Below are 57671 nucleotides of genomic sequence, written 5' to 3' on the forward strand. Positions count from 1 at the left end.
TCAATTGAAGAGCTAGAGTATGTATTACATAAGCTTTTAAATGAAGGAGAGTTGATTATCAAATGGGAACGAAAGCTCAAAAACAAGGGCAATGCTCTTATCACAGTTTAAATGCATAACAGCTTAACACTTCTATTACTACTTCCCGCAGCGATAGTTTTCCCATCCGGACTGAAAGTAACTGCCTGAATCCATCTGTATAGTTCCTTTGTTTGAGGCTGATAAAGAGTTTTGATTTCTTGACCATCTTTCGTATTCCATAGTTTAATAGTCGAGTCATCACTGCCGCTGGCAATAGTCTTGCTATCGGGGCTAATAGCTACTGAATGAACTGCACCCTCATACCATGAAGATGCACTAATGTTGTAAATTAGTAATGCCTGACTGTAATCCTTAATTGCTTCGTTATACTTTCCCTGTTTGTCGTAAGCAATTCCTCGGCTGTAGTAGGCTTCGCGGTATTTAGAATCCAGCTTAATCGCTTCATTGAAATTTTCAACCGCCTTCTGATTCTCTGCCAACTTTAAGTAAGCAAGACCCCGTTTGTAGTAAGAATCAGCGTAATAGGTGCTGGCATCTTCCGCCTTGCTTTCAATCGCCTCATTAAAATCTTCAATCGCTTTTTCATATTCTCCCAATTCACCCCAGATAGAACCACGCCTTAAAAAGGCAGCAGGATAGTCAAGATTGAGATCCAATGCCACGTTCAAATCTTCAATCGCTTTCTGATAATCTTCTATTCCAAGATAGATAGTAGAACGACCTAAATAAGCATCGTAAAAGTCAGGATTGCGCTTAATAGCTTCGTTGAAGTCATCAAGAGCTGCCTGATAGTTACCAAGTTTAATGTAGACAGCGGCTCGTCCAAGTAGTGGTTCAACATAGCGATCTGGATCGGGTTGCCACTTGCCGTCCTCTGGCTCAAAAGGAAACTTGGGATTTACAGCCAATGCTTTAGTATAATCTGCTATCGCTTTTTGTTGATATTCATTCGATTTTTCCTGATACTTAATAACTTGTTGCCGATATTCACGTTTTTTTTGCTTGTTGCCTAACTCTAATTCCTGCTCTTCAATATCTTTCTGCTGATATTCAAGGGCTTTTTGCTCATCCCCTAATCTTGAATAGGCGCGTCCTCGGCTAACATAACCTTCCGCAAAGTTGCCTTTACTTAAAGCATTGCTGTAATCCTTAATAGCATTCTTAAAATCCCCTTTCTCTTTAACCTTATTTAATCCGTCTTTATATAATTTTAAAATAGAAGAAGTGGTATTTTCCTTGTCACCAATATTAATGTTAATCAAGTTTAACTCTTGAACTGTAAAAAAGGAATCAATCCTCATTAAAGAAAGACTAGGCGCAAACGTAGGTGCAAGGGTAGGTGTAAATGTAGGTGCAAGAGTAGGTGAAAAAGCGAGGTTAGCTGCAAAAGAAGCCCTAAAAACAGAATTATCAGACAAAAAACCAGTGCCAGAGGTAATAAAACTTCCTACTTTTTCCAAAAAACTGAGCGGATTTTTTTTCAAGGATACTGGCTCAAGTTTATTGATTGGGTGAGCCTCAGCAGCTAAAGCTTTGTTTATACTGACACCAGGGATGACAACCCATATCAGACTGATAATTAATGCAAGGAAAACCGAAAGTGCAAGTTTAGGGAGTGGCTGTAGTTTAGCCATAGAGAAAGTTTTTAGCTTTTCGAGGAAGTCGGCTTGTTGCGCTCGCAGCAGGGTAGTCCAGTCTATGCTCATACTAATTTGATTAACCTTACAACGAATCTAAACTTAGTATTCCCAGTGAAGCGACAAAAATCTCAAATTAGCGAATCAACTACCGTAATCCTTGCGATCGCAACAAAGCATCAGTCCAAGTTGCGTCCGATTCTGATAGCGATCGCACTGGTTCGCGGGTGTAATCTATCCGCATATCGTAACCCGCTACGTCATACACGCTATTCAATAACATCTGCAAATCGACCACTGGCTCAGTATCTCCTGACTTCAAAGGTAAGGGAAACTTAGGAATTGTATGTTGTAAATTAAAAGCATATAAATCAGCTAAAGGACGGCGATCGCCCCGACAAACCAAAATTCGATAGTCACTTTGAATACCATTACTAAAAAATGGTATGGGTTTCCAACTTCGCAATAAATCAATCTCAACTAAATGCGTCAAACTCCCTAATATTTTTTGACGTTTTGCCTCGTATGTTTTGCGACCTTCACCAGAGCGTTTGTTGACAGGGGAGAGAATTTCTATTGCCGTTACTACTTCTTTTGTCTCCACCTCTATGATTTCTAAATACCCCTGCTTGAGAGTTTCAGGCATAGGAATTGTTACTGTTACAGGTTGTGTTGGAGGCGCAGCGACAGTGAGATTAGTTGTCGTGGGGTTTGTTGCAGTTAGCGGACGTTGTACTGTGACATCAGGAATACCTACAAGCAGTGAATTTTCTCCACTGGTTTCATAAATTCGCACCTCAACTGCAACTATATATTTAGGACGCAGTTGAGGAGCCAAAAACTCTAGAATCTTACTAATTAGCAAGTGATGTATCCCAGACCAAAAATCAGGATGTTCTAAATAAGGGTTCATCCCCGGAAATGGAGAAGGCATACAATTACCTCACAAATTTTCCCATTCATTTAGTGAAATTCCTGCCTGGTTCACTACTTATCAGGCGACAGACTCAACTTTTAAAATAATGCCATTAAATTGTCGCAAGTTGTGACCCCTAGCAATACCGATAATTATCCATTCCTCCAGCACTTCTAAAAGTTCTGTACGACAAGCTTCCAGGGTTTTACCTGTTGCCCATACTCCAGTCGCACCTGAGATTTCTCCATAAAAGCCTTCATCATCCTCAAGCAGTTCATAGTGTGCCGATTCCATCGCCTTCTGGAGATATTGCTGAATCATTTTATACTTCTAGATATATCAACATGAGTGCATCGAAATTGTTACCCTAATCCTTGCGATCGCAACAAAGCATCAGCACAAGTTGCGTCCGATTCTGATAGCGACGGTACTGGTTCCTGGCTGTAATCTAGCACCATATCGTAACCTGATGTGTCATATATCCCATTTAATAATGCCTGCAAATCTATTACTGGTTCAGTATCTTCAGAACGCAAAGGTAGGGGAAATGAAGGGATCGCATCTGGCAAATTAAAAGCATATAAATCGGCATAAGGACGGTTGTTGCCCCGACAAACTAAAATCCGATATTGGCTTTCAATATTATTTCCCTGAAATTTCATAGGATTGCCCTGCCGCAGTAAATCAATTTCAACCAAATTGGTACGACTTAAAAGCACTTTTTCGCGTTTTTCCTCATACATCTCCCGCCCTTTTCCGGAACGCTTATTCGTAGGAGAAAGAATTTCAATAGTAGTAACCAATGCCTCTGTCCCTACTTCTCGTACCTCTAAATAGCCTTCCTTGATAGTCATTGGCATAGGAATTGTCACCCTCACAGGTTGTGCTGTTGTTGCAGCGACTGCCACATTCGTCATTGTCGAATCTGTTACAGTCTGCCGACTTATTACTGTCACATCAGGAATACCGACAAACAGCGAATTTTCCTCAATGGTTTCATACATTCGCACTTGTACAGCGACTCGATATTTAGGACGTAGTTGGGGAGACAAATATCTGGCAATTTCAATAATTAACCAGTGATGTAATCCAGACCATAGATTAGGATGTTCTAAATAGGGGTTCATACCAGGAAATGGAGAAGGCATTGATGTAACTCCTAAAATATTTTTTACTTTTATTTTAAGCGGTCATCTAGTTATCGTAGCCCTCTCCGTGTTATTTCTTAGCCCCCTCCCTGAAAAGTGGAGGAGGGGGTTGGGGGGGTGTTACCTCATATCGTAGCCAAACAATTTCGGGTCAACTTCTCCTAATTGCAAGTCGGCTAAGCCATACTCAGCCCAACGTCGTTCCACCATCGCCGCCACATCTGGATCGGATTCCAAAGGTTCGCCCCATTCATGCTCAGTTTCTGGAGGAATCTTCGTAGTCGCATCAATCCCCATTCTTCCCCCTAAACCAATCTTTTCGCTAGCAAAATCTAAGGTATCAAAAGGCGTATTTGGCAAAATGAAAACATCGCGCACCGGGTCAACTTTAGAACTAATTGCCCACACCACTTGACGCGGATCTCGGATGTTAATGTCTTTATCTACCACAATCACAAACTTGGTATAGGTGAATTGAGGTAAAGCACTCCAAAAAGCCAAAGCAGCCCGTCGCGCTTGACCGGGATATGCTTTATCAATGGAGATAATTGCCGCCTTATAACTCAGCGCTTCCATTGGTAGGAAGAAATCGACAATTTCTGAGACTTGTTGCCGCAGAATTGGGGTATAAATGCGGTTAAGCGCGATCGCCATCATCGCTTCTTCTTTCGGCGGACGACCGCTAAAAGTTGTCATATACATGGGATCTTTGCGGTGCGTCATGCACTGAAAGCGCACCAGCGGCGAATCCTCCACACCGCCGTAATAACCCATGTGATCGCCAAAAGGACCATCTGACAGGACTTCCCCAGGTGTAATCGTGCCTTCTAGGACAAATTCCGAGTCGGCTGGCACTTCTAAATCCACCGTCTTACACTTCGCCAACTGCACCCCAGAACCGCCGTAGAGTCCCGCAAACAGCCATTCTGATAAATCTACTGGAATCGGTGTTGCCGCAGCCATGATGATCAGAGGGTCAACACCGAGTGCGATCGCCACCTCCAACTTTTTCCCCCGTTCCGCCGCCTTGCGTAGATGTCTCGCACCGCCCCGCACCGACAGCCAGTGAACCGTCATCGTATTGTGCGATTGCAGTTGCAGCCGGTACACCCCCACATTCGGCGTACCCGTCTCGCAATCCTTGGTAATTACCAGCCCCAACGTGATTATCTTGCCAGCATCCCCAGAATAAGGGCGAATTAGCGGCAATCTATTCAAATCCAGGTCATCGCCTTGGATAACTACTTGCTGACACGCTGGGAAAAAATCACGCCCTGGTTTCGCCTTCAGCACGTCAAACAACAGCTTACCAAACTCCACCGCTTGCCCAATCTTCTTCGGTGGCTTCGGCTGTTGCAACATACTCAGCTTTTTACCCAGTTCCTCCAACTCCAACGGATGCTGCATATTCATCGCCCAGCAAATCCGCTCAACTGTACCCATCAGGTTCACCGCCACCGGATAAGCTGACCCTTTTACATTTTCAAATAGCAGCCCAGGGCCACCGCGTTGTAACATCCGGTTAGAAATCTCAGCAATTTCCAAATCTGGGTCAACCAGGGCGTCGATTCTCCGTAACTGCCCTCGTTCCTCCAGTAGCTTGATGAATCCCCGCAAGTCTCTTGCCATAGTAAAGATTAAGAAGTATGAAGCACTTTCTTTTATTATGAGGGGAATCCTAACACTAGGAGCGCCCCCTAGAGACTTCAGGGGTAAGCCGCCTGAATATAACCCAAAAAAAACTATGCCAGATAACGTTCGCGTGACCTCGGTAAATGATTCTGTTGTTATTAATGAAATTAGCTTCTGTCTCTATCAAGCCATTATTTTCATTCAGCAACAGCAGCCAAAATTATTAACTGAAAAGTACCGGAATGTTCCCTGGAGTGATGCTCCTTATCAATCATCTTTCCTGCTGAAATTGCAAGTCGAACTCAACAAAGCACCCGATAGAGATGCACTCATTAAAACCGTACAAAAATTACTGCAATTGATCTTAACTCCTCAATGTTTGGAATTGCCGATATCTAGTAAGTTAATAGAAAAACTTCGTATTTTAATCGATTCAGCCTCTGAAATAGATCCCAGAAATGGCTCAGGCTTTTCACATCCACCGGAAGTGCCACGAGTGCTGATTCCGGAGCAACATATCACGATTTTGCTTTTGGACGCCGAAAACTTACAACTCGATTCCGCAACAGAAAAGTTTTTAACAACAGTCTGCACCTACCCTATCCAGGTGAAAATTGCCTTTGCAAATTGGCGGCGCATGGGTAAGTTAGATGCGGAATTGCATGAACGCGGCTATGATTTAATTCACGTTCCCGCAGGTAGGGATAACGCTGATGGAAAAATGATAGCAGTTGGCTTGTCAATCCGCGAACATTACCCAAAAGTTAAGGAAGTTTTAGTTTGCTCATCAGATACAGTGATGACTAATCTTTGTAACCATCTTCAGAAATATGGTTTAACAGTATATCGGGTTTTTCGGCAGGGTTGCAATATAACGGTATCTAACTATCAAACTGGTGAAATTGAAACTTATACGTCTAAATATTTACCCGTAATTCCACCGTTAGTGGAATGTATTAGTTATTTAAAAATGCTGATTTTAGAAGAACAAGAGCGGGCTAAAATTCAGTGGATAAAGTTATCTGCATTATCTCAGCTATTTTACGAAAAGTACGAAATTAATATCAATCAAGTTGTTGATAGTTATAGTCCTGAAAAGAATGATAAAGACATTTTTATAGATAGACCCTCAGATTTTGTAGTGCATCAACTACCGGAAACATCTGAGGTATATATTACGCTGTTTAAAATCGGTCAACTGACTAAAACAACCAAACAAGATTCTGACTTACAAACTGATAATAGTCAACTCGGACAACCGACTTTTGTGCAACTCCAAAAAGTACCAGAAAACCCTAAATACGCTCGACAATCAGAGGAGAAACCTCAGTCTTTATCTAGTATCAATTCTCTAGCAGAACTAGAAAATGCAGTTTTAAATATTATTAAGGCAATGCAAGTCCAGTCTCTAGATGCTCAAATATTAATAGGGGCGTTGGGTGGAGAATTCAGTAAAGTATATGGTCAATCCCCGACTGCACTGGTGAAAAAATTAAAAGCGGGTACTAATTTTACCCAATTTTTACAGTCATGCTCTACATTGAAAGTGGAGAAAAATGGGCAGGGTTATCAGGTAGCGATCGCTTCCGCTTCTTTATCTAAAATTAACTCCCGCTTTGAGCTGGAACAAGTGTTATTAAAGATTTTGACTATTTTAACTGCCGAATCCTCCAAAAGTTATATCCCCCTAGAAACTTTAGGAGTAGAATTTCATAAGCAATACAATCAACCAATCACTGAAATTCTCAAACACTTAAAATTGGAAGGTAGCTTTACTCAATTTTTAAATTCTTGTAGTTTCTTCAAGGTAGAAAAAATAAATAAAGGGTATCAAGTAGCGATCGCGCAGAACTCCTAAATCAAAGCGCGATCGCTAATCTTACCCTTTAACCTATCCAAAACGTCCTTTCACATAGTCTTCTGTCTTCTTTTGAGAAGGTTGAGAAAAGATTTTCTGAGTTTCGTCAAACTCCACAATCTCACCCAAGTACATAAAAGCTGTATAGTTAGAAACACGAGCTGCCTGCTGCATATTATGAGTCACAATCAGAATCGTCACCTGCTTCTTGAGCTGACTAATCAATTCTTCTATACTGCCGGTAGCGATGGGGTCTAAAGCAGAAGTCGGCTCATCGAAGAGAATAATCTCAGGTTCAGTCGCCAAGGCACGAGCAATACACAAGCGCTGCTGTTGACCCCCAGAAAGATTGAAAGCCAAGTCATTCAACCGATCCTTCACTTCCTCCCACAGCGCAGCACTTCTTAAAGCTTGCTCCACCTTGTGATCAATCGCGCTACGCTTTGATTGACCGCGCACTCGCAGACCATACGCCACATTTTCATAAATCGATTTCGGAAAAGGATTGGGTCGCTGAAACACCATCGTAATCCGCATCCGGACTTCTATCGGGTCAACTTTACGACTGAGAATATTGATGCCATCGGTATCTAGCAGAATCTCCCCTTCGTAGCGATTGCCAGGGTAGAGGTCGTGCATCCGATTAAAACATCGCAACAACGTGGTTTTGCCACACCCCGAAGGTCCAATCAGCGCTGTCACCTGTTTTTCACCCACTTTCAAGTTAATATCCTTGAGTGCTTGGAGCGAACCGTAGTAGAAATTTAAGTGATTGACCTTAGCTTTGATGGCTCTGGCTGGGGTGGAGTGAGATGAATTGGACTGTGTTTTTTTTACCATTTGATATGTTTGCGTAAACGATAACGCAGATAAATTGCGATCGCATTCATCGTTAGCGTCATGGCGATTAGTACGATACCTGCCGCCGCCGCATTCACCTGAAATTCTTCCTGCGGACGAGACACCCAATCAAACATTTGGATCGGCATGACCGTAAAGGGAGCCTGCAACCATTTAAAAGAGATGAAGGGAAATTCTCCCTGAATCGGGGAATCTGGTAAGAAGGCAATGAAAGTAAGCGCGCCAATCGTAATTAAAGGCGCAGTTTCGCCAATGGCGCGTGCTAAACCAACAATAATGCCAGTCAAAATTGTGCCAGTTGAGTAAGGCAAAACATGATCCCAGATGGTTTGCCACTTACTTGCCCCAACTGCATAGGCGGCTTCGCGGATATTATTGGGAATGGCGCGGAGAGCCTCTCTCGTGGTGACAATCACGATGGGCAAAACCAACAGTGCCAGCGTTAACCCGGCGGTGAGAACGCTCTCGCCCAGTTTCAATGCGTACACGAAGAAGCCCAAGGCTAAAAGCCCGTAGATGATTGAGGGAATACCTGCCAAGTTGGTGACATTGATCTCGATTAAATCGGCAAGCCAGTTTTTCCGAGAATACTCTTCCAGGTAAATGCCAGCTGCCACGCCCACTGGAATCGCTGCTACGGCAGTTACTAACATTACCAAGCTGGTTCCTACCCAAGCTGATAGGATGCCTGCTTCTTCAGCCTTGCGACCAGGAAAGGAAGTCAAAAATTGCCAATCCAGGCGCGGTAAACCGTCAATCATCAGGTCAATTACCAACGCCAGCAAGGTGACAATTCCAACTAGCATTGACAACACGCCGATGATTGTAAAAATAACGTCCCAGCGCTTGTTGCGGGCGATAATACTGCGGATTTGTTGTAAATTAGTCATTAGTCATTGGTCATTCGTTATTAGTCATTAGTCAGAGGTTTTTGTCTTTTGCTAGGGTTAATAAGAAGATAGGCGATTGACAATTAGTAATTAGGTATTAACTAATGCCGAATAACTCAAAACATTTCAGTAAAATTCTCGATAGTGCTTCCTCAAGAAATGTCCGGCAATGTTGAGAACTAAGGTAATCAGCACTAAGGTAAGTCCAGCTGCAAAGATGGTTTGGTACTCTAAGCTACCGTGAGGCAAATCGCCGAGACTCACCGATACGATGTAGGCGGTGATCGTGGCGGCGGGTTCCATTGGGTTCCAGGTAAGATTCGGTTGTCCGCCAGCAGCGATCGCTACCACCATCGTTTCTCCCACTGCACGAGAAATTCCCAGAATGTAAGCTGCCGAAATTCCGGAAATAGCAGCCGGTAATACCACTCGCAAAGCTGTCTGCAAGCGAGTCGCCCCCATTGCATAAGAACCCTCGCGCAGATGCACGGGCACCGAACGCATGGCATCCTCGCTCAGAGAGCTAACGTAGGGGATAATCATAATGCCGATGACTAGCCCAGCGCTCAACATATTAAAACCGGGCAGTTCCGGGAAAAGCTTCTGCAACAACGGAGTGACGAACAAGAGTGCAAAATAGCCGTAAACGACTGTAGGAACGCCTGCCAGCAATTCTAAGGCTGGCTTAACGACCTCACGCACTAGGGGACGCGCAAATTCGCTCAGATAAATCGCAGCGATAGTCCCCAGAGGTATCGCTACCAGCAAGGCAACTGCTGTGGTAACTAAGGTTCCTGAAACCAGCGGCAAGATCCCGAAGTGCTTGTCATCAAACAAGGGTGTCCACTGAGTGTCTGTGAGAAATTCCACCAGGGAAACTTCCTTGAAGAAAGCCAAGGACTCTGTTACCAAGACGGCAAGAATCGCAATTGTTATCGCTACTGAGGAAAGCGCCGCCAGAAATAATCCAAACTCAATTGCCCGTTCGCGCAAATCGCGTACTAGCTTTGGGGATAGTTGAGCTTGTTTGGATTGCAGTGATTTTTCAGTCATTCTCATCCGTGCCCAACACAAGCAGTAAATATTTTATAAATGTCAATAAACTGACATCTTGCACCATTCAAGGGTCAGCCTCAAAACCCGCCAATAAATTTATTTCTTGGCTAATAGCGCTCCTCCATTAAAATGGACTTAAATTTTTATCTAGTCGGCATATGAGTCCTATGCAAGAGGACTTTTGCTATTAGCCATAGATTAAAATCTCTGGCAGGTTATTGCAAGTGGAAGATGTCAATAAACAAAGAGAGGTACAACACCTCCCTTTGTATAATTTTGAATTTTGAATTTCATTAAAACTGATGATTCATCACTCAAAACTCAAAACTCTTTTCACTGTCTGGCTTCGCGTCGCAGCAATTCTTCAATTCGCAGCCCGACAGGTGCATCACCGGCAAACACGGTGCCTATCTTTTTATTCTTGAAGTGATTCATGCCGATCGTATATGCCTGATTTGGTAAGGCGACGTACTTTACTTCCCTAGCAAACCGACCCGCATTGCTCATGTAAAATTCTACAAACTGCTTCACCTCTGGCTTATTTGCAGATTTAGCGCTGACATAGATAAATAGAGGGCGAGACAGACGACTATAAGTGCCATTCTGAACCGTTTGAGCAGAGGGCAATACAGGACCTCTGCCGCTATCAATCGGTACTGCTTTCAATTTGCCTTTGTTTTCTGCGTAATAGGCATAGCCGAAGTAGCCTAGAGCATTTTTATCCCGGCTAACGCCCTGCACCAGTACGTTGTCATCCTCACTAGCAGTGAAATCACCCCGGCTGGACTTGGCTTTGCCGACAACAGCTTCGGTAAAGTAGTCGAAGGTTCCGGAATTGGCACCAGGCCCAAACAGCTTCAGAGGTGCATTCGGAAATCCCTGACGCACTTGACTCCAATTTTTGATTTTTCCCTGTGCGGCAGGCTCCCACATTTTTTTCAGTTCCGCAACTTTTAGGCTTTTCACCCAGGTGTTTTGGGGATTGACCACGACGGTTAAGGCATCATAAGCCACTGGCAGTTCTATGTACTGAATACCAGCCGCTTTGCAAGCCTGCATTTCTTTGACGACGATCGGTCGTGAGGCATCAGCAACGTCTATTTCACCCCGGCAGAACTTTTGGAAACCGCCCCCAGTGCCAGAAACTCCCACCGTAACTCTGACCGCCCCTCTTTTGGTCTTTTGGAACTCTTCCGCTACTGCCTCAGTAATCGGGAAGACGGTGCTGGAACCATCAATCTTAATTGTGCTAGGACTTTGCGACTGAACTGTAGCCACTGATAAACCGACTGTAGCGGTTGCCAGTGCGCTTGCTCCCAACAATGCCCAAGGGTTCAGCTTTAACTTCATTCCCTTCACCACCATCTTATTTGCTCCATGATGCTCAATTGCATCAGAATCTAACCAAAGACAGAATACCTGATCAGGGTTAAGGTTTTATAGTCAAAGATTATTTTTAGTTTAAAAAACAATGAAAAAAAAGTTATTAATGGATTAAGGTTTGTTAATTCAGCCGTTATAGCTACCTGAAAATTGCTGTAGGCAAAGCAAAATACAAGTTTTACTTTCTCTACAGAGCTTACAAAACAGGAGAGAAAATTTGCCCGCATCAAGCGAATTGAGCTTATACCAATTCGTTTTTTTGATGCCACATTTACGATCCCCCCAACCCACTTTAACAAGGGGACAACAGGCGTATCGGTTGCAAGCATAAAGTGAAATGGTATTAGATGCCAAAAAGGCTTTGAATCCGTTGGCGGATTCGGATTAAAGGAGTCTGTTCGGAGACTTCTTCTGTCAGTACCCCCAAATCTCGTAACGCCTGTTGTCGTTCTGATAATTTTTGGGCAATCTGATCCGCTAACTCCTGATGCGTGACTAAAAGCTTCTGTAAATCGTTGCGGTCTACTACAAACAAAATCGAATCTTCCAAAGTGCGAACTGTTGCCGAACGAGGAGTTCCCAGTAACAAAGAAATTTCTCCGAAAAACTCGCCTTTGTGAAGCGTGGCAATATATTTCTCTGCTTTTTGAGAAAAGACTTCTACTGAGCCAGTCAGAATAATATAAAATGAATCGCCAGGGTCATTTTCTTGACAGACAATCTGTCCGTTCGGAAAAAGTTGTCGATATCCGTACTCAATCAATTGCCGCAGTTCTAAATCCGTACACGCCTCAAAGAAAGTGACTCTCCGCAACAAATCGCGCAGCGTCCAGTTATCGGGGGATTTGGCAAGAACTTTGGTGTTGGGTGTGATGGTGCTATTGTGCGAACTGACTTTGCCATTAGGAACATCTGTGGCACTGGTTTTATGAAACCGATGCGTTATTTCTTCTAAGTTGCGAATGTGTATATCTTGCTGGGGAAAAGGAATTTCGATTCCTCGGTCGCGGAATTCATGCTCAATCGAAAAGTTTAAAGAACTTTTAATGGGATCGCTACCCTGCGGTCGATCGATCCAAACTAATAGTTCAAAATCTAAAGAACTTTCCCCAAAACCTTTAAACCAAACTTTAGGAGCAGGAGAAGATAAAACGCCTGGTTCCATTCGAGCAGCAGCTAAGAGTGCCTCTGTGACTAAAATAGGCTCGCTCCCATAAGAAACTCCAATCGGGATATGGATGCGACACTTCGGGTCTTTATAAGTCCAGTTAATAATATGATTTTCAACAAATCGAACATTGGGAACGATGACAAAAACGCCATCCAGTGTACGAACAATCGTAGAACGAATAGAAATATTTTCTACGGTTCCTAAAAGACCATCAACTTCAATAAAGTCTCCGGCTCTAATTGGTTGTTCAAAAAGTAGCGTCAATCCACTGATAAAGTTGCTGGATAAATTCTGTAACCCGAATCCCAACCCAATCCCAATCACTCCAGCGAATACCGTTAGAGAACTCAGGTTGATGCCTGCCGTTTGCAGGACAATCATAAATCCGAAACCTGCTAAAAGGTAGCCGATGACCGCTGCGATCGCTTCTTGCGTTCCTCGATCCAATTTCACTCGCACTAGAATTTTTCGCTTAATCCACTCGCTGATAGCGCGAGAAGCGATAAAGACAGCGATCGCTAACATGATCAGTTGGACAATCGAACCGAGGGAAAGACGGGTGTTGCCGATTTCAAAAAGCGGAGTTGTAAATAGCTGGGATAAGCCAGCAAATATTTCCTGTGCCGCTTTGACTATCCAATCCATGATTTACTCAACCTGAAGCAGGAACTATCACGCACTTTGTCCATCACAGCCTCGATTTTTACGAAATGTCAAGGTTTGAAACTGGGAAATCTGCTCATTGTCTCGGTTTCTGCTTTGAGAGGCTCTACCAGGAAATGCCTACTGTGTGGGCTACTGCCGCGCTTAGGCGCTGCTAGGCTTTCCCCACCCTCTTCCTAGACTTTGGCGGTGATTGCGCGAAGCCAGAGCCTCCTGAGAGCGTTCTTAGGCGAGGTTTCCTCACCCTGGAGACGAGAAATAACTGGTTTGAGCAGAATGAATCGCGGTCAGTATGATGGGAGAAGATGTAAAGAAATATAAAGGAATATGCAAGATAAAGTCGTTGTCGTCGTCGGTGCCACTGGCGGGATTGGTTCCGCCTTAACTCGCAAACTAGCACCGATGGGGGCGCGGTTGGTACTGGCGGCAAGAGATAGCAGCCGGTTGACGAACTTGGCATCTGGACTCCCCCAAGTCTTAACCGTACCTACAGATATTACTAAACCGCAGCAGGTGGAGACGCTAATGGAAAAAGCGATCGCCCACTTTGGTCAAATTGATGTTTTAGTCAATGCGGCGGGCGCTGGCGTCATGAAGCAGTACAACCAGTTAGAACCCGCAGATTTAGACGCCATGCTCGATGTGAACTTAAAAGGCAGCTTCTACACCTGTCAGGCAGCAGCGGAGGCAATGAAGGAGCATAAAAGCGGTCATATCTGCAATGTGGTGGGGATTCTGGGCAAGCACTCAATGGCGATGGCAGCGGCTTACTGTGCCTCGAAGTTTGGCGTTGTGGGTTTCAGCAAATGTATGGCAGATGAGCTGAAGCGCTTCGGCATCAAGTTCACCCTGTTCTACTTTGGCGGCGTTGATTCTCCTTTTTGGGATAATGTCAGCCTAAAAGTCGATCGAAAAAAGATGCTCAGCCCTGAAACTGCTGCTGATGCGATTCTGTTCGCGCTCAGCGCCGATCCGCAAGCGGTGCCGATGGAAATTAATATTCAACCAGAAAGCCACCTGTTTTTCTAAATAGTCATCGTCAACTGAGTACACCACGTATAAAATCTGCTGTCTTTTACTGACTCTCTCGCCACTCTCCCCATCTCCCACTCAGTCCTCAACAGGGGCTGGGTTTCCCAACGCCTACAGCACTCAGCACTTTATCAAAGGAGGGATTCTTTCTCAAGAATGACCTGCAAATGCCAGGAAGAGGGCAAAATTTACACTCAGGTAGAGCTGCTCAGACTGGAATAAACCATGAAAATTGACCACGTTCACTTCTATGTTGAAGATGCCAAAGCGTCGCGCGACTGGTTTGTGCTACTGCTGGGGTTTCAAGCAGTAGCCGCTGGGGTAAGCAACCACACTCGCACGGAAGTGGTCAAAAGCGGCTCAGTCTATTTTTTCCTGTCTTCACCCCTGACATCCGCTAGTTCCGTTGCCCAGTTTCTACACCAACATCCTCCCGGCGTTGCTGACATCGCTTTTAGCGTTCCAGACGTGGAAGGGGTGATGACGAAGGCTGTCAATGGGGGCGCTAAGGTGTTGCAACCCATCCAGGAACAACAGGGTAAGGTGTTGCTGAAGTGGGGCAAGATTGCCGCCTGGGGTTCTTTGAGTCATACCTTGATAGAAAGGCAGCCTAGGCTTGTTGAGCGGCAAAATAGAGACTTTATTTCCAATTTTCCTCAGCTTGACTGGGATGGCGGGAAAGTCTTATTGGACGATGATTCCGAGCGGTTAGATGGCAGTAGCAACAACGGTGTCACGTTTGGCGGTATCGATCATGTAGTGCTGAATGTTGCTGCTGGGGATTTGGATCGGGCAGTTGCCTGGTATGAAAAGACGCTGGCATTTATACCCCAGCAGTCGTTTGCGATTCAAACCGAACGATCGGGGCTGGACAGTAAGGTGATGCTTCATCCGGATGGTTGGGTCAAGTTACCGATTAATCAACCCGCATCGGCTAATTCCCAAATTCAGGAATTTTTGGATGTGAATCGGGGGCCAGGAGTTCAGCATATTGCTTTACAAACGCCCAATATTGTGAGTGCGATCGCACTACTCCGTCAACGCGGTCTACCCTTCTTGCAAGTCCCCCGCACCTACTACACCCAACTGCTTCAGCGGCAAGGACTTCAGCTATCGGAGGCTGAAATTCAGAAAATCGCGGCTCAACAAATTTTGGTGGATTGGGAGGAAAACTCCCCAGAAGCGTTGCTACTACAAATCTTCACTCAACCGATTTTTGAACAACCCACTTTCTTCTTTGAGTTAATTGAGCGCCGCTTACAGGCACGGGGTTTTGGGGAAGGCAACTTTCGCGCTCTTTTTGAAGCGATTGAGCGAGAGCAGATGAAGCGGGGTAGCCTGTATTGAGGAAATTATCGGCAGGCTGGTAAAAATAGGGTAATCTGTGATTAATCTTAATAATACAGACTGCCCTACTTCTAAAAATGTTAAGAATTATTAGTGACTTCGACGGCCCAATTATGGACGTTTCGGAGCGATATTACCAAGTTTACCAGTTTTGTTTGGAACAGACGCGACGGCAAGATCAGTCAGTGCGTCAGATGTCTAAGGATGAGTTTTGGGTTTTGAAGCGATCGCGCGTCCCAGAACGACAAATCGGGATGCTTTCCGGTCTAGATGAAGATCAAGCCCAAGCATTTGCTGCACTGCGGCGTCAAACCGTGCATACGATGCCTTATCTAGTTTATGACGCCCTGGCACCCGGAGCCGTTGACGCCCTGGAAAAAGTACAGCAAGCAGGTGTCGATTTGGTTGTACTGACCATGCGTCGTCAACGGGAGTTAGATTACGCTTTCGGTCGCTACGACTTAGAGCGATTTTTCCCGAAAAATCGCTGCTACCACCTGGCTAACGACTACGTGAAGACTCGTGACATCGACGACAAACCGCTGCTGATGGAACGAGCGATCGCCGAACTGCCTTCCGCCTCTGATGTATGGATGATCGGGGATACCGAGGCTGATATGATGGCAGGAAAAAACCACGGCGTCAAGGTCATCGGGGTTTTGTGCGGGATACGCGATCGCGCTCAACTTGAGCAATACCAGCCAGACTCGATCGTAAACAATCTCGGTGAAGCCGTGGATTTCGTATTGAGTCAGCTGCTGCCTGAAGAATTAAACATAAAAAATGAAAAATTAAAAATTCTCTGATTAACTCTTAATTTTTCATGATTAATTCTTAGCTTTAGCGCAGAAAGCTACTAACCAGCCAGAGGATAATAAACGTCACCAGCGTGACGAATTTATCCGGTGTCAATCCGATATTAGAAATTGGCGTCATCAGCACATTATTGAGCAGCGTTCCCAATCCAATCCCAACGAACAACCCAAACAGCGTCAGCAGCAAAGCGCGACCAAATTTCCGCTCTTTACGATTGACCAAAAATAAAGTTAATCCAGCCCCTAACGCCATATTCAACGGCAGCATAGAATCATTGGTAGCTGGATAGACCGTGATGCCGCTCAATGCCAAGAACAAACCGCTAGGCCACGCCACCTCCTGTAAGCTGGGGGTATCAATCAGATTTTGCAACCAAGCTGGGGAGCGGTTGACCGGCGTCGGCGCAAAAGTGGGAGGAGGCGCGATCGCCCGCTCTGGGAACCGAATCCGTTCCGGAACCTTAATTTTTCCCTCTTGGCGCATCCTCAGACGTTCCATTAAAATCGCATCGTAGGCAGTCTCCATCGCTTCCAGAAGCTCCTTCTCGCCATGATGCTCTTGCACGAGGCGCGATCGCGCCTCCTGAATTTCCTCAAAAGTTGCGTCTTCTGACAGTCCAAGCTTTTCGTAGGGATTTTGCTCGCTCATCCAAAACCTCCCAGATATCTATTATTTTCAGCAGTCTTCATCGACTCAATCGTTTCTGGCAATCTAGCTCCATATCTACACTGCCAGTTCCTCAGGCTAGAAGAAAGTATCGTTAGCCAGCCGTTCTAACCTACGTGACCTAAAACTCCCTAATTTCCGTTGCTAAAAGAGTATCGCCGACCGCATGAGAGCGCGATTGGAATACTTCCATACTGATTGGAGAACGTGCTACGGCTCTTGAAGAATGGAATGGTCATAAATTACTACATTTGACAAAGTATCTATACATTTTCCGTGAAGTTTTGTCATACTGGTTCTTTGTTCTAAGCCGTTCAAGTCCCTGAAATCGCTGCCCAATCGCAGTTAACCCTGAGCCTTGAGTGCCTACATTCATCCTATCCTCCAAGTTAGTTTAGCTTGATCCTTGAACACAAGCGCTTCTCCCGAAAGACACCTTTATTCGTTTACCAGCTAACCGTCAGATGATTTATCCGGATTCGCTCGGCAAATTTAATTTTTTTAGACAAAAAAGACTTAAAACAAACCGCCAGACTGCCGCTCGTGGAAAATTGACGATTACGAGATATTTTCACTAACTGGGGAGAGCGACGATAATTGTCTAAAATGCTCATTACGCCATTAAGCTTGGGAACATTAATAAGGTGAGGAAGCGATTTTTCGCCGAACACAAGCGCTTGTTTCCCCGACTCGACCTGTTTGCTTAAAATATCTCTGTCCGTTAATCATAATCCAGTTCTTAGTGGAAAGTTATGGTCATGGCTTCCGCAACTCACAAGATTCTTGTCGTGGATGACGATCCTGCCATCCGGAATCTCATCTATCGCTTCTTAAGTCAGCAAAACTATCAAATGGAGTCTGCTGAAGACGGCAAGACCGCCCGCGCCGTGTTTGATCAATTCAACCCAAACCTGGTGATTCTGGACGTGAATTTGCCTGACGCGAATGGCTATCAACTCTGCAAAGAATTGCAAAGCCGTACCGACGTATTAGTGCTGCTGCTAACGAGTCGCGCCGACGAAAATGATAAAATCCACGGCTTCTCCCAAGGTGCGGATGACTACATTACCAAGCCTTTTAGCTTAGGGGAGTTGGGCGTCCGCGTGGGGGCACTTTTAAAGCGCCATCGACCCCTCAAAGTCGCCGAACAGCAACGCCTCATCTTTGACAAGCTGGTGATCGATCCAGTGCGTCGAGAGGTAAATCTAGGCGACCAACCAGTACCCCTAACCGCTTTAGAATTTAATTTGTTGCATTTCCTAGCGAGTCATCCCGGTCGCGTTTGGCGTCGAGCCGAGCTAATCAAAGAAGTTTGGGCTTCTGAGTACATAGGAGATCCACGTGTAGTTGACGTTCATATCGGGCAGATTCGCAAGAAGATAGAAATCGACTCTACTCAGCCTGAATTAATTCAAACGGTTCGGGGCGTCGGTTACAAGTTTGAAGTTCCTGGTAAACCCGAACTCAATGGCAAAGCGGAGCGCTGAAGCGATATGCTTCAAGAACATCAAAGCCACAAATCATAGTTTTTGCTAGGGAGAAAACGCTTGAGTTATTCTTTGATGCCACGCAAGTGCCCGGAGAATGCCAATAGGTTCGCTGTGCTACCCTCTCTAATCCTGCTGAGTCTGGTTGTGAGTCTTCTGCTGGGGGCTTGCACTGCCCCAGCTCTCTCCCCAAAGAAGTCTGAATCTACATCTACCAGGCTGACTGTTGCTGCTGCTGCTTCGTTGACCGAAGCTTTTACAGAGATTGCCACAGCCTTTCAAGCTCAGCTTCCTACCTTTACAGTTAACTTCAATTTTGCCGCTTCTGGTTTCTTGCAAAAGCAAATCGAACAGGGTGCCCCAATTGATGTATTTGCGAGTGCAGCAGCTCGACCGATGGATGCTTTAGAAACGCAGAATTTGTTGCTTCCCCAAACTCGCAAAACGTTTGCCCGTAATCAATTAGTCGTGGTGGCAACTACCGCTCAAACCCCTTGGCTGAAGAAACTATCTGACTTAAGGGATGGTCGTCTGAAACGCTTAGCAATTGGTAATCCAGCTACAGTGCCAGCGGGAGAGTACGCAAAAATAGTTCTGGAAAAAGAAAATCTTTATACCAAACTGGAAAAAGAAAAAAAGTTGGTTTTTGGTGACAATGTGCGTCAAGTTTTGACTTATGTGGAGCAGGGGAATGTTGACGCCGCCCTTGTCTACGCGACGGATGCGGCTATATCTAAAAAAGTGAAGGTGATAAGCAGAATTTCCCCTGAATCAACTCAACCTATCCGCTATTGGATAGCGGTTGTCAAGCAAAGTCAAAATTCCCAGCAGGCAAAAGAATTCATCAACTTCGTTACCAGTAACAGAGGGCAGCAGATATTGCAGAAGTATGGCTTTCTACCAGTCGCTGCCAATTAACGTCTACCCCCTTTCCATCCCTATAGCAATTCTCTATTGGATGCAGTAAGGTTTAACCCCACCCCTGCCCCTCCCCGTGAACGGAGAGGGGTTCAATATTCCCCACTCTGGGTGAAAATCGAGGGGTTGGGGGTGAGGTTCCTATATATTGCACTCAAGTGAGAACCGCTATAGTCGGAACGAGAATTGCCAGTTTTAGCTGTGTTGCGATGAGCTAGTTGCGTGATTCTCTGACTTCCCGTTTGCCACTTTCTCTGAGTCAGACTGGGGAAGTGTCTTGACAGCTTGTTCTATCTGCTCTGCTTCATGCTTGAACTCGGTTTCAAATTCTCTAGATGCTTCCTGGAAGCCGCGAATTGCCTTGCCCATACTGCGACCAATTTCTGGCAACTTTTTGGGACCGAAAATCAAAAGAGCCACAACCATAATTAGCGCCATTTCCGGCAGACCGATGCCAAAGATATTCATAGGATTTTTCGTGCAAACGTTAACTTTAGTATAGAACTGACAAAAAAACCCGGTCTAGCCGGGAAAGCATAAGTGTTTTTTAATCGTGGCGTTTTAAGTAAAGCTCAAGGGCTTCGCGCCAGATTGCAGTCGATTAACGGCCTAGGCTTTTCCAATCGACATCAACACCCTCAACGAGGAGTGAGGAGTTGTAAAGTTGCAGAATAATCAGTAAAAAGACCAAAAATAGCACCATAAAGACGCCCATCAATGGCGTAGTGCCCCAACCCGGAGATACTTTCCCATATTCAGAGTTCAGGGGTTTGAGGACATCTCCTAACCAAGTCCGTTGTGCCATAGCTTTCCTAGGATCACTCTCGACAGAAGTTTTTAACGTTTTGTAATATTGTATAGGAACTGCTCTCATAAATTATCTCACCTATGGAACCCGCAACAGTTCTTAGCATTTGTATCGCTGCCTTTCTCGTCGCCATCACTGGCTTCACCATCTACACTGCTTTCGGACCTCCTTCCAAGGAATTGAACGATCCGTTTGAAGATCACGAAGACTAAAGCTTTCCGGGCGAGAGTCGCTCTCGCGGGGTAGGCGCGGCTACGGCTACACAAGACATCTCCGGCTTGGTATCTTCCTATCAATGTGGAGCCTATCTGGGGGAAAGGCTGGAGTCAAATGCAGGGGCAAGTTTGTCCTAAAATCTGGGCGCTGATATGCGCCAAACCTGGAGTAGTTTTCATCCAGGTTTGGCTGTAGCATCCAGTGCGATTTGAGCCTTCTCGGTGGCGAAATCCCGGCTGTAGGATGCGATCGCTATCTAGACTCTGGTTTACCTCTAGGGGAAAATCCGCAAAATTGTAGCTTTGACTACATTCATCCTCAAAATTTATTGATATCTATACATTTAAGCTTTCAAAGTTCATCCCAACAAACTATTGCTAGCTATCGGGTAAAAACAAATTAATAGCTTCTAGGGTTCCGGTTTAAGTCTCAAGATTTAAACGACTGGTCCGAGAGAAGCGAACCAGTCATGGAGTGTTTTTATAAATTGAAACACGGACTGGTTACACGGCGGGAGAAAAGCCCGGGAGGTACATAGCAGAGGCTTATCTGTTATGGCTTACCCGGGCTATAGTTTTTGCAAGTCTTTTTTTGGACTTGGGATAAAAAATAGAGCTTTTAGATTGACGAACATCCCATTTTTTCAAACATGACTGAAATTAATTCTCAAAACTCGAATTCGGATTTGCAACCGCCGTCTACTGAAGCGAGTCGCGCCCTTGAAAAAGAAACCCATCTGCCAATGACAGGCTGGCAACAGGAGGTGGCAAAAGGGTTAGAGTTTGGATTAGAGGCAGCAGAAAGTATACGCGATCGCTCTATTTCCACTTTCTCTCGCGGCGAACTTCCCCACTACGCAGGCATTAACACCTTCCTGAAAGCACCTTATATAGAAGATGTGCGAAAAGTGGGTGAATACGATGTTGCAATTGTAGGCGTACCGCACGATTCTGGCACCACCTACCGACCTGGAACCCGTTTTGGTCCCCAAGGAATTCGGCGGATTTCTGCTTTGTATACCCCCTATAACTTTGAACTAGGCGTTGATTTGCGAGAGCAAATTACCCTGTGTGATGTTGGAGATATTTTCACAATTCCGGGAAATAACGAAAAGTCATTTGACCAAATTTCTAAAGGAATTGCTCACATCTTTAGTTCCGGTGCTTTTCCAATAATTTTGGGAGGCGATCATTCAATTGGTTATCCAACAGTGCGGGGAGTTTGCCGCCATTTAGGCGATAAAAAACTGGGGATTATTCACTTCGATCGCCACGTCGATACCCAGGAAACAGACCTCGATGAGCGCATGCACACCTGCCCTTGGTTCCATGCCACAAACATCAAAAATGCCAATCCAAAAAACCTTGTGCAATTAGGGATAGGTGGCTGGCAAGTGCCGCGTCAGGGTGTAAAAGTCTGTCGAGAACGAGCCACAAATATTCTGACAGTTACAGACATCACAGAAATGGGTTTGGATGCAGCGGTAAACTTCGCTCTAGAAAGGGCTTTAGACGGAACAGACTGCGTTTATATCAGCTTTGATATTGACTGCATTGATGCCGGTTTTGTCCCTGGAACTGGTTGGCCTGAACCGGGCGGATTATTGCCCCGCGAGGCTCTTTATATGCTGGGCAAAATTGTTCAGAAAGCACCCGTTTGCGGACTTGAGGTGGTGGAAGTGTCGCCCCCTTATGACATCAGTGACATGACATCTTTGATGGCGACGCGAGTGATTTGCGACACGATGGCGCATCTGGTGCTGTCAGGACAGTTACCGCGAAAAGAAAAAGCCGCATACATTCACCCCTACGCCCAACCAGAATTAGTTGCAGAGTGGAGTTGAGCCTTGCACGAAACTGACATGACAAAGGCGCTCATTTTAACAGTAAAAGATTGGTGGGAATCTCAGAGCGATCGCCCCCATATTTCCCAGATTCACTTAATTGTTGGTAAGTTCACTTGTGTGGAACCTGTCAGTCTACAATTTGCTTTTGAGGTACAGACTTACAACACCTTTTTGGAAGGGGTAGAACTGGTTATTCAGGAAACACCGCTGATTGCCTTTTGTCATCGCTGCAAACAAGAATATGCACCACAAGTTGGGTTGCAATACGGCTGCCCTGAGTGTCACTCACCGATGGAGGATATTCGCTCAGGTAGAGAACTGAAAATTGACCGGATTGAGTATAGTTTTGACGAGGTAAATAAAAACGCTTATGCATCAAACATTTGACGCTGCATTAGGAATTAACTTGCTCCATGCTAATCAGAAAGGAGCCGATCGTAACCGAGCGCATTTCGATGAGTGGGGGATTACTTGTTTCAATATTATGAGTAGCCCTGGGGCGGGTAAAACGGCACTGTTAGAGCGATCGCTTGCTGTTTTGACAGATGAGTTGAAAATCGCCGTAATTGAGGGGGATATGACGACGGAGTTGGATGCCGACCGTTTGCGTCAATATGGAGTCCCTGTCATTGCAATTAATACGGGGCGTTCCTGCCACTTGGATTCCAAGATGGTAGCTGGAGGAATTCATCAACTAGAACACCAGTATAATCCTTCTGATTTTGATTTAGTGCTGGTTGAAAATGTCGGTAATTTAGTTTGTCCTGCTGAGTTTGAAGTGGGAGAACACGTTAAAGTTGCTTTGTTGAGCGTGACTGAAGGAGAAGATAAGCCGCTCAAGTATCCGGTAATGTTTCAAGAAGCAGATTGTTTGTTAATTACCAAGATTGATTTGGCTCCTTATCTCGATATTGATATTAATCGTATTGCCGCCAACGTTCGTCAGATGAACCCTCATGTCACAATTATTGCGGTTTCTGCCAAGACGGGTGAGGGATTAGAAAACTGGTTTGATTGGGTAAAATCGCAAGTTTTAAATCAACACCCATCTGCTACGGCAACCGAAATGCTACCCGCCTAATGAGCCTGCTAGTAAAAAGTGAGACTCAATGAAGACCCGCCAGTTACTTTCTCTATTCTCGGTCTTTTTGCTCAGCCTCGTCATTACCGTTAGTTGTGCTAACCCTCAGCAAACCACTACATCCTCAAAAACTGAAACAATTCAAATGGGTTTCAGTGTCTGGCCTGGGTGGTTGCCCTGGCAGGTGGCTCAAGAAGAAAAACTGTTTGAGGCGAACAAAGTTAATGTGAATTTGAAGTGGTTCGATGGCTATTTAGATTCCATTAACGCCCTCAATGCTGGTCAGCTAAGTGCTAATACCCAAACCTTGAATGACACGATTAGCTCAGTGGCTGCTGGTTCCGATCAAGTGATTATATTAGTCAATGACAATTCAACCGGGAACGACAAAATTATTGTTCGGGAAGGTATCAATAGTATTGCCGACCTCAAAGGGAAAAAAATTGCTGCTGAAGAAGGAACCGTCGATCATTTCTTGCTACTTTTAGGACTGAAAAAAGCGGGTTTAACCCAAGCTGATATTACTTTTCAACCCTTAGAAACAGGCGCAGCCGCAGCTGCTTTTGTTGCGGGTCAAGTGGATGCAGTTGGAGTTTTTGCACCGTTCACGAGCAAGGCGCTAGAACGGGCTGGAAGTAAAGAATTATTCAGTTCTAAAGACTTTCCAGGAGCAATTCCCGATCATTTAACTGTTAGTCGAAAACTGATTAACGAACGTCCTCAAGACGTGCAAGCTTTGGTCAATACTTGGTTCGACACGTTGGCGTTTATCCGCAGCAATCCTGACAAAGCTTACGCCACGATGGCAAAACGCGCTGGTGTCGCGGTTGACGAATACAAGAAATACGAAGCCGGGACTAAAATCTTTAGCATTGAAAACAACTTGAAAGCATTTAGTCCCGGTAATGACATGGCATCTTTGGGTTACGCCGCTCAAGAAATTAGCAAATTTCTAATCAAGGCTAAGTTAACTAAACAAACTCCGAATCTCAGCCAAATATTTGACGATCAGTTTATCAAAGCCTACGCGGCAAAGCAAAAATCATGAACCGCTACGCTGAAGATTTGCCGGAAACTAATTCCGCTCGTCCTCGCAAAATGTTATCGCCTAGCGTCTTCTGGCGCATTGGTGAGGAGATTCCTAAAAATTTGGCATGGACTTTAATGGTTCTGTCAATTTGCATCCCGGTTGCTCTTTGGTGGATAGTATCCAACTCTGGGATAGTCGCGCCTTTATTTTTGCCGACTCCAGCTCAAGTTTGGGGCGCTTTTCAGAGGCTTTTAGCAACTGGCGATTTGCAAAAAGATATTGCCTATAGCTTGTTTCGCGTTCTGAGTGGCTTTTTTCTGGCGGCGCTGATTTCAATTCCTTTAGGGACATTGATGGGAACTTTTCCCAGCATTCGAGCGTTGATGGAACCGATAATTGGCATTGTGCGTTATATGCCAGCACCGGCTTTTATTCCCTTACTAATTTTGTATTTTGGTCTGGGAGAAGAACCCAAGATTCTGCTAATTTTTATCGGAACGCTATTTTTTAATACGCTCATGGTGATGGATGCGGTGAAGTTTGTACCGAAAGAGTTATTGGAAACTTCCTACACCTTGGGCGGTCAGCGAAAGCAAGTTTTATTGCAAGTAATTTTTCCCTTTATTCTGCCGAGTATCATTGATGCGGGTCGCGTCAATATGGCAGCTTCTTGGAACTTAGTCATCGTTTCCGAGTTAGTGGCAGCGACAGAAGGCTTGGGTCGCCGCATTAGCGTTGCCCAAAGATTTCTCAAAACCGATGAAATTTTTGCGGGGCTGATTGTGATTGGCTTGATTGGTCTGACTATCGATCTTTTGTTTCGATTGTTACTGCGCGTGTCTTGTAAGTGGGCTAATGATTAAGAAAATAGATGGTCAATAGTCATTGGTTTTGAATGATTAGTTCGGTGTTACTGACCAATGACGATTACATCGGGCAATTCAATCTAAAACTTAAAATTGTCACTGATTATGCATTTGCAAGTTTCTCAACTCCATAAACAATTCAAAACCAGACGCGGTTCGCTCGTTGCTCTCAAAGATATCAATTTGCATATTGAAGAGGGAGAATGTATCTGTGCGGTGGGTGCTTCGGGTTCTGGCAAGTCAACGTTGCTGCGCTTGATTGCTGGATTGGATACTCCCACGGCGGGGGAAGTTTTGGTCGATGGGGTGCGGGTGATGGGACCGGGATCTGACCGTGGTATGGTGTTCCAGAGCTATACGCTGTATCCGTGGATGAGTGTTGCAGATAACGTGGGATTTGGCTTAAAGCTGCAAGGTGTCTCCTCGGTAGAACGACGGCGACGGGTGGCTTATTATCTAGATGTGGTGGGATTGTCTGGGTTTGCAAAAGCACTTCCGAAGGAACTCTCAGGTGGGATGAAGCAACGGGTAGCGATCGCCCGCGCTTTAGCCTCGCAACCTAAAATTTTACTGATGGATGAACCGTTTGGGGCGTTGGATGTCCAGACGAAAGAAGCGATGCAGCAATTTTTACTGCAAGTCTGGCAACGCACGCGGACAACAATATTTATGATTACTCATGATGTTGAGGAAGCAGTTTTTCTATCTCAACGCATCTATGTGCTGAGTTCGCGTCCAGGTACGGTTAAAGAAGAATTAAGTATAAAACTGCCAAGCGATCGCACTTATGACATTAAGTGCAATCCTCTGTTTCAGGATTATAAGGATCGGGTAATGGGACTCCTCCGCGCCGAGGAAGATAAAACTTTACTAAAAAGTAGCTTTCAAGAGTTACCGATGGTGGTTTAAGCAACAAGATTGTTTCATTCTTGTTCCGCAACCTCTCCCCAACCCTCCCCGTGAACAGCGCTACCGTGTTGTACATACAAGTCGGCAGACCTCTCCCCAAACCCCTCTCCGATACGGAGAGGGGCTTTGAAAATGGCTTCCCTTCCCTTGTAGGGAAGGGACTGGGGGTTAGGTCTGGGAATATCTCCAAACCTTCTGTAGTGTAGAACTCGCGCATTTATCCCTTGAAGTTAAGAAATAGAAAAATTTAAGAGTCCTGGGCAGAAAAAGTAGTATTCCTCAAGATTGCCCCCTTGCACTCTCCCTATGAATCGACCCCTCCGTACCTTGGGCGTACCGCCGAATGCTTGGGCAGTTGATGCAGAAATTGCCGATATCACGCGCCCTCCTTTAAAACCGCAACTTGTCACCCTAGCCACAGAAACCAAGACGTTACGCCTGGATTTGGCAAAAGCGGCGATTTTGGTGATTGATATGCAGAATGATTTCTGTCATCCAGATGGCTGGCTAGCCCACATTGGCGTAGACGTGACACCCGCCCGAACTCCCATCAATCCTCTCAAAACGCTGCTGCCAGAATTGCGAACGGTAAACGTTCCGGTTATTTGGGTTAACTGGGGGAACCGTCCCGACTTACTGAATATCAGCGCCAGTATACGCCATGTTTATAATCCCACCGGCGATGGCGTGGGTTTAGGAGATCCGCTGCCAGCTAATGGTGCGCCAGTGCTGATGGTGGGCAGTTGGGCGGCGGCGGTGGTGGATGAATTGGAACAAAAACCGGAAGATATCCGCGTCGATAAGTACCGGATGAGCGGTTTTTGGGATACACCTCTCGACAGCATCTTGCGGAACCTGGGCAAAACGACTTTGTTCTTTGCCGGAGTCAATGCAGATCAGTGCGTGATGGCAACTCTGCAAGATGCTAACTTTCTCGGCTATGACTGTATTTTGGTGAAGGATGGTACTGCTACCACATCCCCAGAGTATTGCTGGCAAGCCACTCTTTATAACGTAAAACAGTGTTTTGGTTTCGTGGCAGATTCTCAAGCTATCGTAGAAACAATTAAGTTGGCTAATCGCTAATGCTAATCGCCAATGGTAACGAACAATTAGTCATTAGCCAAACCGATCTCTTTTAGAGGAGAAATGCCCGATGGACTCGTCTCGTTGCATGATTCCGGTCGTCAAGTCTCCTAGAGACTATCAAGCCTTTCGCATCAGTCCTGAGGATAGCAATCGGTTAGCGATTGTCTTCGATCCGGCAAGCGCTAACGTTTCATTAACTTTTTGTGTAGAAATTTTTGATGTTGGTGGGAAAACTCCTCCCAATCGTCACCAGATGGCTGTGGAGATGTTTTTTGTCCTCAAGGGGCAAGGACTGGCGACTTGCGACGGCAAAACCGTCCCCATGCGCCCTGGAGACAGCTTATTAGTACCGCCGACGGGGATTCATAAAATTGAAAATACAGGTGGCGATCGCTTGTATACGCTGTGCTTTATGGTTCCCAACGAGGATTTTGTGGAACTAATTCGCAGCGGCGTCCCCGTCGAGTTGGATGAGGAGGATTTAAGAGTTCTGAATCGTTCAGATGCGCTTGTCGCCTGCTAAAGGTTCGAGAGAAAGAAACGGTTTCTATGCTTAGTTATTAGTCAGGAGTCATGAGTCAGTAGTTATTAGCCAATTGCAATTGACCAATAACCACTGACCACTGACGATATATAAATTCTGGTTGCTTAGTAAGCGGGATTAATTATTTGTAGTAGTGGTTAGCGATAGCGTAACCCATGCAGATGTTGGGTTTCCTGCGTCAACCATTCCCTACCAAAATCTGACGATATATAAATTTTGGTTGCTTAGTAAGTGGGATTAATTCAGGGCTTAAGCAAAGCTTATACATATAGCGTTTTGTAGGGGCAATCCCCCTGTGGTTGCCCACACTATGTGGTGCTATTTGCGTAAGTCCTGAATTATTTTTAGCATGGGTTAGCGATAGCGTAACCCATGCAGATGTTGGGTTTCCTGCGTCAACCATTCCCTACGAAAATCTTCAATTTAATCTTATCCGTTACCGTTGCAAATCGTTTTAAAAAATCCGGCTTGCTTATATATAAATTAATAAAAATAAGTTTAAAAAATATAGAAATATACTTATTTTTAGTAAAGTTTAAACTTCTCTAAAAAGAGTTTTTAGGCAAGTTTAAATTTTAAAGTTGTTATAGTTTTGCCATGCTTGCCAAAAAACATAAATTGATAAAATACCTAACAGGCTGCGAAAGGCTAAGCTGACGATTTTATCGGGTAATTTGGGTAGAAACCGCGTACTTATTTGCGCTCCCAAAAAGCCACCACAACCCAAAAGAAGTCCTTCAAATAACAAAACATTGCCTCTGAAAGCGTGTCCTATACTAGCTGATATTGCTGTAATAACGATGACACCTAAACTGGTTTGAATGGCGACTTTGATGGTTTCTCCTAAAAGTAAAATTTGCAGCGGCACCATAATTACACCGCCACCTACACCAAATAAACCTGCTAGTATCCCAGCGGCACTGCCAGTCGCAATTCTGGCAAAATTTGGATTGAAGAAGATATTTGAATTTTTAGGGATGCTAGATTCGTGGCTGCCTTGAGTTTTTAGTTGTTCTTCTTCCTGCTTCTTCTTGGCTGTTAGCTGCTTGCGTAGTTCAACTAAGTAAACATTTAAAAGTAGTAAGCAGCCGAAAGCTGCTAGTAGTAAATAGGGACGAATTTGGGTGGCTAAATAAGCACCAATTTGTGCAGTGACTACAGCCGGAAATCCAATGGCAATCACTCTTTGGAAGCTGAATAACCCCATCCGCCAGTTTTGGACGCTGCCAGAAATTGCCGTGATTAAAATTGCTAGGCTACTGGTGCCAACGGCTTGCACGGGTGTGTATTTCAAAGCGACTAATAACGGGACAAGAACCGTACCGCCGCCAATGCCTAAAAATCCCGCGAGAATTCCGGCAAAGAGTCCAGCGATCGCAAAAATCAATAAACTGGTGGTTGTCATAGCTGAAGCGCTTTTAGAAAAGTTGATTGAGGTAGTAAAAACGCCTGACGACTCGCATTCGCGGCTATACAAACAAAGCCTGACGAGAGCAGGCTAATAGGGATTGTATCGCTATAGGCTGAAGCTTGTAGCGGATATCTGCTCAATAATAATATGGCGATTATTCCAGCGTTTAATCTTATCGGCAATCCCAATAACTTCAGCAATAATTAACCGCATTGATGCAGATAAATTGCATTGACTCACACTACGAGGACAATTCATCTGTCCACAAGAGTACGCTAAAAGTGTTACTTTCAATACAACTGTAGGGGCGATAATTTGTTTAGAACTTCGTCTTCTTGACCTGCTGCCCAACTCGCAAAATGCTTGGCTAAAGATGGTACAAATACCAAGGGATTTGAGAATCCGGAGAAGAGATAAGCGCCGTCCACGTTATTGAGTGCGCCAACTAAGGGAAGGCGATCGCTACTAAACGCAACCAAGCAGTGATGCCACTTTCCGGGTAGATTCTCTAGTGCCGGTAAGATTTTACCCACCGCAGCACGGAGATTCGCTTCACTTTCCACCGCATCAATTTTAGCGTTGGGGTTTGCGATCGCTCGGCTAATTTGACCGATGCGTAAACTGCCGTCTTTGAACTGAATCGCACCGGCATCTAGAATAGGTGCAACAGGTTCATAATCGGGTTCATCCCATAAGCGATCGCGCTCAGGTATACTTGCTTCTGCTTCTAGTTGAAAGCGTTTTATTTCTGCTGGCATCACCGTTGTCTGCAACTGCACATCAACGGGTGGCATTTCGATGAGTTCGGTATGGGTGAAATACAAGCGGATGGGAATCCCCGCAGCTTTGAGTAGCATCCGACTCATGGCACCGGCACAAATAACGGTTTTGGCAGCGTGGTAGGTTGCAGTTGCGGTTTTGACTCCCTGAATCTTTGCGCCTTTGCCGAGTAGTTCCACCACCCGATCGATTTGCACCTCACCCCCAGCGCGGCGAAAAGCTTGAGTGTAGCCTTGAGTTATTTTTTCTGGTTCAATGTGACCGTGACGGACAGTTAAAGCAGCTGCGATCGCATCTGGATTTAGTAGCGGTTCCATCTCGCAAGCTTCTGCAACGCCCAGTAACCGAGGCGGAATTGCAAAATCAGCGTAGTTGGCAACAACTTTCTCCGGATCATCATCAGTACCAATCGTCAAAATTAAATCCAATTCGCGGAACTGGGTATCGGTGTCTAATTCCTCAGATAAGATGCGGTGACGCTCAATTCCCTCAGCACATAACTGTCGCGTCAACTCAGTCGTCCCTGACCAGTAGGCAATTCCACCATAACTATAGCGGGTGGCACCTTGCAGTGAGGCGTGTTGCTCTAATAAAAGAACCGAGAAGCCTTTGATTGCCAGTTCGTAAGCCAGCGCCGCGCCTGTAATGCCGCCGCCGACAACAATCCAGTCGTAAGTTTTCATCATTGCCATTGGTCATTCCTGCGTCTAATGACTATTTTCCTTCCCCGCGCACACACGCTCTGTAAAGCTCTGTAACCCTAACGAGCCTTGGTTTTTGCCTGATTTCTGGAAATGCTTTTCGTCGATTTGAAGAACCACCAAAGCAGGCAATTGAAGGGTGCTAAGTGCAGATGCCGACAACTCGTCTTCAGTTCAAAGGAAGGTTAACACATGGCATTCGGTTTCCGTAAATTTAATTGCAAATATGCCTCGACGCTGGCGCTACTAAGTGCAGGCGCATTTTTATTGTTGAACTCCCAAGCATGGGCGACAGCACCCACTAAAAACGCCTCCGGTGTTAATCTTTCTAAGAGTAACGTAGGCGATACTACCCTACAAATTGCAGCCGAACCACGAACCGGCGTGAATCGGCGCGTACAGTTTGCACGGGGGAGAAGCTCTACTACGATTAAGGGAGCGGTGCCGCTGGGCAAAAAAGACACCTATATTTTTAGGGCACGGAAAGGTCAAACCATCATTACAGAAGTAGTGTGGGAAGGAGATCGGGTTGGTGGCGATAACGACGACCAAGGATTGTCCGGTTTCTCCTTCGTGTGGCCTAACGGAGAAGTGTTCCAAGACCCACAAGATGGTTATTTCGAGGCAACATCAACAGGCGATTACCGGGTTGTGGTTGCACAGCCTTACAAGCTGACCAGTTCCAGATACACATTTAAGTTAACGATTCGCTAAGGATTGCTACAAGTAGGGGCATGGCAATGCCATGCCCCAAGCGGTTGTACAGCTACTCAGCACCAGGTCAGCAGCTAGTCTAAGTTTGAAGACATCTGTCGTAGATAATAAGCAAATTTCTATAGAGTTGCAAATGCAAAGTCCCTGTTGCTGGAATAAGCGCTTATTTGCCTGGTTGCTATACAAAGGCAACGCTGGCTATGAAAAACTGGTAAGCGATCGCAAGCGCAATCTATTTTCTGACTTGCACGGCGATGTGTTGGAAATTGGCCCTGGAACGGGTGCGAACTTCCCTTATTATCCCAAAGACATTCACTGGATTGGCATCGAACCGAACCCGTATATGCATCCTTATCTCCGAAAAGAAGCAGAACGGAATGGCTTAAACAATCTCGATATTCGCAGTATTAGCGCCCAACGACTGGAAGCTGAAGATAACAGTATAGATGCGGTCGTTAGTACCCTTGTCTTGTGTTCGGTACCGGATTTAACAGCAACTTTCAATGAAATCTTGCGAGTCCTCAAACCCGGTGGACGCTTCTTGTTTATCGAACACGTCGCCGCACCCCAAGACACTTTCTTGCGACGGGTACAGAAGGGAGTGCGTCCAGTGTGGAAATTTCTTGCCGATGGTTGCAACCCAGACCGAGAAACTTGGGTAGCATTAGAAAATGCTGGTTTTGACCGTCTCAATTACGAAAAGTTTGAGCTTGATCTCCCAATTGTTAGTCCTCAAATCGCAGGTGTGGCGACCAAGTAGCGGTATTGTTTGGGAAAGTAACTGAAGTTGTTGGAGTGCGCTCTTTGTGTAGCCTAAAGTCTGCCTTGAACTCAAGTTCAAGGCTCATAGCTCAAGTCCATTGAAATGGACTAAAATTCTTACTCAGTCTTCTCTTAGAAGACTTTATAGCGGTTCTCGGTTGGGTGCGGTACAGTTTTGACCTCGCTTCCATTCCTCTCTCCTAGAAGGAGAGAGGCTTTGAATTATTCACCCACAACCGCGTCGGGAAGGGGGTTAGGGGGTTAGGTTTCGTCTGCGTACCTCACCCGATTGAAAATGGCTATAGCTGTTAGCAAGGGGTTTAAACCTCAGGCGGGTAATGCGACTGGTGCAAGATGTGACAACCGACTTATCGCTAGCGAATTCGAGCTTAAAGTCGCCTTTAACAAGGCTGAAAGTTTATCCTAGATTGCGTCTACATATTAGCTTTGCCGATCTCGCAGCTAGTCTGTACTCCTTTCTTTACTTCCCAAACAGAGAGCAACTCATCCGAGACATTCAACTTGATTGGCAGGGAAATCGAGAAGGTTTAGAACCTCAATACAATAACGTCAAAAAACTTCTCCCTAAGCCTGGGTTTAAGAGTGGATGGGACAAGCCAATTGATGATTGTAGCGAGGTTCTAGTCACGCTTTCAGTCAGAACAGCGCTCGATCTGCTGCTACAGTCATTAAAGCTTCCTGCCGGATCGGAAGTTTTGATGAGTGCTGTCAATATCCGGGATATGGTTGAAGTGGTGAAACGGCACGGGTTAGTGCCGATACCTGTTGATATTTCTTTAGATACGCTTGCACCCGATCTCAAGTTACTGGAATCTTTGATTTCGGAAAAAAGTAAAGTTTTGATTGTGGCACATTTATTCGGCTCGATTATTAATCTCAAGCCTTATACCAAACTGTGCAAGAAATATCAAATTTTCCTAGTTGAGGACTGTGCCCAAGCTTTTGCTGGTGACAAATATCACGGTTCTAAGGATGCGGATGTAAGTTTATTTAGTTTTGGCCCGATCAAGTCCTGTACGGCTCTTGGAGGAGCGATCGCTGTCATTCGTGAGCGATCGCTAGCTCAACAAATGAGAGATATCGATCGACAATATCCCTGCAAGAGCGAATCTTGGTTTTTTAAACGCATTCTTAAATATTTTTGCTTAAAGCTTTTTTCTATTCCTTGGTTGTATTACCACCTACTTGTTTTTCTTAAATACTTAGGAAAGAATCTCGACTCGGTGATTAACTCAATGACACGGGGGTTTTCTCAAGGAGATATTCTTGCAAAAATTAGGTATCGTCCTCCAACTCAGATGCTAGTTCTTTTGAGGCGGAGATTAAGAAACTGCAATCCCCAATGGTTTGAAAGGCGGTCAAAAAATGCCCGAAAATTTCTTTCCCTTCTCAAACCCGAAATTACTTGTCCCGGAAGCAAAACTGAGTACAACTCGTTTTGGGTTGTTCCCATACTGGTTTCAAATCCCCCATCTGTGATGGCAAAACTTAGAGAATATGGTTTTGACGCCACTCAAGGAAATACCAGTTTGACCTTTATAGATAACGCTTCGTCAGGTGACAAACCAACGAAAGGATCTGTGAATGCACAACGCCTGATCCAGTATGTTCTTTACCTGCCAGTGTCTGAATCTTTACCGGAAAATGACTTGGTGTGTCTTGCACAATTAATTAATGAATTCCATGAAGCGTGCCCAATGACAGCCAAAATGCCCGACGACTAGGTGGGCTGAATACGCGACAATACTTCAAGGGATACCTCTCCCCCAACCCCTCTCCGGAATCGGAGAGGGGCGAAGAGTTCTACCCCCTTCCCGATTCCGGGTAGGGGGCTAGGTTTGCCTTATCCGAGAAGCGGGATGCTCCCCTCAAAGCAGGCTTTTTTATTATGAAATCAAAATTCTGTCAAGAAAATGCAAAAAGATGTTATATTAATTTACATAGGTTTACACGAGGTTACACATCCATGCGATACACCAATAAAGAAGGGAATACCCTAACCCTTGATGAGTGTATGACTGCCGACAGCTTCTTTATGGAGGCTGATGTGTATGTCGGCGAACCACTAGAGATGCATTTCAACGAAAAACAAGAGCTAAAAGCAGGCAAAAAACCGAAGAAAGCAGTAGCACTCAACGCAAGCGATCGCACATAAACCGATCCCTGCTAATGTACTTTTGCTGTTAGCTAGGCAACCGATTTATAGCTTTTCGGTTGCAGAAACTTCAAAAATTAAAGAATTCTGGAGGTGTTCCAGAGCGATTGTTAGAGCGATTGACACCCATAGCCAGATCGGGGGTTTGAAAAAGCTCAACACTGCTTGCTCAACACTGTTAAAACACCTTCCTAAACCGAATATCTCTTCTCTAGACATTAACCTCGGCGTATACAACCGAGGTTTTTTCTTTTGAGCTAACAGTCATCTAGCAGAGCTATTTAGTTCTAGACATAAACCGCCCAGAACTCAAGTTCCGGACTAATAGCTGGCATTCCGTTAAAACTGACATCTTGCACCATTCTCAACAAGCCGCCAATCCAGCCCGGAACTCAAGTTCCGGGCTAATAGCGAAAGTCCACTAAAGTGGACTGAAGTTCTTCCCCAGTCCACTTTAGTGGACTTTCGCTATTAGCCAGGGGTTTGAACCCCTGGCTGGCGGGTTAATGCGATAGGTGCAAGATGTGAGTTTTAACAGACTATAACCTTTTCTCAGTTGCATGGGTTAATGCTATCGCTAACCACTACTACAAATAATTAATCCCGCCTACTTAGTCATCACCCAAACGCGATCGCGCGAACGTCTCCACAAGCAAGTTAGAAGCGATCGCCATTAGCAATCGGCGCTGAAATGATACCCTGTGCCTCCAGTACCGCCGCCACCCGGAGAATTAGCGTCTCGTGATAAGGTGCGGCGATGATTTGCACTCCTAAAGGCATGGCATCGGGGCGATGAATCGGGACAGATAGAACGGGCAAACCAATAAAAGATAGCGGTTGCGTGAACAGTCCTAGGTGGGGACGGACTAGCACCTCTTCTCCAGCAATCGCCATTTTTTCTTGTCCAATCCGAGGGGCAACGCAGGGAGTCGTTGGGGCGAGAATGATATCAACCTCGCTGAAGATTTCCCGAACGCGATCGCGGTACCATTGCCGAAATCTCTGTGCCTGAATGTACCAGCTTGCCGGAATTAGGGCACCCGCTAGAAAGCGATCGCGGGTTGCCGGATCGAAATCACCAGGACGCGATCGCAAGGAAGCTAAATGCAGATTCGCCCCTTCACTCGCTGTAATCACATACGCCGCTGCCCTTGCCCGATGGGGTTCGGGGATGGTGACAGTTTCTTGCACGCCTAACGCCCGCGCTACATTAGCAACCGCTGCCAACGCTTCTGGTTCTGCACCTTGGGCAAAATAAACATCCGCGACAGCAATTCGCAAACCCTCAATGCTCCGTTTGAGGTGTGGCAAGCACAGTTCTGGAGGGCGATTCGTACAAACCGGATCTTTGGCATCTGCCCCTTGCAAGACATCAAAAACGGCAGCTAGGTCGCGCACAGAACGTGCAAAAGGTCCAATATGATCGAAGCTACTGGAAAACAATCCCGCGCCTGCTCTTGACAAACGCCCATAAGTCGGCTTAAAGCCGAAAATTCCGCAAAATGCGGCAGGAACACGGATTGAGCCATTCGTATCTGAACCCAGCGTCAGCGGCACTAACCCAGATGCCACAGCAGCCGCAGAACCTCCAGAGGAACCTCCGCTAACGCGAGTCAGATCGTGGGGGTTTGCTGATGTACCGTAGTGGCTGTTTTCGGTGACAAAGCCATAGGCGTACTCATCCATATTCAGCGCCCCGACTAGCACGGCACCCGCTTGTTTGAGTTTGGCGACGGCGGTGGCGTCTTGGGTAGCTGGAGGATTTTCGGCGTTAATTTTTGCACCTTCGAGGGTAGTTAAACCGGCGATATCGAAGAGATTTTTCACGGCAAAGGGCACGCCTGCTAAAACACCCGGATCGTTGCCTTGCGCGATCGCCCGATCGATTCTTTCGGCGTCTGCCATTGCCATCTCAGCAGTGACAGCAGTAAAACAGTTCAGCGTCTGATTCTGGTCGGCAATTCTTGCCAATGTAACTGCAACGACAGCTTTTGCTGAAACTTCAAAATTCCGCACGGCACAGGCAATTTGAGTGGCATCAGGATAGGCTTGGCTCATGGCTGAAACACAGGTGCGGCTTCGATTTCATCCGGCAGAGGAAACTCATTGACGAGTTGAGCGATCGCGGCAATTCTGCTCAGATTTTCCACCACACCTGGATGGTGTTCTGGAGCGAGTGGCAAGTCAATCAATTTTGCCATTAAATTGACATATTCTTCAGCGATTTCGTCAGCGGTCATTGAGATAATGGAAGAATGGTGCATATCACTTTGGCAGATTGCAGATTAGTCCGATGACGGACTACCCTCCCTTGAAGGCTAAAGCCTTACGGCATGAACGTGCCTAAGTTTGTTTAGACGGGAATTCTATTCGCCAGGTATTTTTTCTGTTTTCATGTCATTTTTCTCAACTGATTTATTTAGTATTTTATTAACTAATTTCGAGAGCGATCGCGCTGAATGAACGAGATTAGCGTGAACTTGGACACCAGAACGCAAAGATACTGGGAAAAAGTGGCGAGTCGCATTCTTCGAGGGCGATCGCGGCTAATCATTGCTGATGCAAATAGCTCAACAAATAATCCGTAGGGTGAATGCAAAAAATTTTTCATCTACCTTAGGGTAAAAAAAGCCTTGGTGAAGGTGCGCTCTGGATTCCAATCTTGAAAGGTTCATGCTGAAAGTAACACGCTCCCAACTACTAGGCTATGGCGTGGCTGTCTTGACCGTGGTGGTAGCACTGCTGCTGACACTCCTGTTACAGCCACTGATGGGACCACTCGTTTTCCCCTTCTTTTATGCAGCAGTGGCGATTAGTGCCTGGTATGGTGGCATGGTTCCGGGGCTGCTAGCTGCCATTTTATCGACTTTAGTTACCAATTTCTTCTTCTTAGAACCGCTCTATTCTTTAGGCGTCACCAGCACGAGCCTCGTGGTGCGATTGGGTGTATTCCTTCTGGTGACGTTCCTGATCAGCTCGCTGAACTCGGAACTACATACTGCCAAACAGCGGCTAGAGATGAGTCTGCTGAAGCTACAGGCAAGTGAGAAGCGCTATCGTCGCCTCATCGATACTGCCAACGAAGGCATCTGGACAATCGATAGCCAAGGACGGACAGACTATGTCAACCAGCGGATGGCGCAAATGCTGGGATACAGCGTCGAGGAAATGCTTGAGCGCTCCATTTTCGAGTTTGTGGATGAAGCGTCGCGCCGGGAAGCACTGCAAAAAATGCAGCAACCCAACCCAGACGTCACCGCTCAAGATGACTGGCAATTCCGCCGCAAAGATGGCTCGGCTCTCTGGACGATTGTTTCCACCAATCCAATTCTCATCGACACGGGAGAGTTCGTCGGCACCCTTGCCATGATTACCGATGTGAGCGATCGCAAGCAAGCAGAGTCGGTGCTACAGGAGTCTACCCGTCGCGTTACTAACATCCTGGAGAGCATGACTGATGCGTTTGTCGCCTTGGATCGCCAGTGGCTGATCGCCTATGTAAACCAAGAGGCGGCGAGGCTCAACAGCCAAAAGCCAGAGGAAATCGTTGGCAAAACTCACTGGGAGCAATGGCCTTGGTCAGTAGGGACAAAAATTGAGAGAGAATATCGACGGGCGATCGCCGAGCAGGTGGCTGTCCATTTCGAGGAGTTCTACGAGCCGTTAAGCATCTGGTTTGAGATCCATGCTTATCCTTCCGAAGACGGTCTGGGCATTTATTTCCGGGACATCACCGAGCGCAAGCAAGCGCAGGAGGCGCTGCAAAAAAGAGAAAATGAACTCCGCCTGATTACAAATGCCTTGCCAGTCCTGATTGCCTACATCGATTCAGAACAGCGCTATCGCTTTCATAACAAAGCCTATGAAGAATGGTTCGGGCATTCCGCCGCACAAGTATATGGAAAGCACGTCTGGGAGGTTCTGGGCGAAGCAGCTTATGCAGCGACTCGTCCGTATATCGAAGCAGTCTTGTCAGGAAAACAAGTTACTTACGAAACCAAACTACCGTATAAAGATGGCGGCACCCGCTACATCAGTGCTAGTTACATTCCCCAGTTTGACAGCTCTGGGGAAGTCGAAGGATTTGTCGGCTTAGTTAGCGATATTAGCTCTAGCAAAGCGGCTGAGGAGGCGCTGCGTCGCTCGGAAGATCGCTTCCGACGGCTGTTCGACTCCAACCTGAGCAGCGTTGCCTTCTGGAACGTGGATGGCTTCATCACCGACGCCAACGACGCCTATCTTCGCCTGGTTGGTTATACTCGCGAAGAATTTACCGAATTGGGAAAAATCAGTTGGAGACACTTGACGCCCCCAGAGTACAAGCACCTAGACGATCGAGCGATCGCAGAGGTTCTAGCAACTGGAGTTTCCAATATCTATGAGAAAGAGTACGTCCAACGGGATGGCAAGCGAGTGCCGATCGTTCTGGGGATTGCCTTGCTCAACGACTCCCAGCAAGACGGCGTCGCCTTCGTACTGGATATTAGCGATCGCAAACAAGTGGAGGCAGAACGCGCCTTGCTGTTGTCCCTGGAGCAAATTGCCCGTGCAGAAGCAGAAGCCGCCAGAGAGGAAATCTCTCTGATTCTCGAAAGTGTCACCGACGGCTTTCTCGCCTTCGACCACGAGTGGCGTTTCACCTACCTCAACCACGAGGGAGCCAAAACTTTGGGTCGTTCTCCTGAAGAACTTCTGGACAAGAACTTGTGGGAAGAGTTTCCGGAGCTAGAAGGCACCAACTTCGGTCAGCTTTACCGGCGGACAGTTGCCGAGCAAGTACCGATGGAACTAGAAGACTATTATCCACCCTTCGACGCTTGGTTTGTCGTCCGCGCCTATCCGACGGAAATGGGGGGGTTGGCGCTATACTTCCGCAACATTAGCGATCGCAAATCTGCTGAAGCCGCATTACGCGAAAGTGAGGAACGCTTTCGCCAAATGGCAGATACGGCTCCCGTCTTGATTTGGATGTCTGGTCTTGACAAGCTCTGTTACTACTTCAATAAACCCTGGCTAAACTTTACCGGACGGACAACGGAACAAGAGATGGGCAATGGTTGGGCACAAGGAGTCCATCCCGACGATTTCCAGTTTTGTTTAGATACTTATGTAAATGCGTTTGATGCTCGTCAAGATTTCAAAATGGAATATCGCCTCAGACGCTTTGATGGGGAGTACCGATGGCTTCTAGATATGGGGATTCCCCGATTTACACCAGATGACAGTTTTCTGGGTTATATCGGCTCGTGTATCGATATTAGCGATCGCAAAGAAGCTGAAGCATCAATTCGACAACTCAACCAAAACTTGGAACAACGGGTCAAAGAACGCACTACCCAACTAGAAGCCGCCAATAAAGAACTTGAATCTTTCTCCTACTCTGTCTCCCACGATCTGCGGGCACCACTTCGCCATATTAGCGGTTTCGTTGACTTGCTCCAGAAACGACTTGGGTCAACAACCCTGGATGCAACCAGTCTGCGTTATCTCAAAACTATCACCCAGACCGCTAAACAAGCCGGAATGCTAGTCGATGAATTGCTAGCTTTCTCCCGCATGGGGCGCACTGAGATGCGCTATACATCGATTAATATGGATCGGCTGGTTCGAGAAGTCCAACGCAATCTGGAGCAGGAAATCAATGGACGCGCCATGAATTGGCAAATTGACAACTTACCTGAAGTACAGGGCGACCCTTCCATGTTACGGCTGGTACTCCAGAATCTGATGGCGAATGCTGTTAAGTACACGCAGACACGCACCCATGCCGAAATTGAAATTGGCAGCACTGACAATGAGTCTGAGGTTGTCTTTTTTGTCCGTGATAATGGCGTAGGATTCGATATGCAGTACGTACACAAACTTTTTGGCGTATTTCAACGCTTGCACAGCGAGCAACAGTTCGAGGGGACTGGCATTGGATTAGCGAACGTCCAGCGAATTATCCATCGTCATGGCGGTCGAACCTGGGCAGAGGGAGCGGTAGAGGGTGGAGCAACTTTCTACTTCTCATTGCCAAAGTTTGCAGAAAAACCATGAAAATTAAAAATCAAAAATTAAAAGTCAAAAGTTATCTAACATTTTTAATTTTTAATTTTTAATTGATATAGGGGGATGAATGAAGGAATTAAAACGAATTCTGCTAGTTGAAGACAGTCCGAACGATGTCGAATTAACACTAGCAGCGCTAGAGGAAAACCATCTAGCGAACGAAGTGGTAGTCGTGCGCGACGGGGAGGAAGCGCTAGATTATATTTATCGACGGGGGATTTTTAAGCTGCGGATTGAAGGAAATCCGGTTGTGGTACTGCTGGATCTGAAATTACCCAAAGTGGATGGGCTGGAAGTGCTAGCACAGTTGAAATCTGACCCTACTATGAAACTAATCCCAGTCGTCATGCTGACTTCTTCACGGGAGGAGCAGGATCTGATTAGAAGTTACGATTTAGGCGTGAATGCTTATGTTGTGAAGCCGGTTGATTTTCATGAATTTGTCAACGCTATTAAGGGAATCGGGCTTTTCTGGGCAGTGGTCAATCAGCCACCACCCGGTTCCTTTCCCCTTGTCTGTGCTGTCTAAGATAGAGGTAATTAAGCATTTCTAGTGGAGGTTATTAATGCGAAGAAAGGGAATTGGTAAGCGAAAAAAGAATTATATTGAATCTTGAATTAAAGAACTTTCTTTAACTCAGATTCAAAACTCTCATTCTCCATTCTCAGCTTTAAAGAGTTATAGCGGTTGGCAATTGGGTGAGGTACACCTGTAAGGGCAAACGCATTCTTGCAGATAAATCGGTTAACCCAAGCAAAATTGTAGGTTAGATAGAGCGATAGCGTTACCCAACAAACTTCACCAGTGTTGGGTAACGTGAACTCAGGCGGGAGCCTACACATCTCACTCACAACCTTAATTGCTGTACTTCATCCAAATGAGAAACGCTATACGTTGATTTCCACCGTTGTGCTGAATAATCATAAAAAGGTTTGAGTCTCGTGAAAGTCCTGCATATCCTCTTGCTCGAAGACAGTCTGCTAGATACAGAACTCATCTATGCGAATTTAACCGATGGCGGGATAGACTGCGAGTTGGTGCAAGTAGAGACGCGCACTGACTTTGTTACAGCACTAGAAACAGACTCTTTTGACTTGATTCTCTCAGACTATTCGCTGCCGTCGTTTGATGGCATCTCGGCTCTGAAAATCGCTGGCACCCTTTGTTCTGAGGTGCCATTTATTTTTGTCTCGGCGACGATTGGCGAGGAATTAGCGATTGAAACCCTGAAAAATGGAGCAACAGACTACGTGCTGAAGCAACGGCTAGAGCGACTGGTTCCATCAGTAAAACGGGCGTTGCGAGAAAGCCAGGAACGTAGCGATCGCATAGCTGCCGAACAAGACCTCCACAAAAGCCATGAGCGACTCAAGCTTCTCTCGGAAACGGCTAGCAAGTTACTGTTGAACGATCGACCGCAAGAACTGATCGACAATCTATTGGAAGAACTTTTTTCTCATCTAGGACTTGAGGTTTATTTCAACTACTTGGTCGATCGAGAAAGACAACTTCTGCATTTAAACTCCTGTGGTGGAGTTTCCGAGCAAGTTGCCAAAGAAAGGGAGTGGTTGGAGTTGGGTGAAACTGTGTGCGGACGTGTCGCTTTGGAGCATCACCACTTCGTCGGAGAGAACATTCAGCAATCCACAGACCCGAAGATAGAAATGGCGCGATCGCTGGGAATGACAGCCTATGCTTGTCACCCGTTACTTGCCCACGGTCAGATCATCGGAACGCTTTCTTTTGGTACCCGCAATCGCAACCGCTTCGAGGCGGATGAAATTGAATTGATGAAGGTTGTTTGCGATCAGGTAGCGATCGCTATCGAACGCGCCCAAATGCTAACCCGCCAACGGCAATATACCAGCCGTTTGCAAAGGCTCGCGGAGGCATCCGTTGCCATCAATTCAACCCTATCTCTCGAAGAGATGCTATGGCTAATTACAGAGCAGTCTCGCGACATTATCGGGGCACATCAGTCAGTCACTAGCATGACAGTAGACGACAACTGGGCACAGGCAATTAACACTGTCTCTCTGTCAGATAAGTACGCGCAGTGGCGAGATTACAGTGAAAAAACCGATGGTTCTGGTATCTATGCGGCTGTCTGTGGCATGAAACGCCCCATGCGGATGACCCAGGACGAGCTAGAAGCACATCCAGCTTGGCGAGGTTTTGGGAAGGAGGCAGAAAAGCACCCACCCATGCGGGGTTGGCTAGCTGTACCGCTGATCGGTCGCAATGGAAAAAACATTGGTCTGATCCAACTTTCCGACAAATACGAGGGTGAATTTACCGAAGAAGATGAAGCCATCCTGGTACAAATGGCTCAGATGGCATCGGCGGCGATTGACAATGCACAGCTTTACCAAGAATCTCAGCAAGCGAATCGCATGAAGGATGAGTTCCTGGCGATACTCTCTCACGAGTTGCGATCGCCCCTCAACCCAATACTCGGTTGGACGCAACTACTCCGCACCCGAAAGTTTGACCAAGCTACCACCACTCGTGCCATTGAAACTATCGAGCGCAATGCTAAGTTGCAGACACAGCTAATTGATGATTTGCTGGATGTCTCGCGCATCATCCGAGGAAAAGTCGGTCTAAATATCTCCCAAATCAACCTAGTATCCACCCTTGAGGCAGCAATCGACACGGTGCGTCTGGCGGCTGACGCTAAATCTATTCAGATTCAGTCTTGGCTCGATCCAACTGTAGGGCTGGTTTCGGGCGATTCCAGCCGCTTACAACAAGTTGTTTGGAATCTGCTCTCAAACGCGATTAAATTCACTCCAGAAGGGGGTCGTGTTGAGGTGAAACTGTCAATGGTCAGCGCTCAAAAGTCATTCGCCAACGAACCCGAACCAATGACAAATGACCAAGGACTCAGGACTAATCACAACTATGCCCAAATTCAAGTCCTCGACACAGGTAAAGGCATCCGTGCTGACTTTTTGCCCTATGTCTTTGATTCCTTCCGACAAGCGGATGGTTCAACGACTCGGAAGTACGGTGGACTGGGACTTGGTTTGGCAATCGTGCGTCATTTGGTAGAACTGCACGGTGGGACTGTATATGCAGAAAGTCTGGGAGAAGGACAGGGGGCAACTTTCACGGTGATGCTGCCACTTATCAAGAGTGAGGGGAAAAAACTAACAATGCAAGAAGATGTCTTATTCAGTTCTCAATCCTCCGTCCCCAGCACTTTACTCGATGGCGTGCGGGTACTTGTCGTTGATGATGATACTGACACGCGGGAATTTCTGACCTTCATGATGGAACAGTATGGCGCTGAAGCGATCGCGGCGGCATCGGCACAGGAAGCGTTTGAGCTAATTCCTCAAGTAAGACCCGATGTTCTGGTGAGTGACATTGGGATGCCCCACGAGGATGGTTATTCTTTGCTTGGCAAAGTGCGGGGACTGGATGCCACCCAAGGGGGAGAGACTCCGGCTGTGGCGCTGACTGCGTATGCGAGGGAAGAAGACCGCATACAGGCTCTCTCGGCAGGCTTCCAGATGCATTTGGCGAAGCCAGTTGAGCCATCTGAATTGGCGAACGTGGTGGCAAAGCTGGCTGTAGGCACTTCAAACCGATAACTCTCAATCTTTACGGGACTGAGGACTGAGGACTGAGGACTGAGGACTGAGGAGTGAGGAGTGAGGAGTGAGGAGTGAGGAGTGAGGAGTGAGGAGTGAGGACTGAGGACTGAGGACTGAGGACTGAGGACTGAGGACTGAGGACTGAGGACTGAGGAGTGAGGAGTGAGGAGTGAGGACTGAGGACTGAGGACTGAGGAATTATGGTACAAGTCATTTTGTAGGTTGGGTTGAGGTACGAAACCCAACATTACATTGACAAGTAATTATGGTACAAGTCATTTTGTAGGTTGGGCGATCGCTACTCAACCCAACATTGACAAGAGTTTGATGGATTTCGCTCCCGCTCTACCCATCCTACAAATAATTAAGTCCGTCTACTTATTCGTACAGCGGTTCGGTCGTGAATACCCACCCAGTCGCTTTGTTTAACTGCTAATTCTCATGGATGAGTATAGGTAAAAATAGTGGTTTGCACAATTGGGTAGTTTTTAGCAGCGATCGCTACTCTCAAAGCTTCCAGGGTTAATCAAACTTTCTTTTAATTTTATTAAAATTAAATTTCTAGATTAAAGTCTACCACTTTTATGTCTGCAAATTATACCTCCTCAGAAAGTTATTTGTTTACAACTTGCTATATCTTTGGAAAGTTGCTCTCTGATTAATAAGAAATTAATTTACTGAGATCGCAGCATTTTTATCTATTGGAAATAAACAGTTCGTACTGCTAGCAAAACCAGATAAAATCTCAGTTCAGCCTAGGATATGCTTCTGTAAACTTCGGGCTTTCTCAACAGAATCATCTGCCTAGCTGACAAATTGAAACTTTGTCTATAGCACCCGCTAATTTTTTAGGTTACTTCATCAGAATATTAAGCAATCTTAAGCAAAGTTAGCAAGCCAACCATTAAATGAGACGGTTGAGAAAGTTTAAGTGTTTTAGTTTCTTAATCAACTAATTAAACCTCTGCTTGATCGAGCAACAATGTTGTATCGCCAATCGGTAAACCAACTGCGAAAATTCCTACCAAACCTCCGATATTTGCGTCACTTTGGGGTATGGCTGGCTCTTTTCTTGGGCATCGTACTGTTTAGCTGGATAGTGATGGCTCAGCAGCCAGTCACCCTCAACCTGTTGCTGCCTGCCCCTGATGCCCCACCCTTGCAGCGGATGATCAAAGACTTCGAGGCAGACAATCCAGGCATTCGCATCAACATCGTTGAAGGTCCTAATGCCGCCAACTTGGTTGAAGACCTCTATACATCTGCTTTCATCTTGGGAGAATCTCCTTATGACCTGGTGGTCATGGATATCATCTGGACGCCAAAATTTGCGGCGGCTGGTTGGCTGCTAGACCTCAGCGACCGAATTTCCCAAGAAGAATTGGCAGCATTTTCACCCAATGATGTAGCAGGGGGACGTTACGAAGGCAAGCTGTACCGGCTGCCAATTCGTTCTGATGCTGGGATGCTCTACTACCGGAAAGACTTGCTAGCAGAAGCAGGATTGCAGCCGCCAGAAACATTTCAAGACTTGATAGCAGCGTCCATTGCCTTGCAGAAGGCAGGAAAGGTAAATTGGGGCTACGTCTGGCAGGGTCGCCAATACGAAGGATTGGTGGCAATGTTTATGGAAGTCCTCGAAGGCGCTGGTGGCTTCTGGGTGAATCCCGACACGCTGGAAGTTGGGTTAGATCGACCCGAAACTTTAAGAGCCATCGAGTTTTTGCGCGACACTGTTCAGGAGGGTATTGCCCCGCCTGGGGTGACAACCTACCACGAAGAAGATACCCGACGCTTCTTCCAAAACGGTCAGGCAGCATTTTTAAGAAGTTGGCCTTATGTCTGGCCTTTAGCGAATGAAGAGACTTCGCCAATCAAGGGAAAAATTGGGATTAAACCGATGGTTCACGTCCCCGGTCAAAATGGGGCGGCTTGCCTAGGCGGCTGGGGTTTTGGAATTTCTAAATCCTCTCGACATCCAGAGGCAGCCTGGAAAGCGATTCAATACTTTACCAGTAAAGAAACACAGCGGCGATTTATTTTGCAAGAAGGCTATCTGCCCAGCCGACGGGAATTATTTACAGACCCAGAGATTGTAGCTAAATACCCCCACTTCCCGCAGATTTTGGAGGTGGTGCAAAGAGCCGTCTTACGTCCGCAGATTGCACAATATGCCCAAGCCTCTGATATTTTGCAACGCTACCTTAGCGCCGCGCTCACAAACCGGACGAGTCCTGAAAGAGCAATGCAAGCTGCCGCTAATGAAACGCGCCGACTCCTCAACGCGGGTCAAGCGAAACCGTCGGCATAACAAGGCAACCCTGTAAAAGGCAAAAGTAAATTAAATAGGACTTACGCAACATCACCACATAGTAAGGGCAACCACAGGGGGATTGAACCGACAAGAACGCTATATGTATAAGCTTTGCGTAAGTCCTGCACTGAAAAATCGTAGGTTGGGTAGAGTGTAAACGAAACCCAACAAACTGCACCAGTGCTGGGTTTCGTTGCCTCAAAGGGAGCCTACACATCCGAGATTTGGATAGTCTTTCAGGAGTTAGCATTTTTAATTTTTACTTTTGACTTCATGATGAACCTGCATACAATCCGAGGTCGGGAACAACGCACGGGCTGGATCTTAATACTGCCCGCCTTGCTTGTGCTTTTATTTGTCTATGGCTACCCGATTGTCCGGGCATTCTGGTTGAGTTTGTTTACTAAGAACCTGGGAACAAAGCTGCAACCTGTCTTCACGGGTCTGGATAATTACGGGCGGATGGCGGGGGATGGTCGTTTCTGGCAGAGTTTCTGGACGACGACAGTATTCACTACCTCAGCCGTAATTATCGAGCTATTGCTAGGGCTGGGAATCGCTCTGGTTCTGAATCAGAAATTTCGGGGAAGAAGCTTGGTGCGAACTACGGCTATCTTACCGTGGGCGTTGCCGACTGCTCTGATTGGTCTTGCCTGGGTTTGGATTTTTAACGACCAGTTTGGAGTTGTCAACGATATCCTTAGGCGAGTCGGTCTAATTGAAGGTGGGATTAACTGGCTGGGAGAGCCGACGCTGGCATTGATGGCGGTGATTTTTGCCGATGTTTGGAAAACAACGCCGTTTATCAGTATTCTGCTGTTGGCTGGGTTGCAGTCGATTTCGCCAGACCTCTACGAAGCCCATTCGATTGATGGAGCAACCCCTTGGCAAAACTTCACTAGGATTACGCTGCCGCTACTGATGCCGCAAATCTTGATTGCACTGCTGTTTCGGTTTGCCCAATCTTTCGGAATTTTCGACTTGATTACGGTGATGACGGGTGGCGGGCCTGGAGGTGCGACGGAAGTAGTCTCGCTGTACATCTACTCCACCGTGATGCGCTACTTAGACTTTGGTTATGGTGCGGCGCTGGTGGTAGTGACATTTATGTTGCTGATTGTAGCGGTAGCGATCGCTAGTTTGTTGCTCAGTCGGTCTCGTGCCAAAACTTCAGGAGCCGCTTAAGTTATGACTATAATTCCACAAGAACGCCCAACCACTCCAACCCCAACCAGGGAAAAAAAAATTCCCTGGAAAAAAATCTTAATGCCGGTAGCAGTTGCCTTAGTCTTGATCTTCTCCCTAGCGCCAGTTTTATGGCAACTGCTGACTTCATTCAAGGTCAATGAAGATATTGCCGCCGTTCCCACGGTCTATTTTCCCACTCGATACACGTTCAGTCACTACATTGAGTTATTCGCTCGTCGTCCGTTTGGGCGCTACATTTTAAATAGTGCCTTCGTCTCGATTACTTCCACCGCTCTGGCTTTAGCAATTGGGGCACCCGCTGCTTACGCTCTCGCACGATTGCATCTTTGGGGCGGCAAAATTATCCTCGGCGGTGTCCTGATCGTTACTTTATTCCCTGGAATTTTATTGTTTTTGGGACTGTTAGAAATTGTCCAGGTATTGCACTTGGGTAACAACTATTTGGCGCTGATAATTCCCTATACCGCCATCAATTTACCGCTGACCATTTTAGTGCTGCGAAGCTTTTTCGAGCAATTGCCAAAAGATTTGGAAGATGCTGCTAAAGTCGATGGCTACAATACTTTCCAAATGCTGACGCAAATCTTACTGCCGATGACGGTTCCAGCTTTGGTAACGACTGGGATTCTCACCTTTATTTTTGCCTGGAACGAGTTTATCTTTGCCCTTACCTTTATTACTCGTGAAGATATGAAGACGATTCCGGTTGGGGCTGCTCAATTAGGCGGTGCGTCGCTATTTGAAATTCCATACGGGCCAATTGCTGCGGCTACCGTTTTGGGGACTTTGCCCCTGGTTTTACTGGTGTTGTTCTTCCAGCGTAAGATTGTCCAAGGTTTAACGGCGGGTGCTGTTAAAGGATAGAGTTAGGAATTTTGAGTTTTGGGTTTTGAATGGATCGCTCAAAACTTAAAAACCATAACTTTTACCAGACTGAGCCAGAAAACGAGGTGTAAAAACTTTCAAACTTCAACTTTCTTCAACCTTCAACCTTCAACCTGTTTAAAATTATGGCTAGACTCGAACTCCAAAACTTAAATAAGACATATAATCCTAAAGTTATTCCGGTCAAAGACGTTAGCTTGAGCGTAGAAGATGGTGAGTTTCTCACTTTACTTGGACCTTCTGGATGCGGTAAATCTACCATTTTGCGGTTGATTGCGGGTCTGGAAGAACCCACTCGCGGTCGGGTCTCGATCGGGGATAAAGATGTCACGAACTTGCGACCGGGCGATCGCAACATTGCAATGGTATTTCAAAGCTATGCCCTTTATCCTCACATGACGGTGTACGAAAATATCGGTTCTGCTCTCAAACTGCAAAAAACACCCTCTGAAGAAATTAAACAACGGGTGGCAGAAGCCTCAAGAGTATTGGGATTAGACGAATTAATGAGCCGCAAACCGGGTCAAATGTCTGGCGGACAACGGCAGCGGGTCGCCCTAGCACGGGCTTTGGTACGCCGCCCTCATGTCTTTTTATTAGATGAACCCCTGAGTAACCTGGATGCGCTGTTGCGGGAAAACGTCAGGGCCGAAATTAAGCAACTATTTGAAGCTCAACACGTTCCAGTTGTTTACGTCACCCACGACCAGACAGAAGCGATGACTCTTTCTAGCAAAGTGGCTGTTCTTAATAAGGGCGACGTGCAGCAACTTGACCCTCCCGAACGTATTTATAATAATCCGGCAAATCTATTTGTGGCTGGGTTTGTGGGCAGTCCCCAGATGAATTTGTTAACGCTGCCTTGCCAAGAAAATTCCGCGATGCTGGGTAATTTTAGAATACCGCTGCCGGAAGTTCCTACAGTGCCGCCTCAGATTGTGTTGGGGATTCGTCCGGAAAATGTTCGCATTGCACAACCAGAAGATAGAAACACCGTTCGGGGTCGGGTGTATTTGGTAGAAAACTTGGGGATGCACAACTTAGTTAGCGTGCGGGTTGAGGCGCAGGCAGAACCCACGACAATTCGTACCTTGTTACCGACCGCTCAAAACTGGAGTGGCGAAGATGTAACGCTGGCATTGCCACTTCAGAATATCCACTGGTTTGATGTGCAGACGGGGGATGCTGTTTTTAGACGGCAACCACTGGCGATTGGGCGTTAGGAAACAATAAAAGTTCATTGTGCAATCAGAAAAAATTTTTGCGGCAATATTATCAGTAATTTGATAGCTGTAAAACGCTTCTAAATGTAAAGAGGGATCTGGATTTTCGCGCCCAGAAACATCATTTTCAATTGATTTGGACGGTTGAGCGATCGCAAATTTTAGCAGATTACCGAGTCCACCGACATCGGGCAAAACAAAGCTCAAAGCCCAAGTAAATATTTTGGCGTCGCTACCTTTATTAGGGTCGGATTTAGCACGAGCATTAATTAACTCCGTCCAGCCGGAAATGTTGAAGTTCAGGACTTACGCAAAGCTTATATATATAGCGTTTTGTAGGGGCAATCCCCTGTGGTTGCCCCCCAGATGTGGTGATATTTGCCTAAGTCCTGAGTTATTGTAGTGCGGGGATAATCTGCCGCGATCGCGTGGGTAAAGTTTACTCATAAAGCCTAACTAGCACTGAAAATCCCATACAAAACTTAGGGGAGAAAAGGTTAAGCACAAACGTTTGCATGGATGAATTCATGGGAGTATAGCGATAGGATTAGATTTCTATTAAGTTAATTTAAAAATCAGTAAATTGGGCAAATTTGTAGCAAATAATACTAAATGAAAGGGTAGCAACCACAAACAGATTTGGCTGTGCAGGATACTCTAAGAGCCAAAATCACCTTGCTATGATCAGAGCTTATTTCCACTCCCCTGCTTAGATTGCCCTGGACGACATCTTGAGTGCATCTTGTGAGCTATTTATGGAAAACCCAAAAAAAGTATCTTCCCATAAGCATATTGTTTTAACATCCCATCCGGGTAAATCGGGTAAAAAATCGGTTTCTATCCATTGGGGAGAAAGCGATCCGATTAAACGAGGGCCAATTATTGGGACATTAGCTAACCCAAATCAACGGAATGCAATTGGCACGCATTCGGGATCTTATGCCGTTTATCGGGCACTAGCGATCGCATCTGGCGCACTTCAGGCAAATCACCGCGCCGATTTAACTAATACCTCTCCGGTTGTTCGCATTGGGTCATACCCCAGTTGGGCAGATGCGAACAAAATTGTCTCACTCGATCCATTTGGAGCAATCGTGGGCGAAGTTTACACTTCATTTTATGAAGAGGGATACGATATTCGCCCCACTATTGCTGTCACCAAAGCTCACATTAATATGCCGGAATTGCAAGATTCTGTGGCAAAAGGGCGCTTGCAAGTTGACGGTCAAATTATCAAAAGTAACGGCAATTTAGTTGTAACAAAGGTAGCAATCGATCCAGTTTGGTATTTGCCCGGTATTGCCAAGCGACTCAACATTGAAGAAAGCGATTTGCGTCGCATTCTCTTCCAGCAAACGGGTGGGATGTTCCCAGAATTGGTGACGCGCCCAGATTTACACGTATTCTTACCACCGATTGGCGGCACGACGATTTATCTGATTGGCGATGTCGCAGCAATTACAGATCCCAACCGACTGCTTGCCGTGCGGGTACATGATGAATGCAACGGTTCAGATGTGTTTGGTTCCGATATCTGCACTTGTCGCCCTTATTTGGTGCATGGCATTGAAGTCTGCATCCAGACGGCACAAGCAGGCGGCGCGGGGGTGATTGTCTATTTCCGCAAAGAAGGTCGTGCCTTGGGCGAAGTTACTAAATTTTTAGTTTATAATGCCCGCAAACGTCAGGAAGGAGGCGATCGCGCGGATGCCTACTTTGCCCGTACTGAATGTGTGGCGGGACTTCAAGATATGCGGTTTCAAGAACTGATGCCGGATGTGTTGCATTGGCTGGGAATTACCCGAATTGACCGCTTGGTGTCGATGAGCGATATGAAATATAACGCAATTACAAATTCTGGCATTGAGGTAATCGAACGTATTCCGATTCCTGATGATTGGATTCCAGAAGATGCGTGGGTGGAAATTGCTGCCAAGCAAGCCGCCGGTTACTATACGTCGGGAGAAGTGCCCACTGCGACAACTCTGGCAGAAATTAAGGGACGGGGTTTAGGGGATGAGGATTTTTAACGCTCTCGGTATGCAAAGTTAATGTTTGCGTTTTAATTGTTTATGAGCAATTCTGAACAGGAAGCGATCGCATATTTGAGGAGTTTGGCGGCAATTCGGGAAAGATGCGATCGCATCTTTGTTTTAGGCTGTGAAGACAAACTTCGTTACTTTGGAGTTGATTTAACGCAGTTAGACAAATGCGCTGATTATGTTATCGGGGTGATGCGCGATGATTATCCCGATCTCGACATTCCTTTTCACAGTCGCTGGCGACATTTTGAAGTCGGAAATGTGCCTCGTCTTTTGGAACTCGAACAAGCTTTAATGGGACTCACTCGATTAGAAAAAGCTAAAGTTAAGTTTGATTTGGCGATCGTTAGCGTCTTATTGGATGCAGGTGCGGGTGCAGATTGGCAGTATTGCGAACTAGAAATGGGACAAGTGTTTCGGCGTTCGGAAGGTTTAGCGGTGGCTAGCTTCCGAATGTTTTTTCAAGGTGCTTTTTCTAGTAACCCGAAATCACTATTACAGGTAGATGCTGATGGACTCCTAAAGTTAAGAGAACCCGCTTTAGCGCAGGGTTTCCAAGTGAGTGAAAAAAATCCGCTGGTAGGGGTGGAAGGGCGTGTTAAGCTGCTACAGCGTTTGGGACAAGTACTCAGCCAAAATCCCAAGTTTTTTGGCACGGAAAACCCGCGTCTTGGCAATCTAGTCAATTACCTGCTGGATAAGAGCAATCATGGAGAACTGCCTGCTAGTAAGGTGTTGAATGCGGTTTTGGAGGGATTGGGGGAAATTTGGTCGGGGAGACTAGCGATCGCTGGGGTAAACTTAGGCGATGTCTGGATTCATTCAGCTTTACTGGGAGATAAGAAAAGCGACAATTATGTGCCGTTTCACAAACTCTCTCAGTGGTTAACTTACTCTCTTTTAGAACCACTTCAGGAACTCGATTTGGAAATCACTGGACTAGACGAACTTACAGGTTTACCAGAATATCGTAACGGCGGTTTATGTCTAGATACTGGACTGTTACAAGTCAAAGATTCAGCAGTTTTGCAGGAACGTTACCCAGTTGGTTCTGAGGTAATTGTAGAGTGGAGGGCTTTAACGATTAGTTTGTTGGATAGAATTGCGACAACTATTCGGCAAAAGCTGAATATGACTGCTGATGAATTACCACTGGTAAAAGTTTTACAAGGAGGAACTTGGAGTGCGGGGAGAAAAATTGCCGCACAATTACGAGAAGGCGGCGTTCCCCCAATTAAAATTGAGAGTGATGGAACCGTGTTTTAATAGAAATTATCTGGCGAATAGAATTTGCGGCTATACAAAATAAGCCCACCTACGCGGGCTAAAAGGAATTTTTGCTCATTTTTTGAGCCTGCGTAGGCAGGCTTTGTCTATGGGCATCTTTGGAGAGGAATTTATTAATGAATGCTGAAGTCACTGTAATCGAACATCCCTTGATCCAACATAAATTGACCCTGATGCGGCAAACGGAAACCAGCACGGGAAAATTCCGCAATCTTCTAAAAGAAATCGGGATGTTGTTAGCTTACGAGGTGACGCGAGATTTGCCACTGAAATATGAAGAAATTAAGACGCCTATCGCCCCCATGTTGGCACCCATGCTTGCTGCTGAAAAGAAGATGGTAATTGTCTCAATTATGCGGGCAGGACAGGGGATTTTAGATGGAATTTTGGAACTGATTCCTTCCGCAAGAGTGGGACATATTGGTTTATATCGCGACCCTACAACTCATGTGGCGATTGAGTATTATTTTAAGGTTCCTAATGATATTGAGCAGCGAGATATTTTGGTTGTCGATCCAATGTTGGCAACCGGAAATTCAGCCGTCGCTGCGATTGACAGAATTAAGGAAGTAAGCCCGATGTCAATCAAGTTTTTGTGCTTGCTGGCAGCACCAGAGGGGATTGCACACTTACGCCTTGAACACCCGGATGTGCCTATCTATACGGCTGCAATTGACGAAAAATTAGATGAACACGGTTATATTGTCCCAGGACTTGGGGATGCAGGCGATCGCTTGTACGGGACAAAGTAGCGATTTGCGCTTAGGGTTTGATGATTGAAATCAGTTCGGAAATATCGTTCGCGACAAAAGTTGGGTTGAGTGCTAAACATTTTGCGCGATCGCCATAGCCATAAGCAGCCCAACCAGCATCTAATCCAGCATTTTTAGCAAACATTAAGTCTACATGACTGTCGCCAAAAACTAAAACTTCTTTATTTTGAATGTCTGGATAAATCGGCTGGATGACTGAGTGGAATAAGCTTGCATCCGGTTTGGTTGGCGTTTGTCCGTCATCGCCTATAACCAGATCGAAGTCAGTATTAATTTTTAGCTTTTCTAAGGCAAGCTTTAAAAACTTAGTGTGTTTGACGCTAACAATTGCTAAGTTCAAACCCTCGGAGGATGCAGCTTGAATCACTTGCTTCACTCCCGAAAATAAATCGATTTTTAATAAACCTTCTGTTTGATAAAAGTGTCTGTAAGTTTGAATCCATGTATGAATTTCTTTGGGCGCGATCGCTGGATGAAAAATCGGGAAAGCCTCGGCAAGGGTGATGCCAATTACTGAGCGAATCTGTTCTTCATCTGGCGGGTCGATGTTAAAGGTCTGAAAGGTTTTGATAACGCAGGATATGATAGCTGGATGCGTAATTGCTAAAGTGCCATCAAAGTCAAAAATAATTAACTGATATCGACTCATTGTTCGCGACTTTCGGGAATGTAAGGAACACCGAGGGCGCCGGGAGGTGTGGATTTGCCAGCTAATCCTACTAGCGCCAACAGGGCAATGACATAAGGCAACATTACCAAAAATTGATAGGGAATATTCAGATTAAAGGCTTGAATTCGCAGTTGCAAAGCTTCTGTAGCACCGAACAACAGGCAAGCTAAAGCAGTGCTGACGGGATGCCATCTGCCAAAAATTAATGCCGCAAGGGCGATAAAACCTTTTCCCGCACTCATATCTTCTACAAAGAATCTTACATGAACTAATGTTAGATAAGCTCCTCCTAAACCGGCGAGACAACCGCTGAGAGTGACTGCAACATAGCGCACCTTGGTGACAGAAACTCCGGCAGTATCAGCAGCACGGGGATATTCTCCAACGGCGCGTAAGGACAAGCCTAAACTTGTGCGAAATAACACGTATGTACTCAGGGGAATTAACAGAAATAGTAAGTAAATTAATGGGTCTTGATTGAAGAGGAAATTACCAATAATCGGAATATTTTGCAATCCGGGAATGCCGATGATTTGAATGCCTGGTAGTTGCTGCGCCTGACCGCTATTAAATAAAACACGCGACCAGAAAGAAGTCAATCCCGCTGCTGTAAGATTGATTGCAAGTCCAGATACTAATTGATCGACGCGCCAGGTAATGCATAGATAGGCATGAAGCAGTCCTACTAAGCCACCAACTATGATTGCTAACAGCATTCCCAGCCAAACATTGCCGGTAAAAAATGCTCCGGCGGCGCTAGCAAATGCCCCGGATAGTAACATTCCTTCTAGTCCAATATTTAGCACTCCTGAACGTTCGGAAAAAAGTCCGCCAAGGGCAGCAAATGCTAAGGGTACTGAGAGGCGCAAGCTGGCAATTAGGTAATCGGTGAAAAAGTTGAGATTGTCCATGCTGAATCAGGAACCTTTCCCCCAACCCACTAGGTGCAAGGGGAGGGGAGTAATTTTCCCTCTTCCCTACGAGGGAAGGGGGTTAGGTTTTTATGTCCTATACACGATATCATATAAATAGGTCGAAAAAGGAAAATAAAATGTTAGTCCTGGAATACAAAGTTAAAGGTAAAAAACATCAATATATGGCTATCGACGATGCTATCCGTACTACTCAATTTGTTCGCAACAAAGCGATTAGATATTGGATGGATGCGCCAAGAGAAGCGAAGATTGATAAATTTGCCCTTAACAAGTACAGTACAGAATTACGTAAAGAATTTCCCTTTGTTGCTCAACTAAACTCAATGGCTGTACAGTCAGCCGCAGAACGCGGGTGGTTTGCTATATCTCGCTTTTACGATAATTGCAAGTCTAAAAAGTCTGGGAAGAAAGGATATCCCAGATTCCAAAAAGATTGTCGTAGCGCTGAATATAAAACTTCGGTTTGGAAGCTTCATCGAACTAAAAGACGCATCACTTTTACTGACAAAAAAGGTGTTGGCGAAGTAAAGCTTTTGGGCAAATGGGATATCCAATCTTACAATCTCAAAGATATCAAACGAGTCAGATTAATTCGTCGTGCAGACGGATATTACGCTCAATTCTGCATTGGGATTAATGTAGTAGATATCCAACCTAAAACAGGCGCTGAAATCGGATTAGATGTCGGAATTGAAAGTTTCTATTCTGACAGCAACGGGCATCATGAACCCAACCCCAAGTTTTTGAGAAAGGCTGAGAAAGCTATTAAACATTCTCAAAGAAGCATTTACAAAAAGGTAAAAAGTTCGTCGGGTAGACGCAGAGCAAGAAAAGTCTACGCCAAAAAACACCTGAAAGTAAGTAGGCAACGTATAGAACATGCTAAGAAAATAGCACGTTGCGTAGTCAAGTCTAACGACTTAGTAGCCTATGAAGATTTGCGTGTTTCTAATATGGTCAAATATGGTCAAAAACCATTGTTTAGCAAAATCAATTAGTGATGCTAGCTGGTATTTGTTTCGACAATGGTTGGAATATTTCGCTGTTAAGTTTGACAAAATAGCTATTGCTGTACCGCCTCATTACACATCCCAAAAGTGTAGTAGCTGTGGCGTAATCGTCAAAAAGTCTCTATCAACCCGTACCCATAAATGTGTTTGTGGATGTGAGTTGCATAGAGATGTAAATGCAGCGTTAAATATTCTAAAACTTGCAAGACTTGCTAGGGATGGGCAATCCCGAAGTAACGCTAAGGGACTAGTGACCTCTACGCTAATTGGTGAAAACCTGTTAGAGCAAGTAATTAGGAAGAACTTAGAATCCCCGTGCTTTTAAGCCGGGGAGTGTCAACTTAATTTGACGTTCAACTGCAAAACTAATTGCAATGAACAAAACAGTTAAACCCTGGATGGCGTAAACTACGGTGAAGGGGACGTTGGCGCTGCGTTGCATGACGTTGGCGCCGCTGCGGAGGATACCGAAAAAGAGGGAAGTGAGGACGATACCGGCGAGATTACCACGACTGAGGAGGGCGATCGCGATCGCATCAAATCCATATCCCGGTGAAAAGCGGTCGAATAGTCGATATTTCAGCCCCATAACTTCACCAGCACCCGCCAGTCCTGCTAATCCTCCAGCTAACGCCATTACAGCGATAATGGTACGTTCTACTGACATCCCCGCATAACGGGCGGCTGTGGGATTTTGTCCTACGGCTTCGATTTGGTATCCTAAAGGCGATCGCGTCAGCAACACCCACAATATTCCTGTAGCGAATAATCCGATAAAAATCCCTGCATGAGCTTGAGTTTGGGGCAAAATAATCGGTAATCGGGCAGATTCTGCAATTAGCGCTGAATAGGCACTCGGCGCACCCGGTTCCTTCATCGGATTACTCACCAGATATCCCACAAAGTTCAGCGCCACATAATTAAGTAGCAGCGTGGTAATCACTTCATTCACACCCCGCACCGCTTTCAGATAACCCGGAATCCATCCCCAAATTGCCCCTAGTAAAAATCCCCCCAGCAGCGCCAGCGGTAGGTGAATTAATGGGGATAATCCTTGCAGATACAACCCCACCAAGGCGCTACCGAGTCCCCCCATATAAATTTGCCCTTCTGCGCCAATATTGAACAAACCCGCCTTCAAAGGCACCAGCACCCCCAAACTGGCTAACAGCAAGGGTGCGGTTTTGGCGATTGTATTGGCAAAGCCGTAGTA

53 protein-coding genes, 1 pseudogene and 1 riboswitch (1 of these 55 running past the window's edge) are annotated in these 57671 nt (G+C 46.0%); of the genes and pseudogenes, 31 read left to right on the forward strand and 23 right to left on the reverse strand.

Features of this window, described 5'->3' with window-relative positions:
• Positions 1-107: 107 nt before the first annotated feature.
• The 5 genes from AC2VDX_RS21985 to AC2VDX_RS22005 form a co-directional block, all read right to left on the reverse strand.
• On the reverse strand, positions 108-1748 hold the full coding sequence (locus tag AC2VDX_RS21985; protein ID WP_378185448.1) for a tetratricopeptide repeat protein: 1641 nt from the start codon (positions 1746-1748) through the stop codon (positions 108-110).
• Between the two features lie 79 nt (positions 1749-1827).
• A complete protein-coding gene (locus tag AC2VDX_RS21990) occupies positions 1828-2613 on the reverse strand; it encodes a DUF4058 family protein (protein WP_378185445.1) in 786 nt (261 codons plus the stop codon).
• Between the two features lie 60 nt (positions 2614-2673).
• Positions 2674-2916 (reverse strand): type II toxin-antitoxin system HicB family antitoxin, encoded by a 243-nt coding sequence (locus AC2VDX_RS21995; RefSeq protein WP_378185443.1) that lies wholly within the window; start codon positions 2914-2916, stop codon positions 2674-2676.
• A 41-nt stretch (positions 2917-2957) separates the two neighbouring features.
• A complete protein-coding gene (locus AC2VDX_RS22000; protein WP_378185441.1) occupies positions 2958-3743 on the reverse strand; it encodes a DUF4058 family protein in 786 nt (261 codons plus the stop codon).
• Positions 3744-3863: 120 nt separating this feature from the next.
• Positions 3864-5372 carry a UbiD family decarboxylase gene (locus tag AC2VDX_RS22005; protein ID WP_378185439.1) on the reverse strand — a complete coding sequence of 503 codons (1509 nt, stop codon included), beginning with the start codon at positions 5370-5372 and terminating at the stop codon, positions 3864-3866.
• Between the two features lie 115 nt (positions 5373-5487).
• On the opposite strand from AC2VDX_RS22005, the gene AC2VDX_RS22010 reads away from it, so the two are divergent.
• The gene (locus AC2VDX_RS22010; protein WP_378185437.1) at positions 5488-7233 is read left to right on the forward strand and encodes an NYN domain-containing protein; all 1746 of its coding nucleotides are present in this window, start codon (positions 5488-5490) and stop codon (positions 7231-7233) included.
• Positions 7234-7266: 33 nt separating this feature from the next.
• Here AC2VDX_RS22010 and pstB read toward each other — a convergent pair whose 3' ends face one another.
• The 5 genes from pstB to AC2VDX_RS22035 form a co-directional block, all read right to left on the reverse strand.
• Positions 7267-8073, reverse strand: coding sequence for a phosphate ABC transporter ATP-binding protein PstB (gene pstB / locus AC2VDX_RS22015; RefSeq protein ID WP_378185435.1), 807 nt, complete (start codon positions 8071-8073; stop codon positions 7267-7269).
• Positions 8067-8984 carry a phosphate ABC transporter permease PstA gene (gene pstA, locus AC2VDX_RS22020; RefSeq protein WP_378185433.1) on the reverse strand — a complete coding sequence of 306 codons (918 nt, stop codon included), beginning with the start codon at positions 8982-8984 and terminating at the stop codon, positions 8067-8069. Before pstA ends, pstB begins: the two co-directional genes overlap by 7 nt.
• A gap of 126 nt (positions 8985-9110) precedes the next feature.
• Positions 9111-10037 carry a phosphate ABC transporter permease subunit PstC gene (pstC, locus tag AC2VDX_RS22025; RefSeq protein ID WP_378185431.1) on the reverse strand — a complete coding sequence of 309 codons (927 nt, stop codon included), beginning with the start codon at positions 10035-10037 and terminating at the stop codon, positions 9111-9113.
• A 336-nt stretch (positions 10038-10373) separates the two neighbouring features.
• Entirely contained in the window at positions 10374-11390 is a 1017-nt protein-coding gene (locus AC2VDX_RS22030; protein WP_378185429.1) for a PstS family phosphate ABC transporter substrate-binding protein, read from the reverse strand.
• A 376-nt stretch (positions 11391-11766) separates the two neighbouring features.
• Positions 11767-13239 (reverse strand): cyclic nucleotide-binding domain-containing protein, encoded by a 1473-nt coding sequence (locus AC2VDX_RS22035; protein WP_378185425.1) that lies wholly within the window; start codon positions 13237-13239, stop codon positions 11767-11769.
• 345 nt (positions 13240-13584) lie between these two features.
• On the opposite strand from AC2VDX_RS22035, the gene AC2VDX_RS22040 reads away from it, so the two are divergent.
• The 3 genes from AC2VDX_RS22040 (at position 13585) to AC2VDX_RS22050 (ending at position 16442) form a co-directional block, all read left to right on the forward strand.
• The gene (locus AC2VDX_RS22040) at positions 13585-14286 is read left to right on the forward strand and encodes an SDR family oxidoreductase (RefSeq protein ID WP_378185424.1); all 702 of its coding nucleotides are present in this window, start codon (positions 13585-13587) and stop codon (positions 14284-14286) included.
• A 228-nt stretch (positions 14287-14514) separates the two neighbouring features.
• Positions 14515-15636 carry a 4-hydroxyphenylpyruvate dioxygenase gene (hppD, locus tag AC2VDX_RS22045; RefSeq protein ID WP_378185422.1) on the forward strand — a complete coding sequence of 374 codons (1122 nt, stop codon included), beginning with the start codon at positions 14515-14517 and terminating at the stop codon, positions 15634-15636.
• Positions 15637-15713: 77 nt separating this feature from the next.
• Positions 15714-16442: an HAD family hydrolase gene (locus AC2VDX_RS22050; RefSeq protein ID WP_378185419.1), complete on the forward strand. Its 729-nt coding sequence runs from the start codon at positions 15714-15716 to the stop codon at positions 16440-16442.
• A gap of 34 nt (positions 16443-16476) precedes the next feature.
• Here the strand turns inward: AC2VDX_RS22050 and AC2VDX_RS22055 are convergent, their stop codons facing one another.
• The gene (locus AC2VDX_RS22055) at positions 16477-17100 is read right to left on the reverse strand and encodes a CPP1-like family protein (RefSeq protein WP_378185417.1); all 624 of its coding nucleotides are present in this window, start codon (positions 17098-17100) and stop codon (positions 16477-16479) included.
• A 770-nt stretch (positions 17101-17870) separates the two neighbouring features.
• On the opposite strand from AC2VDX_RS22055, the gene AC2VDX_RS22060 reads away from it, so the two are divergent.
• Together AC2VDX_RS22060 and modA are read left to right on the forward strand one after the other, a co-directional pair.
• Positions 17871-18605, forward strand: coding sequence for a response regulator transcription factor (locus AC2VDX_RS22060; protein WP_378185415.1), 735 nt, complete (start codon positions 17871-17873; stop codon positions 18603-18605).
• A gap of 114 nt (positions 18606-18719) precedes the next feature.
• Positions 18720-19523, forward strand: coding sequence for a molybdate ABC transporter substrate-binding protein (gene modA, locus AC2VDX_RS22065; RefSeq protein WP_378185413.1), 804 nt, complete (start codon positions 18720-18722; stop codon positions 19521-19523).
• Positions 19524-19718: 195 nt separating this feature from the next.
• Here modA and AC2VDX_RS22070 read toward each other — a convergent pair whose 3' ends face one another.
• Together AC2VDX_RS22070 and psbH are read right to left on the reverse strand one after the other, a co-directional pair.
• Positions 19719-19991: a TatA/E family twin arginine-targeting protein translocase gene (locus tag AC2VDX_RS22070; RefSeq protein ID WP_378185411.1), complete on the reverse strand. Its 273-nt coding sequence runs from the start codon at positions 19989-19991 to the stop codon at positions 19719-19721.
• A gap of 133 nt (positions 19992-20124) precedes the next feature.
• Entirely contained in the window at positions 20125-20328 is a 204-nt protein-coding gene (gene psbH, locus AC2VDX_RS22075) for a photosystem II reaction center phosphoprotein PsbH (protein ID WP_190411417.1), read from the reverse strand.
• An 83-nt stretch (positions 20329-20411) separates the two neighbouring features.
• Between psbH and psbN the strand changes: the two genes are divergently transcribed.
• The 9 genes from psbN to AC2VDX_RS22120 all read left to right on the forward strand — a co-directional run bounded on the left by psbN (position 20412) and on the right by AC2VDX_RS22120 (position 27891).
• Entirely contained in the window at positions 20412-20543 is a 132-nt protein-coding gene (gene psbN / locus AC2VDX_RS22080; RefSeq protein ID WP_378185409.1) for a photosystem II reaction center protein PsbN, read from the forward strand.
• A 402-nt stretch (positions 20544-20945) separates the two neighbouring features.
• Positions 20946-21079, forward strand: a riboswitch (guanidine-I (ykkC/yxkD leader).
• 117 nt (positions 21080-21196) lie between these two features.
• On the forward strand, positions 21197-22390 hold the full coding sequence (speB, locus tag AC2VDX_RS22085) for an agmatinase (protein WP_378185406.1): 1194 nt from the start codon (positions 21197-21199) through the stop codon (positions 22388-22390).
• 3 nt (positions 22391-22393) lie between these two features.
• Entirely contained in the window at positions 22394-22780 is a 387-nt protein-coding gene (hypA, locus tag AC2VDX_RS22090; protein WP_378185404.1) for a hydrogenase maturation nickel metallochaperone HypA, read from the forward strand.
• Positions 22764-23474, forward strand: a complete 711-nt coding sequence (hypB, locus tag AC2VDX_RS22095; protein ID WP_378185402.1) for a hydrogenase nickel incorporation protein HypB — start codon at positions 22764-22766, stop codon at positions 23472-23474. Before hypA ends, hypB begins: the two co-directional genes overlap by 17 nt.
• A 28-nt stretch (positions 23475-23502) precedes the next feature.
• A complete protein-coding gene (locus tag AC2VDX_RS22100; protein WP_378185400.1) occupies positions 23503-24522 on the forward strand; it encodes an ABC transporter substrate-binding protein in 1020 nt (339 codons plus the stop codon).
• On the forward strand, positions 24519-25367 hold the full coding sequence (locus AC2VDX_RS22105; protein WP_378185398.1) for an ABC transporter permease: 849 nt from the start codon (positions 24519-24521) through the stop codon (positions 25365-25367). The genes AC2VDX_RS22100 and AC2VDX_RS22105 overlap by 4 nt, the downstream gene beginning before the upstream one ends.
• Positions 25368-25475: 108 nt before the next feature.
• The gene (locus AC2VDX_RS22110; RefSeq protein WP_378185456.1) at positions 25476-26279 is read left to right on the forward strand and encodes an ABC transporter ATP-binding protein; all 804 of its coding nucleotides are present in this window, start codon (positions 25476-25478) and stop codon (positions 26277-26279) included.
• A 306-nt stretch (positions 26280-26585) separates the two neighbouring features.
• The gene (locus AC2VDX_RS22115) at positions 26586-27365 is read left to right on the forward strand and encodes a cysteine hydrolase family protein (RefSeq protein WP_378185396.1); all 780 of its coding nucleotides are present in this window, start codon (positions 26586-26588) and stop codon (positions 27363-27365) included.
• Between the two features lie 70 nt (positions 27366-27435).
• Complete coding sequence (locus AC2VDX_RS22120; RefSeq protein ID WP_378185394.1) at positions 27436-27891, forward strand: cupin domain-containing protein; 456 nt, start codon at positions 27436-27438, stop codon at positions 27889-27891.
• A gap of 589 nt (positions 27892-28480) precedes the next feature.
• Here AC2VDX_RS22120 and AC2VDX_RS22125 read toward each other — a convergent pair.
• The 3 genes from AC2VDX_RS22125 to AC2VDX_RS22135 form a co-directional block, all read right to left on the reverse strand.
• Positions 28481-29317: a sulfite exporter TauE/SafE family protein gene (locus AC2VDX_RS22125; protein ID WP_378185392.1), complete on the reverse strand. Its 837-nt coding sequence runs from the start codon at positions 29315-29317 to the stop codon at positions 28481-28483.
• 111 nt (positions 29318-29428) lie between these two features.
• Complete coding sequence (locus AC2VDX_RS22130; protein ID WP_378185390.1) at positions 29429-29581, reverse strand: hypothetical protein; 153 nt, start codon at positions 29579-29581, stop codon at positions 29429-29431.
• A gap of 32 nt (positions 29582-29613) precedes the next feature.
• Positions 29614-30786: an NAD(P)/FAD-dependent oxidoreductase gene (locus AC2VDX_RS22135; protein ID WP_378185454.1), complete on the reverse strand. Its 1173-nt coding sequence runs from the start codon at positions 30784-30786 to the stop codon at positions 29614-29616.
• A gap of 210 nt (positions 30787-30996) precedes the next feature.
• Here AC2VDX_RS22135 and AC2VDX_RS22140 point away from each other — a divergent pair, with 210 nt between their 5' ends.
• The 4 genes from AC2VDX_RS22140 to AC2VDX_RS22155 all read left to right on the forward strand — a co-directional run bounded on the left by AC2VDX_RS22140 (position 30997) and on the right by AC2VDX_RS22155 (position 34456).
• Positions 30997-31518 (forward strand): hypothetical protein, encoded by a 522-nt coding sequence (locus AC2VDX_RS22140; protein ID WP_378185388.1) that lies wholly within the window; start codon positions 30997-30999, stop codon positions 31516-31518.
• A gap of 133 nt (positions 31519-31651) precedes the next feature.
• Positions 31652-32278: a class I SAM-dependent methyltransferase gene (locus tag AC2VDX_RS22145; protein WP_378185452.1), complete on the forward strand. Its 627-nt coding sequence runs from the start codon at positions 31652-31654 to the stop codon at positions 32276-32278.
• A gap of 340 nt (positions 32279-32618) precedes the next feature.
• Positions 32619-34025: an aminotransferase class I/II-fold pyridoxal phosphate-dependent enzyme gene (locus AC2VDX_RS22150; RefSeq protein WP_378185386.1), complete on the forward strand. Its 1407-nt coding sequence runs from the start codon at positions 32619-32621 to the stop codon at positions 34023-34025.
• Between the two features lie 242 nt (positions 34026-34267).
• Complete coding sequence (locus tag AC2VDX_RS22155; RefSeq protein WP_378185384.1) at positions 34268-34456, forward strand: hypothetical protein; 189 nt, start codon at positions 34268-34270, stop codon at positions 34454-34456.
• Between the two features lie 657 nt (positions 34457-35113).
• On the opposite strand, the gene AC2VDX_RS22160 is transcribed toward AC2VDX_RS22155, so the two are convergent.
• From AC2VDX_RS22160 to AC2VDX_RS22170, 3 genes are all read right to left on the reverse strand, one after another.
• Entirely contained in the window at positions 35114-36514 is a 1401-nt protein-coding gene (locus AC2VDX_RS22160) for an AtzE family amidohydrolase (protein WP_378185382.1), read from the reverse strand.
• Positions 36511-36696: a DUF4089 domain-containing protein gene (locus AC2VDX_RS22165; protein WP_486928243.1), complete on the reverse strand. Its 186-nt coding sequence runs from the start codon at positions 36694-36696 to the stop codon at positions 36511-36513. Before AC2VDX_RS22165 ends, AC2VDX_RS22160 begins: the two co-directional genes overlap by 4 nt.
• Before the next feature lie 194 nt (positions 36697-36890).
• The gene (locus AC2VDX_RS22170) at positions 36891-37067 is read right to left on the reverse strand and encodes a hypothetical protein (protein ID WP_378185378.1); all 177 of its coding nucleotides are present in this window, start codon (positions 37065-37067) and stop codon (positions 36891-36893) included.
• 62 nt (positions 37068-37129) lie between these two features.
• Between AC2VDX_RS22170 and AC2VDX_RS22175 the strand changes: the two genes are divergently transcribed.
• From AC2VDX_RS22175 to AC2VDX_RS22185, 3 genes are all read left to right on the forward strand, one after another.
• The gene (locus AC2VDX_RS22175) at positions 37130-40495 is read left to right on the forward strand and encodes a PAS domain S-box protein (RefSeq protein WP_378185376.1); all 3366 of its coding nucleotides are present in this window, start codon (positions 37130-37132) and stop codon (positions 40493-40495) included.
• 79 nt (positions 40496-40574) lie between these two features.
• The gene (locus tag AC2VDX_RS22180; RefSeq protein WP_378185374.1) at positions 40575-41036 is read left to right on the forward strand and encodes a response regulator; all 462 of its coding nucleotides are present in this window, start codon (positions 40575-40577) and stop codon (positions 41034-41036) included.
• Between the two features lie 413 nt (positions 41037-41449).
• Positions 41450-44107, forward strand: a complete 2658-nt coding sequence (locus AC2VDX_RS22185; protein ID WP_378185372.1) for a response regulator — start codon at positions 41450-41452, stop codon at positions 44105-44107.
• Between the two features lie 10 nt (positions 44108-44117).
• Here the strand turns inward: AC2VDX_RS22185 and AC2VDX_RS22190 are convergent, their stop codons facing one another.
• Positions 44118-44324, reverse strand: a complete 207-nt coding sequence (locus tag AC2VDX_RS22190; RefSeq protein ID WP_378185370.1) for a hypothetical protein — start codon at positions 44322-44324, stop codon at positions 44118-44120.
• 38 nt (positions 44325-44362) lie between these two features.
• Here AC2VDX_RS22190 and AC2VDX_RS22195 point away from each other — a divergent pair, with 38 nt between their 5' ends.
• The 8 genes from AC2VDX_RS22195 to upp all read left to right on the forward strand — a co-directional run bounded on the left by AC2VDX_RS22195 (position 44363) and on the right by upp (position 53822).
• Entirely contained in the window at positions 44363-44539 is a 177-nt protein-coding gene (locus AC2VDX_RS22195) for a hypothetical protein (protein ID WP_378185368.1), read from the forward strand.
• Between the two features lie 553 nt (positions 44540-45092).
• Entirely contained in the window at positions 45093-46421 is a 1329-nt protein-coding gene (locus AC2VDX_RS22200; protein ID WP_378185366.1) for an ABC transporter substrate-binding protein, read from the forward strand.
• A gap of 276 nt (positions 46422-46697) precedes the next feature.
• Positions 46698-47609 carry a carbohydrate ABC transporter permease gene (locus AC2VDX_RS22205; protein WP_378185450.1) on the forward strand — a complete coding sequence of 304 codons (912 nt, stop codon included), beginning with the start codon at positions 46698-46700 and terminating at the stop codon, positions 47607-47609.
• A 3-nt stretch (positions 47610-47612) separates the two neighbouring features.
• Positions 47613-48497 carry a carbohydrate ABC transporter permease gene (locus AC2VDX_RS22210; protein ID WP_378185364.1) on the forward strand — a complete coding sequence of 295 codons (885 nt, stop codon included), beginning with the start codon at positions 47613-47615 and terminating at the stop codon, positions 48495-48497.
• A gap of 146 nt (positions 48498-48643) precedes the next feature.
• The gene (locus AC2VDX_RS22215; protein WP_378185362.1) at positions 48644-49741 is read left to right on the forward strand and encodes an ABC transporter ATP-binding protein; all 1098 of its coding nucleotides are present in this window, start codon (positions 48644-48646) and stop codon (positions 49739-49741) included.
• Between the two features lie 755 nt (positions 49742-50496).
• On the forward strand, positions 50497-51771 hold the full coding sequence (locus AC2VDX_RS22220) for a GTP cyclohydrolase II (RefSeq protein ID WP_378185360.1): 1275 nt from the start codon (positions 50497-50499) through the stop codon (positions 51769-51771).
• A gap of 42 nt (positions 51772-51813) precedes the next feature.
• A complete protein-coding gene (locus AC2VDX_RS22225; protein WP_378185358.1) occupies positions 51814-53049 on the forward strand; it encodes a URC4/urg3 family protein in 1236 nt (411 codons plus the stop codon).
• Positions 53050-53186: 137 nt separating this feature from the next.
• The gene (upp, locus tag AC2VDX_RS22230; protein ID WP_378185356.1) at positions 53187-53822 is read left to right on the forward strand and encodes a uracil phosphoribosyltransferase; all 636 of its coding nucleotides are present in this window, start codon (positions 53187-53189) and stop codon (positions 53820-53822) included.
• 10 nt (positions 53823-53832) lie between these two features.
• Here the strand turns inward: upp and AC2VDX_RS22235 are convergent, their stop codons facing one another.
• A complete protein-coding gene (locus AC2VDX_RS22235; protein WP_378185354.1) occupies positions 53833-54492 on the reverse strand; it encodes an HAD family hydrolase in 660 nt (219 codons plus the stop codon).
• Entirely contained in the window at positions 54489-55424 is a 936-nt protein-coding gene (locus tag AC2VDX_RS22240; RefSeq protein ID WP_378185352.1) for an ABC transporter permease, read from the reverse strand. The genes AC2VDX_RS22235 and AC2VDX_RS22240 overlap by 4 nt, the downstream gene beginning before the upstream one ends.
• A 140-nt stretch (positions 55425-55564) precedes the next feature.
• On the opposite strand from AC2VDX_RS22240, the pseudogene AC2VDX_RS22245 reads away from it, so the two are divergent.
• Positions 55565-56783: pseudogene (locus AC2VDX_RS22245) on the forward strand (RNA-guided endonuclease InsQ/TnpB family protein).
• Here the strand turns inward: AC2VDX_RS22245 and AC2VDX_RS22250 are convergent.
• A protein-coding gene (locus AC2VDX_RS22250) for an ABC transporter permease (RefSeq protein ID WP_378185350.1) crosses the window boundary here: on the reverse strand, positions 56763-57671 show its 3' portion. 156 nt of this gene lie beyond the right edge of the window; 909 of the gene's 1065 nt are visible here — the last part of the coding sequence; its start codon lies off the right edge, out of view; it ends in the stop codon at positions 56763-56765. The pseudogene AC2VDX_RS22245 and the gene AC2VDX_RS22250 sit on opposite strands and share 21 nt — an antisense overlap.

The sequence above is a fragment of the Coleofasciculus sp. H7-1 genome, assembly GCF_057473865.1.

Excerpts from the sequence above, each read along its gene's own strand:
- psbH (WP_190411417.1), bottom strand. The coding sequence starts at position 20,328 with ATGGCACAACGGACTTGGTTAGGAGATGTCCTCAAACCCCTGAACTCT.
- upp (WP_378185356.1), top strand. The coding sequence starts at position 53,187 with ATGAATGCTGAAGTCACTGTAATCGAACATCCCTTGATCCAACATAAA.
- AC2VDX_RS22205 (WP_378185450.1), top strand. The coding sequence starts at position 46,698 with ATGATGAACCTGCATACAATCCGAGGTCGGGAACAACGCACGGGCTGG.
- AC2VDX_RS22225 (WP_378185358.1), top strand. The coding sequence starts at position 51,814 with ATGAGCAATTCTGAACAGGAAGCGATCGCATATTTGAGGAGTTTGGCG.
- AC2VDX_RS22115 (WP_378185396.1), top strand. The coding sequence starts at position 26,586 with ATGAATCGACCCCTCCGTACCTTGGGCGTACCGCCGAATGCTTGGGCA.
- AC2VDX_RS22180 (WP_378185374.1), top strand. The coding sequence starts at position 40,575 with ATGAAGGAATTAAAACGAATTCTGCTAGTTGAAGACAGTCCGAACGAT.
- AC2VDX_RS22135 (WP_378185454.1), bottom strand. The coding sequence starts at position 30,786 with ATGAAAACTTACGACTGGATTGTTGTCGGCGGCGGCATTACAGGCGCG.
- AC2VDX_RS22200 (WP_378185366.1), top strand. The coding sequence starts at position 45,093 with ATGTTGTATCGCCAATCGGTAAACCAACTGCGAAAATTCCTACCAAAC.
- AC2VDX_RS22010 (WP_378185437.1), top strand. The coding sequence starts at position 5,488 with ATGCCAGATAACGTTCGCGTGACCTCGGTAAATGATTCTGTTGTTATT.
- AC2VDX_RS22110 (WP_378185456.1), top strand. The coding sequence starts at position 25,476 with ATGCATTTGCAAGTTTCTCAACTCCATAAACAATTCAAAACCAGACGC.
- psbN (WP_378185409.1), top strand. The coding sequence starts at position 20,412 with ATGGAACCCGCAACAGTTCTTAGCATTTGTATCGCTGCCTTTCTCGTC.
- AC2VDX_RS22125 (WP_378185392.1), bottom strand. The coding sequence starts at position 29,317 with ATGACAACCACCAGTTTATTGATTTTTGCGATCGCTGGACTCTTTGCC.
- AC2VDX_RS22220 (WP_378185360.1), top strand. The coding sequence starts at position 50,497 with ATGGAAAACCCAAAAAAAGTATCTTCCCATAAGCATATTGTTTTAACA.
- AC2VDX_RS22140 (WP_378185388.1), top strand. The coding sequence starts at position 30,997 with ATGGCATTCGGTTTCCGTAAATTTAATTGCAAATATGCCTCGACGCTG.
- AC2VDX_RS22190 (WP_378185370.1), bottom strand. The coding sequence starts at position 44,324 with ATGACTTGTACCATAATTCCTCAGTCCTCAGTCCTCAGTCCTCACTCC.
- pstC (WP_378185431.1), bottom strand. The coding sequence starts at position 10,037 with ATGACTGAAAAATCACTGCAATCCAAACAAGCTCAACTATCCCCAAAG.
- AC2VDX_RS22145 (WP_378185452.1), top strand. The coding sequence starts at position 31,652 with ATGCAAAGTCCCTGTTGCTGGAATAAGCGCTTATTTGCCTGGTTGCTA.
- AC2VDX_RS22055 (WP_378185417.1), bottom strand. The coding sequence starts at position 17,100 with ATGAGCGAGCAAAATCCCTACGAAAAGCTTGGACTGTCAGAAGACGCA.
- AC2VDX_RS22060 (WP_378185415.1), top strand. The coding sequence starts at position 17,871 with ATGGTCATGGCTTCCGCAACTCACAAGATTCTTGTCGTGGATGACGAT.
- AC2VDX_RS22005 (WP_378185439.1), bottom strand. The coding sequence starts at position 5,372 with ATGGCAAGAGACTTGCGGGGATTCATCAAGCTACTGGAGGAACGAGGG.
- AC2VDX_RS22100 (WP_378185400.1), top strand. The coding sequence starts at position 23,503 with ATGAAGACCCGCCAGTTACTTTCTCTATTCTCGGTCTTTTTGCTCAGC.
- AC2VDX_RS22170 (WP_378185378.1), bottom strand. The coding sequence starts at position 37,067 with ATGAAAAATTTTTTGCATTCACCCTACGGATTATTTGTTGAGCTATTT.
- AC2VDX_RS22165 (WP_486928243.1), bottom strand. The coding sequence starts at position 36,696 with ATGACCGCTGACGAAATCGCTGAAGAATATGTCAATTTAATGGCAAAA.
- speB (WP_378185406.1), top strand. The coding sequence starts at position 21,197 with ATGACTGAAATTAATTCTCAAAACTCGAATTCGGATTTGCAACCGCCG.
- AC2VDX_RS22035 (WP_378185425.1), bottom strand. The coding sequence starts at position 13,239 with ATGGATTGGATAGTCAAAGCGGCACAGGAAATATTTGCTGGCTTATCC.
- pstA (WP_378185433.1), bottom strand. The coding sequence starts at position 8,984 with ATGACTAATTTACAACAAATCCGCAGTATTATCGCCCGCAACAAGCGC.
- AC2VDX_RS22030 (WP_378185429.1), bottom strand. The coding sequence starts at position 11,390 with ATGAAGTTAAAGCTGAACCCTTGGGCATTGTTGGGAGCAAGCGCACTG.
- AC2VDX_RS22215 (WP_378185362.1), top strand. The coding sequence starts at position 48,644 with ATGGCTAGACTCGAACTCCAAAACTTAAATAAGACATATAATCCTAAA.
- AC2VDX_RS22040 (WP_378185424.1), top strand. The coding sequence starts at position 13,585 with ATGCAAGATAAAGTCGTTGTCGTCGTCGGTGCCACTGGCGGGATTGGT.
- AC2VDX_RS22000 (WP_378185441.1), bottom strand. The coding sequence starts at position 3,743 with ATGCCTTCTCCATTTCCTGGTATGAACCCCTATTTAGAACATCCTAAT.
- AC2VDX_RS22070 (WP_378185411.1), bottom strand. The coding sequence starts at position 19,991 with ATGAATATCTTTGGCATCGGTCTGCCGGAAATGGCGCTAATTATGGTT.
- AC2VDX_RS22210 (WP_378185364.1), top strand. The coding sequence starts at position 47,613 with ATGACTATAATTCCACAAGAACGCCCAACCACTCCAACCCCAACCAGG.
- AC2VDX_RS22160 (WP_378185382.1), bottom strand. The coding sequence starts at position 36,514 with ATGAGCCAAGCCTATCCTGATGCCACTCAAATTGCCTGTGCCGTGCGG.
- AC2VDX_RS22050 (WP_378185419.1), top strand. The coding sequence starts at position 15,714 with ATGTTAAGAATTATTAGTGACTTCGACGGCCCAATTATGGACGTTTCG.
- AC2VDX_RS21985 (WP_378185448.1), bottom strand. The coding sequence starts at position 1,748 with ATGAGCATAGACTGGACTACCCTGCTGCGAGCGCAACAAGCCGACTTC.
- AC2VDX_RS22130 (WP_378185390.1), bottom strand. The coding sequence starts at position 29,581 with ATGAATTGTCCTCGTAGTGTGAGTCAATGCAATTTATCTGCATCAATG.
- AC2VDX_RS22105 (WP_378185398.1), top strand. The coding sequence starts at position 24,519 with ATGAACCGCTACGCTGAAGATTTGCCGGAAACTAATTCCGCTCGTCCT.
- AC2VDX_RS22155 (WP_378185384.1), top strand. The coding sequence starts at position 34,268 with ATGCGATACACCAATAAAGAAGGGAATACCCTAACCCTTGATGAGTGT.
- hypB (WP_378185402.1), top strand. The coding sequence starts at position 22,764 with ATGCATCAAACATTTGACGCTGCATTAGGAATTAACTTGCTCCATGCT.
- AC2VDX_RS22240 (WP_378185352.1), bottom strand. The coding sequence starts at position 55,424 with ATGGACAATCTCAACTTTTTCACCGATTACCTAATTGCCAGCTTGCGC.
- AC2VDX_RS22175 (WP_378185376.1), top strand. The coding sequence starts at position 37,130 with ATGCTGAAAGTAACACGCTCCCAACTACTAGGCTATGGCGTGGCTGTC.
- AC2VDX_RS21990 (WP_378185445.1), bottom strand. The coding sequence starts at position 2,613 with ATGCCTTCTCCATTTCCGGGGATGAACCCTTATTTAGAACATCCTGAT.
- AC2VDX_RS22120 (WP_378185394.1), top strand. The coding sequence starts at position 27,436 with ATGGACTCGTCTCGTTGCATGATTCCGGTCGTCAAGTCTCCTAGAGAC.
- pstB (WP_378185435.1), bottom strand. The coding sequence starts at position 8,073 with ATGGTAAAAAAAACACAGTCCAATTCATCTCACTCCACCCCAGCCAGA.
- AC2VDX_RS21995 (WP_378185443.1), bottom strand. The coding sequence starts at position 2,916 with ATGATTCAGCAATATCTCCAGAAGGCGATGGAATCGGCACACTATGAA.
- AC2VDX_RS22150 (WP_378185386.1), top strand. The coding sequence starts at position 32,619 with ATGCGACTGGTGCAAGATGTGACAACCGACTTATCGCTAGCGAATTCG.
- AC2VDX_RS22235 (WP_378185354.1), bottom strand. The coding sequence starts at position 54,492 with ATGAGTCGATATCAGTTAATTATTTTTGACTTTGATGGCACTTTAGCA.
- hppD (WP_378185422.1), top strand. The coding sequence starts at position 14,515 with ATGAAAATTGACCACGTTCACTTCTATGTTGAAGATGCCAAAGCGTCG.